This is a genomic window from Mycobacterium sp. ST-F2 (genome assembly GCF_001905655.1).
Classification (GTDB): domain Bacteria; phylum Actinomycetota; class Actinomycetes; order Mycobacteriales; family Mycobacteriaceae; genus Mycobacterium.
In genome coordinates this window covers 1-44603 of sequence record NZ_JMHT01000050.1, presented here as the reverse complement: position 1 = coordinate 44603, position 44603 = coordinate 1, and the positions used below count along the sequence as shown (strand labels likewise).

Below are 44603 nucleotides of genomic sequence, written 5' to 3'. Positions count from 1 at the left end.
CGAACAACCTTCCCTCGAAAGAAGGTGTGCATCAAACTCGGGGCGGTTCAGTGCGACAAGTGCCAGCGATTTCGTAGGACATCGGTGATGCCGTTGCCGGGGTGCCGTGCACAATCGGTGCGTGACCGGCCGACCACTCAAGCCCTGGCACTTCGTCCTCGTCTTCGGCGTGGTGAGCCTGCTCGCCGACATGGTGTACGAGGGCGCCCGCAGCATCATCGGGCCCTACCTGGCCACGCTGGGCGCGTCGGCTGCCGTCGTCGGATTGGTCGCCGGTGCAGGCGAATTCATCGGATACGGGCTGCGCGTTGTTGCCGGCTACGCCGTTGCCCGGACCCAGCACTACTGGGCGTGGACCATCACCGGCTACGCGCTGACGGTGCTGAGTGTCCCACTGATCGGTGTCACGGGATCACTTGTACCGGCGTTGCTCCTGTATGGCACCGAACGACTCGGCAAGGCGGTCCGCTCGCCGGCGAAAGACACGCTGCTGTCGCACGCATCGACGAGCACCGGCCGCGGCAGCGCCTTCGGCGTCCACCAGGCTCTCGACCAGACCGGCGCCATCGCCGGGCCATTGCTGCTGGCGGCGGTGCTCAGCGCCCACGCCGGCGACTACCGGATGGCGTTCGGGGTACTGATCGTGCCGGGCTTGCTGGTCCTGATCCTGTTGGGCTGGCTTCGATTTCGCGTTCCCGACCCGCGGAGCTACGAAGAAGAGGCCATTCGCGAAGCCACTGAAACCACGGCCGAACCCTCCGCGCTACAGAAGCGATTGCCCGCGCAATTCTGGCAGTACGTCGTCACGATCGGGGTGTTGTCGTGTGGTGTCGCGTCATTCCCGTTGCTGGCCTTCCACGCCCAGCGCACCGGGCTGCTCACCGACGCTCAGGTCCCTGTCCTCTTCGCGGTCGCGATGGCGGTCGACGGTGCGGCCGGTCTGGTCATGGGTCGGGTGTACGACAAGCGCGGGCCCGTCACGCTGGTCGCGGTGCCCATTGCCGCGGCGTTGTCCGCGATTGCCTTCACCGGCGACCGGACGCTGGTCTGGATCGGTGTCGCGGTGTGGGGCATCGTCAACGGGGTCCTCGACTCGACCGTGAAATCAGTCGTCACAGAGCTTGTTCCGGCGCACACGCGAGCGGTGGCGTTCGGCTGGCTGGCCCTGTTGCGTGGCGTCGCGTTGCTCATCGCTGGTGGTCTGCTCGGCGCCGTCTACGGCGTCTCCCCTACCTACACCATCGCGCTGATCGTGGTGGCGAACGTCATCGCACTCGTGGGTCTGGTGCCGATCCTGCGCCGGATTCAGCCATGACGCGACGCCTCCCGTGCGAGTTGCACGCGTGAGGTCAGCTCCAGTTTCGAGAAGATATGCGTCAGATGCGCCTGGACAGTGCGCGGCGAAATAAAGAGCTGCGCGGCAATGTCCTTGTTGGGCAGGCCTTCTTGCACGAGCCTGGCGACATCGAGTTCTGCACGCGTCAGTGAGCCCCAGCCCGTCGTGACGCGTCTACGTTCGCCCCGGCCACGCTGGGCGTACGCGATCGCCTCCTCGGTCGCCAACGCGTCGCCCTCTGCCCATGCTGTGTTGAACTCGTTGTCGCCCAACGCTTCTCGAAGGGCGGCGATTCGGTCGTCATAATCAGGGTCGAACGCCGGCCACCGTGCCGTACCCATCCGGCGACGGGCGGCGTCCGCCGCGCCCAGCAGGCGCACCGCCATCAGCTGGTTGCCTCTCTGGGCCGCGAGGATGCCCAAACCATCAAAGGCGAATGGGATGAGCAAATAGCCCCTGAGCCGGGCAACCAGACCGAGGCCGTGATGCGCGTCGCGTTCGGCACCATCCAGATCCCCTTGGGAGCTCTTGACACGCGCACGCGCCGTCAGCGCGCCTGCGAGGCTCCAGCCCCTGGTCGCCGCGACGACCTCGTCGGCCCATTGTCGCGCCACGGCCAGATCGCCACACGCCAAAGGGGCCAGCGGCGCCCACATGTGCATCGGTGCCGACTGTGGCTCCATGCCGCCATGTCCGCGCGCCAATTCGTATGTGTCCCAAGCGGCGCGGGCATCGCCCGACGCGAGATAGACCTGGGCCGAGCCGCCGTAGACGAGTCCCGTATAGCTGTCGAAAAGATCGGCGACCCGTTCGGCAGTACTGTCGGACGCCGTCCGGGCCTCCTCGACGTGGCCCTGGTAGGCCAGCACGACGGTTCGAATCGACGCCGCCTGCATCGAGAACATCCGATCGCGCGCCGCAATGGATTCCTCCTCGACCACGCCCAACTGAACCAAAGCGTCGGTGAGATTCCCGCGCAAGACCTGCGCCCAGCCCAGGGTGAAGCGGCTCTGGCGCGAGACGAATTTGTCACCGACGGTCGTGGCGATCCGCAGTGCCTCGGCGGCGGCCGTTTCACCGATTGCAGGTTCACCAAACAGCATCTCGTACATCGCCTGGAACGCGAGCGTGAGCCCCAACCACCATGGCTCGCCGGCCTCCCGCGCGACGCTTGCGGCCTCGTTGAAGTAGGCGACGGACACGTCATGATCATCGCCCGCACGCAGTGCACAAGCGGTGAGCGCTCGCGCCACCAGGGCCGGGTCCGCCAGCTCGCGTGCCGCCGCGAGCGTCTGCGCCGCTTCGTCCAGATCGACGGAACTGATTTGGAGCGACCCGAGGAAGGCTCTGCACACCGAACTCCGCAATCTCGCCTCCGGGGCGTCGGCGCCGTCCGTCGCGGCGAGGGCTGCATCCAGCCAGTTGACGCCTTCCGCCATCAGGCCGTAGTTGACCCACAGCGGAAGCAGCGACGACGCCAGCGTGAGCGCGAGTTCCGCGTCAGAGTTTTCCCGGCTCCACGCGAAAGCTGCTCGCAGATTATCGATTTCGGCACCGACTCGATCGAGCTGTCGGTGATGCGCGTCACCCTCCAGCAGACCTGCCATCGCCGTGTAGTGGTCGCGGTGCCGATTACGAGCATCGTTGCCTTCTCGACACTCGTGCAGCCTCTCTTGCGCGTACTGTCGAACGGTCTCCAACAGCCTGTAGCGCGTGCCGTCCGGGCTGTCATCGGCGACCACCAGCGACTTGTCGACCAACAATGTCAGTTGATCGAGCACCTGATAACGCTCCGTGTCGCCGGCGACGGCCTGCGCGGCGTCAAGATCAAAACCGCCGTAGAACACCGCCAGTCGGCGAAACAACGCCTGCTCCGGCTCGGACAGCAAGGCGTAGGACCAGTCCACCGAAGCGCGCAGGGTCTGCTGCCGCCGCACTGCGGTGCGGGCCCCGCCGGTCAGCAGGCGGAAGGTGTCGCGCAAGCTGGTCAGCAATTCGGCCGGCGTCAGCGCGCGGATCCGGGCGGCGGCCAGCTCGATGGCCAACGGCAGTCCGTCGAGTCTGCGGCAGATCTCCCTCACCAGGTCGACGTTGTCGGCGGCGATCCGGAAGTCGGGCTTGATCCGGCGCGCCCGGTCGGTGAACAACTCGACGGCCTCGTCGGCCACTGGCAGGGACGGCACGCGCCAGCTCACCTCCCCTGGTACCCCGACAGGCTCGCGGCTGGTGGTCAGGACCGTCAGCTCCGGACACCGAGCCAACAAGGCCGTGATCAGGAGGGCGCACGCGTCGAGCAGATGCTCGCAGTTGTCCAGCAGCACCAATATCCGCCGATCCCGGATGGACCGCGCAAGAACGTCGACGGTCAGTTGCCCGGGATGTTCGGGGAGGTGCAGCGTGCGGGCCACAGTCAGAGCCACCATGTCGGGGTCGACGAGTGGGGCCAGATCGACGTACCAAATGCCGTCGGGATACTCAGTGGCGTCAGCTGCCAGCGCGGCGGCGATTTCGACCGCAAGACGCGTCTTCCCTGTTCCGCCTGCGCCGGTCAGCGTGACGAGCCGGTTGGTGTGCAATGACTCACGGATGTCGTCCATCGCCGCGCGACGACCTACGAAGCTGGTCAACCGCGCCGGAAGGCCCACCGCGGCAACAGGATTGACCGACCGCAAGGGTGGGAACTCGTTCTGCAGATCCGGATGGCAGAGCTGCCAGACCCGTTCTGGACGCGGCAGGTCCCGCAGTGGGTGGCTGCCCAGATCGGTCAGCGTGACCTCGGCCGGCAGTTGGTCGACCACCAACGGCTCAGCCGCGCTCGACAGCACCGTCTGGCCGCCGTGCGCCAGGTCACGCACCCGCGCCGCCCTGTTGATGGTCGGGCCGATGTAGTTGCCTTCATCACGCAGGTTCACGTCGCCGGTGTGAATGCCGATCCGCAACTTGAGCGGCGCCAGCGACGTCCGTTGCAGTGCGAGCGCACAGTTCACCGCGTCCAGGGCGCGGGTGAACGCGATGACGAAGCTGTCGCCTTCACCTTGCTCGACCGGCCGGACGCCGCGATGATCGTCGACCGTGGCGGCCAGCGTCTGATCGAGCCGCGCGACCGCGGCCTTCATGATTTCCGGCTGGGTGTCCCACAGCTGCGTCGACCCCTCCACATCGGCCAGTAGCAACGTGACGGTTCCGGTCGGGAGCTCGGCCATGTCAGCGTCCAGGTGAGGGTCGCACCAGCTGGTTTCGCTCATGGTAAACAGCATGCGACCCGGCACGCAGGCGAAACATCAGCGAAATCGCCGACCATTGCGCGCCCAGGATGCGTATTCGAGCAGCTGTCAACCCCTACGTGCTCTGCCAGCGGGAGCGACCTGCAGAGCCGGAAATGCCGATCGCTAACATGAATGCGCTGCTCAGCGCGATCGGCCAAGCGACCCGTAGGACAGATGACTTGAATACACCAGAACTTGCCAATTGGAACACCCAGGAAGCCCTGGCGGAGGCGATGATTCCGATCGTCGGCACCCTGCACCGCACGCGTGGCGTCACCGTCTTGCTGCACAGCCGGTCGCTGGTGAACAAGTCGGTGATCAGCATCCTGCGCACCCACCGCTTCGCCCGGCAGATTGCAGGCGAAGAGCTGTCGGTGGTCGAGACCTTCCCGTTCCTGGAGGCTCTGGCGAACCTGGACCTGGGTCCGGCCAAGATCGACCTCGGTCTGCTGGTCCATGCGTTCCGCGCCGACGAGCGTGGCCTCTCGGTCGCCGACTTCGTCGCCGATGCCCTGTCCGACGTCACCGGCGACAACAAGGCCGAGCCGCAGGGTCCCCGCGATGTGGTGCTGTACGGCTTCGGCCGCATCGGCCGCCTCGTCGCTCGCCTGCTGGTCGAGAAGGCCGGCGGCGGCAACGGCCTGAACCTGCGGGCTGTCGTGGTCCGCAGCGGTGGCGCCGACGACCTCAAGAAGCGCGCCTCACTGCTGCGTCGCGACTCGGTCCATGGGCACTTCAACGGCACCATCAAGGTCGACAAGGAGAACAACCTCCTCATCGCCAATGGCAACGTGATCAAGTTCATCTACGCCAACGACCCGTCCGAGGTCGATTACACGCAGTACGGCATCAACGACGCCATCCTCATCGACAACACCGGCAAGTGGCGCGACCGCGCGGGCCTCGAGCAGCACCTGCGTCCGGGCATCTCGAAGGTCGTCCTGACCGCACCGGGCAAGGGCGACGTGCCGAACATCGTGCACGGGGTCAACCACCTCGGCCAGGACGTCAACCAGCAGATCTTCTCGTGTGCGTCGTGCACCACCAACGCGATCGTCCCGCCGCTCAAGGCGATGGACGAGAAGTTCGGCATCATCCGCGGCCACGTCGAGACGGTGCACTCGTTCACCAACGACCAGAACCTGCTGGACAACTACCACAAGGCCGACCGTCGCGGTCGCTCCGCGCCGCTCAACCTGACCATCACCGAGACCGGTGCCGCCTCGGCCGTCGCCAAGGCCCTGCCGGAGCTCAAGGCCAAGATCACGGGCAACTCGATCCGTGTTCCCACCCCCGACGTCTCGATCGCCATCTTGAGCCTGCAGCTCAAGAAGGAGACGACGAAGGACGAGGTGCTCACGCACCTGCGCGAGACGTCACTGTCGGGCCCGCTGAGCCGCAACCTCGACTACACCGCCGCGACCGACGCGGTGTCGAGCGACTTCATCGGTTCGCGAGCGGCGTCGATCATCGACGCGAACGCGGCCATCGTCGACGGCGATCAGGCGATCCTGTACTGCTGGTACGACAACGAGTTCGGTTACTCGTGCCAGGTGGTCCGCGTCGTGCAGTTCCTCTCGGGTATCGAATACCCGACCTACCCCCGCAGCTGACAGAGACACCTGCTTGGGCACTTCGACGGCGCCCAAGCAGGTGTACTTTCAGGTATGACCGACACCCCGATCGACGCCATCCACACCTATCTGGATGCGTTCAATGCCGGTGACGCAGACGGCATGTCGGCGGTGTTCTCCCCCAACGGCTCGATCCTGGACGGCATGGCACCGCACCAGTGGCTGGGACCGACTGCCGCCGCGGACTGGTACCGTGACGTCCTGGTCGAGGGCGAGCACCTGGGGGCGTCGGGTTATCACGTGACCGTCGGCGAACCACTGCACAACGACATCAACGGTGACGCCGCCTACGTGGTCCTGCCGGCATCGATGACGTTCGACCTCAAGGGAACTCAGATCACCCAGACCGGGGCGGTCTTCACATTCGCGATGCGCCGGGAAGGCGTCAGCTGGCGGATTGCCTCGTGGGCGTGGGCGAAGGGTCGGCGCGCGACCTGACCGGTCAAGGCTCCGGCGGCAAACCGTAGTGGGCCGCGATTCCGCCCAGCAACAACGTCATTCGATGCTGGAACGCCTCGTCTCCGAACGGGTCGTCGCCGGACTTCGCAATGGCCCGCAACGTCGGGTATTCCGATGGCCCACGCTTTCTCGTGAGTGTGAGAATCCGGGCCAGCCACGGTTGCCCGCCCTCGGCGTAGAGATACTCCCGGTGCGCCTCGGTGACACTGCCGACCGCCATACTGCTCACCGACGCCCAGACCGCAAGCGCATCGCTTGGTGACAAGCCTTGCGCGGCAAGTACTTCGACAGCGTCTGCCGTGTATTCCATCTCGACGTCATGCGCGACCGTCCCGCTGACGAACTTCTCCACCAGCGCGGGTTCCGACGCCAGCACCGTCCGGATGTACGACGCGTAGTCCCGCAGCCATGTCGCCCAGTGCCCGCCGGTGTAGCGCGGGGGCGGCGAGTTGGTCAGCGCACTCGCGGTGGCCAGACGCAGCAGATCATGCTGGTTCTTCACGTGGTGGTAGAGCCCGGGCAGGCTGATGCCGAGATGTTCGGCAACGCGTCGCATCGTGGCGTTCTCGGTGCCGATCTCCAAAACCGCTGCGGCGATGGCGCTCTGGTCGATCCGCGGCGGCCTCCCGCGGCGAGGCGCTGCGTTGTTCCCGCTCATCGTGCTCTCCTGGCGACCGCTTTCACATTCGGGGTTGACGATAACCGAGATGACTTTTAATAATCAATATGAAAATTCGCCCACCACAGAAACGACACGATGAACCGAGATAACCGTCAGATCCTGCTGCGGCGCCGCCCCGATGGCCTCGTCTCCCCCGACGACGTCGAGATGGTCACTGCGCCCGCGCCGGTCCCCGCGGACGGCGAAGCACTGCTGCGCACGACGTACGTCGGCATCGACGCCGCCGCCCGCACCTGGCTCGACGGCGAATCCGGTTACCTCCCGGCCCTGGAACTCGGCGAGGTAGTGCGCGTCGCGGGGATCGGCGAGGTCGTCGAATCACGTTGTGACGCCTACAAAGTCGGCGACCTGGTCACCACCCTGACCGGCCTGCAGGACTACGCGATCATTCGCGACGACCTGTTCAGCACGCCGGTCGTCGGGTACACCGATCCCCTGGCCGTGATGTCGATCTATGGGCCCACCGGCGCGACCGCCTACTTCGGTATGACGGGCGTCGGCAAGCCGCAACCCGGCGAAACCGTCGTGGTGTCGGCCGCCGCGGGTGCCACCGGGTCGGTGGCCGGCCAGATCGCCAAGATCGCCGGCGCTCGCGTGGTCGGCATCGCCGGTGGGCCGGAGAAGTGCCGCGTCGTCGTCGAGGAATTCGGCTTCGACGCCTGTGTCGACTACAAGGCCGCCGACTTCCCGGCTGCGCTGAAGGCGGCATGTCCGGGCGGGATCAACGTCTACTTCGACAATGTCGGCGGCGACATCCTCAATGCCGCATTGGGCAATCTTGCGCACCGGGCACGCGTGGTGATGTGCGGCATCATCACGACCTACCTCAACGGCGACCACCCCGGTCCGTCCAACTACGTCAATCTGCTCTCGACCGCCTCGACAATGCAGGGCTTCATCGCCCTCGAGGAGTGGGCACGCTTCGACGAGGCCTTCGCCGCCCTGAGCGGCTGGGAGCAGCAGGGGCTGCTGGTGCATCGCGAAACCGTCTACGAGGGACTGGAATCCAGTATCGACGCGCTCAACGGCCTGTTCACCGGAGCCAACATCGGCAAGATGCTGGTGAAGATCAGCGAACCGGGGCAGTGACCCCATGCTCACTCCCTTTGACGACTACCCGATCCACTCCTCTGCCGACCCAGTGGGCGTGCCGGCCAGCGGCGACCCCAACCACTACGACCGCTACTGGTTCAACGGCCACCAGCGCGACGGTGACTTCTATTTCGGCGCCGCCATGGGCCACTACCCCGTCCGCGGGGTGATCGATGCGGCGTTCAGCGTCGTGAAAGACGGTGTGGAGCATTCGATCTTCGCCTCAGGTGCCATGCCCTTGGACCGGTCGGCGACCGTCGGTCCGTTCCGCATCGAAGTCGTCGAACCGCTGCGCACCATCCGCTACATCGTCGACTCCAACGAGCAGAACATCTCCTGCGACCTGACCTTCCGGGCCACCACCGTCGCCCTGGAAGAACCCCGTCAGCAGCGCCGTACCGCTGAAGGCATCGTGCTCACCGACCACACCCGGCTCACCCAGTGGGGCTCGTGGGAGGGGACCATCACGGTCGACGGTGAAGACCTGGCGGTGGAGGCCGGCGCGGTGCCGGGAACCCGGGATCGGTCCTGGGGCGTCCGGCCCGTCGGCGAACAACTGGCCGTGCTGCGGCAGCCCATGCCGTTCCAGGTCTTCTGGCTCTGGGCCCCTTTGCACTTCGATGATCGCTTCGCGCACTACGCCTTCCACGAGCATGAGGACGGCCGCCGGTGGCTGGAGACCGCGCAGATTCTGGACCCGATCCCGGCAGGCGCGTCACCGGGTAGCCGGGTCGGGGTGCGGGAGTGCTACGACATCGGGTACGAACTCGAGTGGAAGCCCGGGCGTCGCGAGATCCAGCGGGCCCACCTGTGGTTCACCGACCCCATAGAGGGCGAGACCCATATCGAACTGGAGACGCTCTACACCTTCCGGATGCGCGGCATCGGCTACTGGCACCCGCAATGGGGCCACGGCTCCAACCACGGGCAGTACGAAATCGGCCGGGAATCAATCCGTTTGGATGACTTCAACCCGACTGATTTCGCTTCGCTGCATCTGCAGAACGTCGTGAAGGCCACCATGGGTGAGCGCACCGGGATCGGCGTCGTCGAGCAGATCGCCATCGGCCCGCACACGCCGTCCGGGCTCACGGGATTCCTGGACGGATACCAGACCGGCACCGCGTAGCCCACCCCCCTGACGCGGCCGTCAATGGTGTACGGCAGAGTAGGAGCCACGTTCGGGGGAACTTTGCTGGTGGTCATCTGCAGGGAGAGGGGTCGAGTTGTCCGACACGCGTGACGATGTAGTAGCACCGGTGCTGCCCAACGGCGGTGTCCTGCCGTTTCCGCCCGTGCCATCCGGCAGCATCGCCGGCCGGACGTTGCAGGAGTCGACGTATCAGCCGCGTACCGTCCCCAAGCGTCTGCACGACGACTCCCCCAACATCGTCATCGTCCTCATCGACGACGCCGGCCCGGGTCTGCCGTCGACGTTGGGCGGTGAGGTGACCACCTCGACGCTGGACAGGATCTGCGCGGAGGGTGTGTCGTACAACAGGTTTCACACCACGGCGATGTGTTCGCCGACGAGGGCGTCGTTGTTGACGGGCCGCAACCACCATGAGATCGGCAACGGTCAGATCGCCGAGCTGGCCAACGACTGGGACGGATACGCGGGCAAGATTCCGCGGTCGAGCGCGACGGTCGCCGAGGTGCTCAAGCAGTACGGTTATGCGACATCGGCGTTCGGCAAGTGGCACAACACCCCGGCGGAGGAAACCACCGCGGCCGGCCCGTTCGAAAACTGGCCCACCGGTCTGGGTTTCGAGTACTTCTACGGGTTCCTTGCCGGCGAGGCGTCGCAGTACGAGCCCAACCTGGTGCGCAACACCACCGTGGTCATGCCCCCGAAGACGCCCGAAGAGGGTTACCACCTGTCCGAGGATCTTGCCGACGACGCCATCTCGTGGCTGCGCCGGCACAAGGCCTTCAACGCCGACAAGCCGTTCTTCATGTACTGGGCCAGCGGCTGCCTCCACGGCCCGCACCACATCATGAAGGACTGGGCCGACAAGTACGCGGGCAAGTTCGACGACGGCTGGGACGCCTACCGGCAGCGGGTCTTCCAGCGCGTCAAGGACAAGGGCTGGATCCCGCAGGACTGCAAGCTCACCGAACGCGACGCGACCCTGCCGGCCTGGGACGACATCCCCGAGGACGAGAAGCCGTTCCAGCGGCGCCTGATGGAGGTCGCCGCCGGTTACGCCGAGCACGTCGACGTTCAGGTCGGCCGCATCACCGACGAACTCGAAGCCCTCGGTTATGCCGACAACACACTGTTCCTGTACATCTGGGGCGACAACGGCTCGTCAGGTGAAGGCCAGAACGGCACCATCTCGGAATTGTTGGCGCAGAACGGAATTCCGACGACGGTCCGTCAGCATATCGACGCTCTCGACGAACTCGGCGGCCTCGATGTCCTGGGCTCACCACTTGTCGACAACCAGTATCACGCGGGTTGGGCGTGGGCCGGCAGCACGCCGTACAAGGGCATGAAGCTGCTCGCCTCCGATCTGGGCGGGACACGCAATCCGCTGGCGGTGCGCTGGCCGGCGAAGATCGCCGCCGACACCGCGCCCCGGGACAACTTCCTGCACTGCAATGACATCGTGCCGACGATCTACGAGGTGGTCGGTATCGAACCGCCGCGCACGGTGTACGGCGAACCGCAGATGGCGCTCGCCGGGGCCAGTTTCGCCCGCACCTTGGCTGACCGAAATGCGCCGGGCGGCAAGAAGACTCAGTACTTCGAGATCATGGGCAGCCGGGCGATCTACCACGATGGCTGGATGGCGTCGGCGCGCGGACCGCGGTTGCCGTGGGTGCCGGGCCAGCCACCCGGCATCGCGACCTGGACTCCGGATCAGGATGTCTGGGAGCTGTACCACCTGGACGAAGACTGGTCGCAGGCCAATGACCTCGCCGCGCAGATGCCGGAGAAGCTGGCTCAGATGCGGGAGATGTTCGCCATCGAGGCGGCGCGTAACGCCGTACTGCCGATCGGTGGTGGGCTTTGGGTGCCCGTCTACCACCCGGAGCTGCGGATCGCGCCGCCGTTCAAGGAGTGGGAGTTCTCCGGTGACATGATTCGCATGCCGGAGTTCTGCGCACCGGCGCTGGGCAACAAGAACAATGTGGTGACCATCGAGGCCGACGTGCCCGAGAACGGATCGGGCGTGCTGTACGCGCTCGGCAGCGGCGCAGGCGGATTGACGTGCTACGCCGACAACGGCCGGCTGCACTACGAATACAACCTGTTCATCCTGCAGCGCACCAAGATTGCATCCGAGACCGCCATTGCGCCGGGCCGGCACACCATCACGGTGACGACGCAGTACGCGGAAGTGCGACCCGGTGGCCCGCTGAACATCAGCATCGCGGTCGACGGCTCAGAAGTGGCGTCCGGCACGGTTCCGATCAGCGCGCCGCTGCTGTTCACCGCGAACGACTGCCTCGACATCGGCACGTGCCTCGGCTCACCGGTGTCGATGGACTACCGCGAGCGTGCGCCCTTCCCGTTCGAAGGACACATCCACCGGGTGCACGTCGCGTACGCCTAGGCAGTTAGTGGTTACGCGCGATCCACTTGACGATCTGCCCGGGCGGAACACCAAATGCCTTTGAGGTCGGCCCGGGTATCCCTTGCGCGGCTTGATGGATGTAGTCGCCCGGAGCGGCTCCGCCGATCGCTCCGGGAACACCGGGGTTGTCGGGGGTGGTATCCGCCCCCGACAACCCGGCGAGCGGAATGGACACGGCACCGGCCGCGAGTGCGGCGATCACCACTTTCTTGAGCATGCTCGTTCTCCTCTGACGTAAGTGCCGCAACTGATGACGTCAGCGAGGGCGCAACTCAGCCAGCGGCCGCTCTCTTCTCCAAAGTTCTCCAATTGCCGGAATTGAAGTTTGCGCTAAAGACAGTATTGAGCATAAACCGCATGTCAATATTCATTATATGCAGATTGGTGAATTTGCTACAGACTCAATCGCGCCGGGTGATCGAATGCACCAGGTCGATGGCCGCACCGAGGGTATGGAACTTCTCCTCGAGAGTCTCGCCGGCCGGGTAGACGCGGACGGTGTCGACACCGGAGTCGCACCACACCTGCAGCCGGTCGCGGACCATATCGGCGGTACCGATCAAGGTTGTCGCAAGGATCATCTCATCGGTGATCAGCGCCGCCGCACCATCGCGGTCACCGGACTGCCAGCGTTCCCGGACCGCTGCCGCGACATCGGCCCAGCCCTGCCGGCTGTACGCCTGGTTGTAGAAATTGGTTGAGGCCGAACCCATTCCGCCAAGGCTGAATGCCAACTCGGATTTCCGGGAGTCGACCAACGCCTTGAGATGCGCCTCGTCGCGGGCGAAGCAGACCTCGGCACCCTGGCAGACATCCAGATCGGCGCGGGTGCGTTGTGAGCGGGCCAGACCCTCGTCGAGGTGCGCAAAATACGCATCGTCCGCGCCCTCGGGCACGAAGCTGGTCCCGAGCCAACCGTCGGCGAGCTCGCCGGTGAGACGCAGCATGGCGGGCGTGAGACTCGCGATGTACAGAGGGATTTCATGCTCGGCCCGCGTGGACAACCGCATCGGCTTCACATCCCCACCCGGCAGCGGGATCTGGAAATGCTTGCCGCTGTATGAGACTCTCTCCCCCGCGACCGCTTGGCGGACGATGTCGATGGTCTCCCGCATCCGGCCCAGCGGCTTGGCGAAAGGTACGCCGTGCAGCCCCTCGATGACTTGTGGTCCCGACGCGCCAAGCCCCAGGAGAAACCTGCCTTCCGACAGATTCGACAGGGTGATCGCCGCCTGGGCGATGGCCACCGGAGTACGGGTGCCGAGCTGAATGATGCCGGAACCCAGCAGCATCCGATCCGTGCACGCGGCGTAGTAGCCGAGGGCCGACGGCGCGTCGGATCCCCACGCCTCGGCGACCCAACATATGTCGAGACCCAGCTTCTCGGCTTCCGAGACGAAAATCCTTTGGTACTTCCAGTTTCCGATGCTGTCGGCCTCGATCGTTGTCGCCGCGCGCATCAGCTCTCGGCCCGCCGCTTGATGTGCTCCAGCACGCACTGCATACCGCTCTCGAATTCGCGGAGCCGGTTGAAGACGATCTTCTGCTCCTTGTCCGGCATCCGGGCGATCGCGAGCGACAGGCCAGACGGCGCCGGACCCAGCTGGGCCCATTGTGCGAGCCGGGTACCGGTGCCCTCAGCGCTCAGGCTCAGCCGCCAGGTGGCCGTCGGGTTGTCGGCATCGCCGATGGCCCAAGCCATTACGTGCTCTGGCTCGTACTCGACGATCTCAGACTCCGTCGACCATTCACCGAGTGCGGAGTGGCTGTTGTAGCCGACGAATCGGGCACCGAGACATGGCTTGTCGCATCCTTCGAGCCATTCGACTCGCTTCAGCTCCGGGCTGCACTCGGGCATCACCGTGATGTCAGAAGCCAGTTCCCAGACCCGTGCCACAGGCGCGTCGATCCACGTCGAGACCTCGACGGTCGGGGCGTCGGCATACACCGCACCGGTCCACTCCATGCTTTCAGCTTCCCTTCGCTGTACTTGCGCCGGCGAACAGTGCCCTGGCGGCCAGCATGAGCTTCAGTTCAGCGTCGACGTCATCGAGCGGCTGCAGGCTCGACGTCGCCCGGCACATGGTGATGGCGCCTTCGATCGCCCCGAGGGACGTGGTCGCGAGCCGGCGGGCGGCCGCGGTGTCGAGGCCGTCCTCCACCAGACAATCAGCGATCAACTGATGCCAGGTGCGGAAGATCTGATTGGCGTGCTGTTCCAGCGCCGAGTCCGGCGCGGCACTGACAGCGATGGAGACCACCGGACATCCGACGGCGAAGTTGTTCTGGCGCAGTAGTTTTCGCCAGAACGCGGTAACGGCGTCGACAATGGCGGCAGGTCCGCCCGGTGCCGCTTTGGAGATCAGCCGGGAGATGGCGTCGCCGCTGAGCTGCGCTGCCTCGTCGATGATCTGGGCTCGCCCGTTCGGAAAGTGGTGGTAGATGGAACCCCGGGGCGCACCACTGCGGTGCAGCACATCGTCGAGCGTGACGCCCTCGACGCCCCGCTCGCGCAGCAGCTCAACTGCGGCGAGCACCATCGACTGACGGGTGTCGGGCGGCATGGACGGCTCCTGACGCGCGGATCAATTGACTCGAATTATGATCGGTTTCATATCCGCATGTCAACATCACACCAGGGCGCACCGTTATGCCAGAAGATCACATCTCGTCCGCCTCATGGAATCGCCGTGACTATGATCATGTTCATAGTCACGGGGATTCCGTTGAGTCGGCGGGTCAGAAAGTGCTGACGATTGAAGAGTCCGTCTTGAACACCGTGCCGCCAAACCTCTGCCAATCGTCGTAGGGCCGGCGGAAATCCGCGAAGTAGGGTGTCGACAGCTTGCGTGCAATCATCTTGTCGAACTCATCAGCGGCAGATCGATAGGTCGCCTGCCCGTGGGTGTCGCTCGTCGTGGGCTGGCCGGCCCAATAGATGGTGCCGCGGTCGGTGTTCGTTGCGTCGTAAGAGTCTTCCGCGTCCGTATGGTCGGCCAGAATGCGAGTGCCGTACGCCCACGTCTGGTCTCCGAGATCGGCGATCAGCAGCGCACTCTTGGTTGAACCTGTATTCACCCCGATCTCGTTGAGCTTCTTGGTCAGCGGTGCCCCGAACAGCAAGACGGTCTTGACAAGTTCCTTATGTTGACCCAACGCGGCGTAGTTCTGCATCTGCTGACCGCCGTTGCTGAATCCAACGAGCATGATCTCGGAGGGGGCGAGTCCCTGAGCGCTCCAACTGTCGTACGCATTGTCGATGAATGCGCTCACCTTGGGATTCAGTTCACCCAGGTTGCCCCTGACTGCAGTACCGCCGTCAGAGAAGTTCGCAATTCCCGTCATCGAGACCACCATCCGGGTTTTCCCGTCCGTTTTGGAGCGCACCAGTTGGACGGTGATCTTGTTGGCAGTATCCGGATCCATGTTGTTGAACCAACCGGTGGCCGTGGGCTTCACGGTGATCGGCGCGATCTTGACGCTCACCGGCACCGTGACCGTCCCCCCGTGGCCGTCGGTCATGGTGACGGTGAACGAGTCGGTTTTTACGGCACTCGGAGCGTTCTTCGCTCCCGCTGCCAGTCGTGCGGCTTGCGTCGGGGTATAGGTGAAGGTGCCGTCGGGCCTGACGGACACTGCCCCCTTCGTCGTTGCGGACGGGCCAGCGAAGGACAGTTCGTCGTTGTCGGCATCCGTTCCCACGATCGTGCCCTTCACCGCGCCGTCGGCCTCCGGACCGGCCACGGTCACTTTTGCTTTGGGCGCAACATTTTTCGGCGCAACGGGCACGGTGACCGTCAATGTCAGACTGCCGCCCGCACCATTGGCGACCGTTACGGTGAACGTATCCACTTTGTCCGACGCGCTTGCGTTGTCCGCCGACGCCGCGTGCCGGGCACTGGCATTCGGCGTGTATTTGAATGCCCCGCCCGTGGTCATGGTCACCGCGCCGTCCCCCGGAGCGCCCACGGCGAACGTCACCGGATTGCCGTTGGGGTCGCTGGCGGTAACCGTCCCCGTCACCACACCGGTTTTGGCGTTCGGGCTACCCACCGACACCGTCGCATCAGGTGCGGCATTGGCCGGGTACAGGTTGATGATGCCAATACTGCTGTCGTACAAGTTCGCGGTGAAAACTCGTCCACTACTCGGGCTTACGGCAACGCCGGACAGGTAATAGTGGGGCCCCGTCCCGACGTTCAACGTGCTGACGGATTGCCTTCCGGCCGTATCGACGACGTACACCGTATCGTTCTCGGTTGCGACCAGATACTTTCCGTCAGGCGTCAATGCCAGATGCTCGGCGCTGGATGCCTGGCCGGCGTCGAAGGTGGCTGTCACGGCTCCCGTCGCGGTGTTGACGACCGCGACGTCGTGATAGCCGTCGATCGCCACGTAGGCTTGAGACCCGTCCGGGCTCAACACGACACTGCGAACCTCGGATGCATAAGCGTCGAGATCGATGGCGGTGCCGGCCGTGCTGGCAAGATTGACTTTGAGCAGCGTGGCGGGATAGTGGTCGACCAACGCGACATACGCCGTCTGGCTGTCGGGGCTGATCGCAAAATCGGCGACGCTACCATCGAAATAGACTCTCTTGGTGACGGTTTGAGTCGCGGTACTGATCATCGCCAGGGTCCCGACATGTCCGACTCCATACGAGACGGGTGTGCTGTAGCCGACGACGACCGATTTGCCGTCAGGTGCGACTTCCACGGGTAGCGAATACGAGGTTGTCCCGCCCAGGGTGATGGTCTTGGTCACCTTGTTGGTCGCAGGATCGATGACGCTCACCATTGCGCTTGCCGATGTACCACCCACCGCGCGGAAACCCGTGGCGTAGATCCGACCGTTGGGCGCCACGTCGACTCCGGTTACCGCAAAGCTGATCGGAACGGTCGCTTTGACGGCCTTCGTCGTGGTGTCGATGACCGTGACGGAACCGGCCGCCATGTTCATGGTGGTGTTTCCGGCATACGCGTAGCGCCCATTTGGGCTTACCGCAACGGCTTCGGGAAAGTACGCGCCGACGCTCACTGTCGTATTGACGGCAGGTGCGACGGCCGTCAGCGGCACCAGCGCGGCCGCAGGTTCGGCCTTGGCGACTGCCTTCCCGATGTATGTGATTGTGCGATAGGTGGTTTCGACTTCGCGGCGCACAGCACCGGCCGCTGAGATCAGCAGCCCGGCCAGTGGCACCTCCGGAGCGGCAGGTACCCGGTCCAGGCTGGACGACAGAGCCATGGTTGCCACCAACGGCACCGGGACGTTCGTGGCCGCAGGCTGGGCAACCACCCCGAAAGAATGCGATTGCGCGACTGGAGAATTCATCGGGGCGGGCGTGCCGGTACCGGCCGCCTCGGGGTCCTGCTTGGTGTGTAACGGCGGAAGAGCGGTGCGCACAATGGCCGGGATCCTGGGTGAGGCCGGCTTGGTCGAGCGCCCTGAAGTGACGCCGGTTACCGATGCCGCAGCCGGGGCACCACCACTGGCTTTTCCTTCGGCACGCGTGGTCTCCTCGCGGCGCTTCTTGTTCTTCGTTGTGGCACCGGGCGCAGAGTGCGGACGCTTCGTCATGCCGGCATCGGCTCCGCGCTGATCGACGGATGGCGCCGGTGAGGACGCATCATCCGCGTGCGCGAAACCGGTGTTGGTACCGGCGCTGATGCACAGTCCGACTCCCACTGCGAAGGTGCCCAGCCACTTGTACGGTTCACGCGTTGACCGACGTCTACTTGCCACTGCAACCTCCGGCCATCAGTCACTCCAGCTATGAAGTGCTGTGAGTGTGCTGCGCGCATTATGGCAAGTGGCTGGTGAATGGACAGCGACAAATTGGCGCTGGTGTAGAAAATCAGCCGAACGACGGACAACCTAGCGGCCTGCTAGAGCGTGCCATCCAGATACGCGGCACGGCAGGCGCGGCGGGCCAGCTTGCCGCTGGTGGTGCGCGGGATGCCGCCTGCAGGCAGCAGGCGGACGTCGGAAGCAGTGACAGCGTGGCGGTCGGGCACCAATGCGCGGACGGCGTCGATCGCCGGCTGTGGATCGTTGCGGGCCGTGCCCGAGGCGCGTTCGGCGATGATCACCAATTGCTCCCCATCCTCGCCCGGCACGCTGAAGGCCGCCACGTAGCCCCGGCGCACCAGAGGTGAGGCATCGGCGGCGGTCGCCTCGATGTCCTGCGGATAGTGATGCCGGCCGCCGATCGTGATCACGTCTGCCAGACGGCCCGTCACGTACAGTTCGCCGTCGAGGTAGAAGCCCAGATCCCCGGTGCGCAACCAGGATCCGGAGATATCGGCGCCGTCGGCGTGACTGTGCTGCGGCAGCGCCGCGCGCAGGCGGGCATCGAACACCTCGCGGGTCTCCTCCGGCAGGCCCCAGTAACCGCGGCCGATGTTGTTGCCCTGCAACCAGATCTCGCCGACTCGTCCGTCGGGCAATTCGGTTGCGGTGTCCGGGTCCACCATCACCGCCCAGAGGCTGCGCGCCGTCTGCCCACACGAAACCTGCGCGACCGTCCCCGGCGCGTCCTCGGCCACCGGCACCGCGGTGCCGGCCGCGAGCCGGTCACGGTCGAAGTACCGCACCGTCGCCTCCGCAGCCGGGGCGATGTTGGAGACGAAAAGTGTTGCCTCGGCGATGCCGTAGGAAGGCTTGAACGCCGTCTTAGGCAGTCCATGCGGCTCGAATGCCGCGTTGAACGCGGTGATTGCGTCGATGCTGACCGGCTCTGAGCCGAGGATCAACACGACGTTCGCCAGATCGATGTCGTCGTCCGGACCCGGCACTGCGCGTTGCGCAGCCCATTCGTACGCGAAATTCGGTGCGGCAGTGACCACTCGGCCCACCTTCGAGCCGTCCGACAACGCCTGGATCCACCGCAGCGGCCGACGGATGAACGCGGTGGGAGACAACAACGTCGAGTGCCCGCCGTACACGGTGGGAAAGCCGATCATCGACAGGCCCATGTCGTGGTACAGCGGCAGCCAGCTCACGCCGTGGGTGTTCCGGTCCAGCATGTCGATGGACAGGATCATCTGAATCAGGTTGGTACCCACTGCTTTATGGGTGATCTCGACGCCGACCGGTGGCCGGGTGGCACCCGAGGTGTACTGCAGATGCGACACGTCGTCGACGTCGAGGTCGACGGGATTGAATTGCGCACCCTCGTCATCCGGCACTTCATCGATCACGACGACCCGCGGCGTCCCCACATCGGGATGCGCGGAGAGGAATTCCGTGACGGCCGCCAGTGCTGCGGCCGTCGTCAAGATCGCGGTCGGTCGCGCGTCGCGCAACGCCGTGTCCAAACGTTCCGCGTGCCCAGGTAATTCGGGTGCGAACAGCGGCACCGCGATGGCGCCGGCCTTGATCGCCGCGAAGAACCCAGCGACATACTCGAGTCCCTGGGGTGCCAGGATGGCGACGCGATCTCCGCGCTCACTGACCGCCTGCACCCGTGCGGCGATGGCCCGCAGCCGCACGCCCAGTTCGGCCCAGGTCAGTTCGACGGTCCGCATCTCGGCACCGGCGTAGTCCAGGTAGCGGTAGGCCACGACATCCGGGACGTGGGCGACATTGCGGTCGATCAGCGAGATGAGCGTCGCCCCGGGCGGCAGTGTCACCCGCCCCGATGCGTCGAAACACTCCTCGATCTGGATCAGTCCATTGCTCGGAGTCATGACTCCACATTAGGCACGAACTCATGCCATCTGGTGTCCCCGAGCACGATTGGGGTCTTTGGTCCCCCTCGGTTGCGTTCAGCGCCGGGACCATTCTTCGGCCAGCAGTTCGTACGAACGCACCCGGTCGCGGTGGTCATGCGTGATGGTGGTGATGATCAGCTCGTCGGCTCCCGTCGCATCGCGCAGCTGCTCCAGCTTGTCGGCGACCTGTGCCGCCGATCCGACGAACTGGGTGTCGACCCGGTCCGCGACGAGCTCGCGTTCGGCTGCCGACCAACGATGGGTCCGTGCTTCGGCCGGCGTAGGAAACGGGATCGCGCCGTCGGCCGTGCGGATACTGCGCACCCACAGGCCGTATCCGGTGGCGAGTTCGCGTGCGGTGGCTTCGTCTTCGGCGACGACGACGTCGGCCGAGACCGCGACGTACGGCGCGGCGAGCTCGGCCGACGGCCGAAACGCGGCCCGGTAGGCGTCGGTCGCAGCTATGGCTCAGCTTTCGGCGCTCGCCGTCCGGCGTCATCGCCGAACGGAGCCAGCGCAGCCCCTGAAATCATCGCGATTGCAAACCCGCCACGTCGGCCTACCGGATACCGCGGACCAGGCGTCCCGGACGCGCTCCGGTGTCGATGCCGTGGCGGCGGGTGACGGTGCCGCTGACGATGGTGGCGTCGTAGCCACTTGCGCCCTGCACCAACCGTTTTCCGCCGGCCGGCAGGTCGTACACCATCTTCGGCGCATGCAGCGTCAGCGCGTCCAGGTCGATGACGTTGAGGTCGGCCTTCTTGCCCACGCTGATCACGCCGCGATCGGACATGCCGTAGAGCTGGGCGGTGTCGTGCGACTGCTTGCGGATCACGTATTCCAGCGGCAGCTTCTCACCGCGGTGACGGTCGCGGGCCCAGTGCGTGAGCAGGAACGTCGGGTAGGAGGCGTCGCAGATCATGCTGCAATGGGCGCCACCGTCCGAGAGGCCGAGCACGCCGGCCGGGTGCGTGAGCATCTCCCGGATGGCGTCGTGGTTGCCGTCCGAGTAGTTGAACATCGGGTACATCAGCATGGCCCCGGCGTTGGCTTCCAGCATCAGGTCGTACATCGCGGCCAGCGGATCCACGCCGCGCCTTTCGGCGATCGCCGCGACAGTGCGCTCGACAGTCGGCTCGTAGTCCGGCGGTTCGCCTATGTGGTACAGGCGATTTGCCGCATTCTGAGCCAGCATGAACATGCCGTCGAACAGTTTCGTGGGGTCGATCGGCAGGTCTTCCTCCGCCAGGATCGCGGCCCGCACGGCCGGCTCGGCCAGCTTCTCGGCCAGCTCTTCGCGGGTGCATTCCGCGACCAGCCGGCGGTAGGTCGGCCGGTGGGTGAACGCGTGATGGCCGGGGAAGCCGAGCAACATGCCGAACGGCCGCGCCGCCACCTGCGGGAACAGCCGGCTGCCCGCCTGGTGCGCGGCGGCAGAAAGGTCCAGCTGCTCACGCCACAGGTTGGGATCGGCATCCACCTGGATGAGCGCGAAGCTCAGGGCGCAGTCGATCTCCTCACCGAGGCGGCGCATCCAGTCGAGTTCCTTGCGGGGCGCGATGATGTCCTCGCCGGCGGCACCCTGCGGAGCCAGTTCGAAGACCGCTGCCCCGCCGGCCGCGGTGGCGCGGCCCAGCGCGAACAACTCGTCCTCGGCGGCGAAGGTGCCCGGCACCGGCTCACCGTCCATCGCGCGGTGCGCCAACGTACGGGACGACGAAAAGCCCAGCGCCCCAGCCTCGATGGCTTCCTGGACCAGTTTCGCCATGGCCTTGATGTCGTCAGCGTTGGCCGGCTCGTTACGGGCGCCGCGCTCCCCCATCGCATACGCGCGGACGGCGCCGTGCGCGATCTGGGTGCCCATGTCGACGGCCAGCTCACGCTTCCCGACGACATCGAGGTATTCGCCGAAACTCTCCCAGCCCCAGGTGATGCCCTCGGTCAGGGCGGTGCCGGGGATGTCCTCGACGCCTTCCATGAGCGCGATCAGCCACTCTTCCTGGCCGGGACGCACCGGCGCGAAGCCGACACCACAGTTGCCCGCGACGACCGTCGTCACCCCGTGGTTGCTCGACGGCTCCAGCACACTGTCCCAGCTGACCTGACCGTCGTAGTGGGTGTGGATGTCCACGAACCCCGGAGCGACGATCTTTCCGCCGGCATCGATGGTCTCGGCCGAATCACCCGACAGCACAGGATCATTCGGGCCACGCCGGTGCACCTCGACGATCTTGCCGTCCCTGATCGCGACGTCGGCGGTGAACCGGTCGGCACCGGTTCCGTCGACGACAGTGCCACCGGTGATCTTCAGATCGAACACATCCGCTCCCTTGTTGCCGCCGCGACCGTCCGTCAGCGGCAGTACTGTAACAGTGTTACACCGTGATGGACCGGAGATCCAGCGCCTGGGTGTGATTAGGTGTTCGGCAAAGCGGAAGGAGGTGGTCATGGCAGAGGCATCCCAGCGCGGGTCCGATGGCGCGTCGAAACCTGTTGACGCTCAATTGATCCTGGATACTGCCGCGGCATTGCTGGAGCGCGACGGCGTCGCGGGATTCTCGATGCGCAGCCTGTCCGAGCATCTGGGCGTCGCGGTCACGTCCATCTACTGGCATGTCGGCGGCCGGGACAAGCTGTTCGACCACCTCATCGACCGGCTGATCGACGTGATGGCCAGCCTGCCCGCCATCGGAGACACTCCCGCCGAGCGCATCGCCGCCCTGGCCCGTGCCCAGCGCACCGCGCTCATCGAACGCCAGCACCTGATGGCCATCGCGCACGAACGCGACCGCACGCCGTCACTGTTCCAGTCGGTGCAGCAGACCCTCGCCGCCGAACTGGCCGCCCTGGGGATCACCGGCAATCAGGCGGCACTGGCGCTGCGGTCCATCGAGGTGCACGTGATTTCGTCTGCGCTGATGCAGTTTTCGGCCATCCGCAGCGGCGAGCACGAGGAAGAGGACGCCTCGCTGTGGGGCGACGACTGGCCGGACCAGAAACTCGTCGAGGCCCTGCGCTCGCCCACCGACTACGACGCAGTGTTCGAGTACGGACTGGCCGCGCTGCTCGCGTCGCTGGTGTGATTTGTGCACGAAAATCCGCGGTGAGCGCGGAAAATCGTGCACAAATCACTTCGTGGCGAAGCGGCGGTTGCGCAGCTTGGGGATCGCCTGCTCGGTGAGGACCCGGGCGCGTTCTGTCATGGCGCCGGAGACGGCGTCGGGGTGCGTGGTCAGGTAAAAGCCGCCCGCCGCCGACTGATCGAAGATGATCTCCGCGGCGGTCATCGGATCCATTGCGGTGATCTGGTGCATCGCGGTGCGCTCCGACTCTGACGCGTCGGCGGCGTGCCCACTTCCACCGTCGACGCCGCCGGCCGCGGTGAAGATGTTCGACTGCACCGGTCCGGGCAGCACCGCCTGCACACAGACGTGATTGTCGTGGCCGGCCAGCTCGACCTCGACGCGCAGACACTCGGTCAGTGCCAGCACGGCGTGCTTGCTGACGATGTACGGCGCCTGCAGTTGCACCGTCGACACCCCACCGACGGACGACATGTTCCACACCCACGCGGGTTCGTCGGACGCCAGCATGGCCGGCAGGAAAGCCCGCACGCCATGGAAGACACCACTGACATTGATGTCCATGACGCGCTCCCAGTTGGCGACCGGGGTGTCCCACAGGTAGCCGAACTGCTCGATGCCGGCGTTGTTCACCAGTAGGCGCACCGGTCCGATTTCGCGGTACACCATGTCGGCCAGGTCCTGTACGGCCTCGGCGTCGCGGACGTCGCACACCGCATCAACTGCGGACGCACCCGCCGCGGACAGCTCGTCGCGCAGGGCAGCGACCGCGGCCGCGTCGACGTCGGCCAGCACCGTCGTCATCCCAAGTTTCGCCGCGTACCGGGCCAGACCGGCCCCGATCCCCGAGCCGGCACCCGTGATGACCGCGACGCCACCACCGAACAGTTCCTGTGCACCCATGGCCGAAGTAAATCGCAGGGCGGGGGCCCGGACAGGCCCGACGTCCGATCAGTGGAATGCCGGTCAGGCCGGCTGCACCTCGGCCTCGGCTCTCGGCGCCGCACGCAGCACACACCGGGCATAGCCGATCCAGCTCACCACGCAGGCCACGAAGCCGACGACGATCATCGGGTATACCGCCTGGCCGAGAACGACTGCGACAGAATCACTTCCGGCGAGCCGCCGGTCGACCGCGCCGCCCGTCATCAACGGCAGCAGACTGACCACGAAGCAGGCGATGGCGGCGGCCAATGCGGTGCCGAACCTCGCGCGCACCGCGGCGACGATCATCGTGCCGGCCGCGAGCACGATCAGCACGGCGAAGGGCAGCGGGCGCAACTCGGCACCGAGATTTCCGCTGATGTCCCAGATTCCCCAGCCACTCATCGAACCGTGGCCATGGTCGTTGTGCGCGGTGTACCACGGCAGGACAGCCGCGACGACGATCATCGCGAAGGCGATGACCCCGATCGCCCAGCGCGTCAGTACGTTCTCGATCTCGACTCCTCATACCCCCGTGAACGTGGGCTGCATCAGCGTCAACATGGCCATGGCCAAACTGATGAGCAGACACAGACTCAACACGATCATCGCACCCACCAGCAGCCAGCGGCCCATCCGGCGGCGAACGCGCGTCAATTTTGCGTGGTGGCGTTCCTCGACGTAACTCACGGCCACCATGGCGAACGCGACATCGATGTGTTCGTCACCGACGGTGGCCGCGCCCGCCGCGATCTCCTGCAGGCGTACGGGTTCGATCTGCACTCCCGCGACGGCGAAGCGCCGACTGAGTCGGCGCGCCTGCCCTCGCGTGAGCGGGTGGTCACACACGTGCACGTGATGTCGCGGGGCTGCCACTTGCGTTATTCCCTCGATTCGGGCGCCCCGCCAGGCCCGAAAATGCCGAAGGCGCCCGGGATTCAAGTTACTCCGACGGGCGCCTTCGCACACTGCGACAGCGGGATTTCTACAGACCCATGTCCTTGGCGATGATCATCTTCATGACCTCACTGGTACCGCCGTAGATGCGGCCGACGCGGTTGTCGGCATACAGCCGGGCGATCGGGTACTCGTTGATGTAGCCGTAGCCGCCGTGCAATTGCAGGCAGCGGTCGATGACGCGCGCCGCGGCGTCGGTGCAGAACAGTTTGGCCTTGGCGGCATCGGCCGCGGACAGCTCGTCGAGGTCGTGGGCTTCCATGGCACGGTCGACGACGGCTTCCATCGCATCGACGTCGGCCTGGCAGGCCGCGAGCTCGAACTTGGTGTTCTGGAACGAGGCGACCGGTTTGCCGAACACGGTGCGGTCCTTGGTGTACTGCACGGCGAACCGGACGGCGGCCTTGGCCTGCGCGTACGCGCTGACGGCGATACCGAGCCGCTCGCGCGGCAGGTTCTGGCCGAGGTAGTTGAAGCCTTGGTCGGCCTCGCCGAGGATGTCCTCGACCGGGACCTTGACGTCGGTGAAGTTCAGCTCGGCGGTGTCCGAGCAGCGCAGGCCCAGCTTGTCGAGCTTGCGGCCGACCGAGTAACCCTCCAGCTTGGTGTCGACCACCAGCAGCGAGATGCCGAAGCGGCGGTCGTCTTCCTTGGGGGCCGAGGTACGGGCACAGACGATCACGCGATCGGCGTGCACACCACCGGTGATGAAGGTCTTGGAGCCGTTGAGGACGTAGTGGGTGCCATCCTCGGAAAGCTTTGCGGTGGTACGGATTCCGGCGAGGTCGGAACCGGTGCCGGGCTCGGTCATCGCGATCGCGAACATGATCTCGCCGCTGAGCATGCCGGGGAACCAGCGCTTCTTCTGCTCTTCGTTGCCGATGTCGCGGATGTACGGCAGACACAGGCCGACGTGCACGCTGGAGCCGCCGAACGACACTGCGGCGCGCGCCAGTTCCTCGGTCAGGATCGCCTGGAACTTGTACGAGGTCAGGCCCTCGCCGCCGTACTCCTCCGGGATTTCCGCGCCGAAGATACCGAGTTCGCCGAGTTTGTAGTAGAATTCGCGCGGCACCAGGCCCTTCTCGAACCACTCGTCGTAGACGGGACTCACCTCGGCCTCGACGAAGGCCCGGATCATGGCCCGGTAATCCTCGTGCTCTTCGCTGTAGACCTCGCGTTTCACAGACATCTCCTCAGAAGTGGTGAACAGTGTTAGCTTGTTGCTGTCACAATAAGCTAACGACGTTCGCTAATTCAAGGGAGACGCAGATGGGCAGGCCCCGCGTACCGCTGCTCAACCGCGAACTCATCCGTGACACCGCATTGGAATTGATCGATCGCGACGGCCTCGCCGAGATGTCGATGCGCAAGCTGGCCGCCGAACTCGGCGTGCAGGCGTCGTCGCTGTACAAGCACTACCCCACGAAGGACGACGTGCTCGACGCCGTCGCGAGTCGCGTTGCCGGGGAAATCGACACGTCCGGGTTCGACCGCGGCGACGACTGGCAGGACGCGCTGGCCGCGTGGGCGCGCTCGCACCGCGCCGCGCTGGCAGCACACCCGAATCTCGTGCCCTACCTCGCGACCGGACCGGGCCGACGCGATGTGAGTCTGCGGATCGCCGACGCCGTACACGGCGGACTGGTCGGCGCCGGCTGGCCACCGCGCGAAGCGACCCTGATCGGCGCCGCCACCCGGTCACTGGTACTGGGGTCGACCGTCGGCTCCTTCTCGCGCGGGTTCACCGACGACGTGCAGGTCTACCGCGACCGCTATCCGCACATGGGCCAGGCACATCTACTGCGCGGCAAGGCCGACCAGATCGACACGGCCGGTTTCGAGCTGGCCCTCACCGCATTCATCGACGGACTGGCGATCCGCTTCAACGCCCTGCAGTGATTTGTGCACGATTTTCCGCGGCCAGCGCGGAAAATCGTGCACAAATCACCTGTCTTGCGGGGGCTTGGGCCCACCGCCGAAGGGGTTCAGCCTCGACACCCCCGGAATGTTCGACAGCAGCCGGAACACCTCGTTGCCGGTATTGACCAGGGCTTCGAGTTGCGGCAGCAGGGCGTCGAGCGTGCGGAACATGGGATCGGCCATGGCCATGACCCGCTCGGTCCGGTCGATCGTCGTGTTGAGCCGCTCGGTGGCCACCGCCAGATTCTCGATGAGATCGGGTACCTGGGCGGCGAGTTGGACGGAGGCCGGCGGGATGCGCAAGGCACCGCTGGCCACCGCCTGCGTCATCTCGACGGCGGACTGGGCAGCATCGACCGCGGACTGGGCCGCGGCCTTCAGGTCGCTGGGCTTCGGAATCATTTGACCGGCCATACAGTTAACTGTGCCGCACCCGGGCCCGCCTGTCCCGTGATCGACACGGCTACACGTCGGTAACGCTGCTCACGATCTCAGGACGGCAGTACCAGGATCTTGACGTGCTCGTCCGGATTCCGCAGTGCGGTGAACGCATCTGCGATGCCGTCGAGCCCGGTACGTCCCGTGATCAGGGCTTCTGCGTCGATCTCACCGGCCGCGAGTCGCGCCAGCACCTTCTCGTACGCCTGCTCGTAGGGGCCGTGACCGAAGTTGATCGCGATCTGCCGCATCTGCGCCACCACCGGGATGATGGTCTCCTCGGCGAACGGGGATGCCACCACCTGAATCCGCGAACCCCACGGCAGCGTGTGCGTCAGGGTGTTGAGCGTGCCGACCCGGCCGCTGCACTCGTAGGCGATCAGCAGGCCACCGCCGGTCCCACCGCTACCCAGCAACTCGTTGTAGACCTCGATCGGGTCCTGCTCATTGGGGTCGACGACGATGTCGGCGCCCATCTTCGCGGCGAGCTCACGCCGCTTCGGCGACGGCTCGGACGCGATGACGAGGTGCGCGCCGGCAGCTTTCGCGGCGAGGATCGTGCCCAGACCGATCGAGCCGCAGCCGATCACGAGGGCGGTGTCCGCGGCCGTCAACCCGGACTGCTGCATGTGCATCTCACCGACGTGCAGTGGCTCGGCCAGCGCGGCGTGCTCGAGCGACAGTCCGTCGGGCACGTGCCGGACCCAGAACGCGTCGACGACGATGTACTCCCCGAAGGCCCCGTGGTAGTCGTTCGAGTACCCGATGATGGTCGGCATCCCGTTCTGTTCGGTGGTGATGCCAAGACCGGTGACCCGGTCGTCGACCTTGAAATCCTCGACGCCCGCACCGGTTTCGACGACGACGCCCGACCATTCGTGGCCGAGCACCACCGGACGGGTGGCGTCGAAGACTGCGAAGGGGAAGCCCGCGCCGGCGGCGACGGACACGAACCGGCACGGGTCCTTGGACATGCTCAGGTCGCTGCCACAGATGCCGCACGCGGCCACCTTGATGCGCAGCTGGCCCGGACCGGTGGCCGGGGGCTCCGGCACGTCGGTCACGGTGAACTGGCCGTCGATGAACTGTGCTGCCTTCATGCGTGTGCTCCTGCGGTGTTGAGTTCGTTGGCCGGTGCCGGGGTGGCGGGCAGGTCGGTGGGCTGCCCGTAGTAGTCGGTGTAGGCCTTCGTGATGGCGCCGACGAGGTTGCCGATCAGCACCTCGGAGTTGTCCTGTGCGAATTGCAGGCTGGCCTGACGGGCGACGTTGCGCCGGCGGAAGTGCGGAATGACCTCCGAGGCGAACAGCTCGTAGCTGCGCTTGGTGTTCTCCCAGTCGGCGAGGTCGACGTGCATGATCAGCAGGGTGCCGAAGCCGCCGGTCTTCTCGATCAGGCGGTCGATCTGGGCGATGGCGTCCTCCGGCGTGCCGATGATCGCCTGGCCGAACTCCCCGAGCGACTCATTGCGCCAGTAGTCGATGATGCCGGCCGGGGTCTGCGCCCAGTCCGGGTTGATGTTCTGCTGCCGGTTGACGTACTCGGCGATGTGGTTGATGCGACGGCTGACGGCGCGCTCGGCCTCCTCGCGCGTCTCGGCGATGAACATCGGGTTCACCAGACGCCACGTCGACCGGTCGGCGACGTAGCCGTTCTCGGCCGAAACCTGTTCGTACACACCCCAGTTGCGGTCCAGCGACTCGTAGCCGGCCTGCGAGCTGGCCGCCAGCGACAGCAGCGAGAGGCCGTGCTTGCCGGCCAGCACCGAACCGTTGGGCGAGATGGTCGAAGCGGTGACCACCTCGATGCCGGCGGGGTTGTAGGTGGGCAGCTGGGCGCGGGCGTCGCGCAGGGTGAACCAGTCGGTCTCCATGTTGACCACTTCGCCGCGCAGCAGCGCGAGTACGGCCTCCAGGGCCTCACCTTGCATGCGGCGCTGGTTGGTGGTGGTGATGCCCATCATGTGCGCGTCGAGCGGAATCTTGCCGGGGCCGGTGCCGACGATCAGGCGGCCGCGGGTCTGCAGGTCCAGCTGGGTGATGCGGTCGGCGGTGATCAGCGGGTGGTGGTACGGCAGCGACATCACGCCGGTGCCGAAGCGGATGCGCTCGGTGCGCTCGGCGGCGGCGGCGATGAAAACATCGGGGGCCGGGACGATCTCGGAGCCGGTCGAGTGATGCTCCCCCATCCACGCCTCTTCGAAGCCGAGGTGGTCCAGGTGGGTCATCAGGTCGATGTCGCGGCGCAACTGCAGCGCGGGGTCGGCATTGAGCGGATGGTACGGGGCGAGGAAGGCCCCGAATTTCATGGACGTCGGGCTCCACTGGGCAGCGCTGCTCACGGTGGTCTCCTGATTCTCGGTGAGGGTGTCTCGGCTTGCTCCGCTGACTGTAATCCGATCACTCGATTGGATCAAGTGATCCAAAAATATCGGCAGCCCAACGCGCTGTTTGAGCATGCTCATCAGCCGCGAACGCGACAAAAATGCACGCTATTTGCGGCGTGTTGCCGTACAGACACGGCCGCTCGCGGTTAAGAGTTCAAGAGCCGCTCTGTGCCGCCGACGACGAACGTCACGAGGTCTTCGTAGAACGCCTCCAGGGCGGCGGCCGACAGCTTGGCGCGGTCCCATTCGTCGGCGCGGCTCAGGCCCTGCACGAAGCCCATGATCGACACCGCCCAGCGGGCCTCCAGCCGATCCTCGGAGGCATTCGGGAAAGCTCGCCGCACCTGTGCCAGCAACGTGGCGCGCAGCTTGGGTTCGATGGTCTCGTCGGCCGGGCCGGCCTGGGTGATCTGGGCCATGATCTTGATCCACCGCATGCCCCGGGTGCGCTGGCGCCGCAGCAGATCGAGATAGGGCGCCGTGACCGCCCGCACCAAGGCGTCGGGCGTCGGCGGGACCGAATCCGCCGCCAGCACATCGACATTGGCCTGAATGGCCGAGCCGACGGCGGCGCCGAGGTCGAGGACCACCGCGCGCAGCAGCTCGTCCTTGGAACCGAAGTGATAGTGCACCGAGGCGGCGCCGAGGCCCGCCGCGGCGTTGACCGAGCGCACCGAGACGGCGTCCACGCCCTGCTCGGCGAACAGCTTCTCGGCCGTCTTCACCAACTTGGCGCGGGTGGCATTGCCCTGACGGTTCTGCGATGTGCCCGACACGGTCAGAAGCATGTCACAGCGGCGCGCCGCCGCCACTGAAAGCGTTTCGTGTCTCCAGGATCAGCAAGGCCACATGCAGCGAGGTCGCGGACTCGCCGTCGGCGAGGTCGACGCCCAGAATCTGCTCGATGCGGTTCAGCTTCGCGTACAGCGACGGCCGGCTCAGGTGCAGACGCGACGCGAGCGCCGACTTGTTGCCGCCGAGTTCCAGGTAGCCACGCAGGACCTCGCGCAGGCCGTCACCGGACTCGATGTCGTGCAGGATCAGCGCACGCAACTCCCCTTCCGCGAAGCGCTGCACGCGCGGATCGGTCCGGAGCATCGACAGCAGACCGCGCAGCCGGATGTCGGCGACCCGGAAGCAGACCCGTTGCGAAGCCGGCAGCGACAGCGCGGCCTCGGCGACGTGGGCGGCATCGGTGATGCGGTGGATGGCGTCGATCAATCCGGGCGCCGGGGTGCCGACACCGAGCACCAGGCCGTGGGCGTCGACGGCGCGCTCGGCATCGCGGCGCAGCGCGCGGCCCAGCGGCTCCAGCGCGCTGCCCGGGCGCATGTTCAGCGACAGCACCATGGCGATCTCGCCGGGCCCGCGTAGCGAGAACAAACCGGTGTGCCCCAACGCTTTTACCGAGCGGGTGACGACGTCGAGCAGGCGGGCGCTGCGGCGCTGCTCCGAGACGGGGTCGGCGGCTGAACCGTCCTTCGACGCCCATCCGGAGACCCGCAGGGTCGCGGGCAGGTACTGCGCCGCCGGCCGCAGCCCCAACGCGAAGGCCCGGGCCGTCGCCTCGTCCTCGAACCGGATACGTTCGCGCGCAACATCTTCCAGCAAGCCCGCCTGCGCCTGATGTTCGATGTCGGTGCGGCCACGTTCGGCCATCCGGTGCAGCACCAACGCCTGAGATGCCCGCTCGAGCACCATGGTGAACCTGGCCGCCACGTCCTCGGAGGGACTCAGCGCGATCAGCCGGCCCCACGCATCGTCGCCGCGCCCGACCGCACTGATCACCCAGTCGTCCGTCCGCTCGGCACCGGTCTCGTGCTGACGGGACCGACGTTGCCAGTCCCGCAACACATCTGACGTCGGACGGCCTGCGGTCGCGACCGCGATCGCCTGGTGCGTGAGGTCCTCGAGCACGACGGGCGCACCGAGCAGATTCGCCGCCGCCTCGGCGATCCCGGCGGGCGTGGCACGGCGCATGCTCAGGTCGGTGAACACCTCGTGCGTCTGCCGCGCGAAATCGACCTCCTGGTACTGGTCGGCGACGATCACGCGGTGCACCTGTTCGGTCACCTCGACGAACTTGATCACCCGGCGGACCGCGACCAGCGCCAGCCCCAACTCCTCGGCGATCGCCCCAACGTTGACCGGCAGCGGGACGGCGCCGGCGCCCAGTTCGACGATGACACCGACAGCCTGCGCCGCAGCGAGCGACCGCAGATACGCCAGCGGCGCGGCCCTCAGCGCGGCACCGGTCGTCAGCACGAGTTCGCCACCCTGCAGCACGTCCGACAGGTCGGGGACGTCGCTGACGTGGACCCAGCGGATCGGGCGATCGAACCCGTGCGCACAGAGAATCTCGGGCTCGCCCTGCTGGATGACCGGCAGGGCGACGATCTCGGCGACGGTCGGCATTTACAAAGTGTAAATGCCGAAGCGGAACCTGATACAGATTGTCGACCAATTCGGCGCTCCCCACCAGGCAAGCTGAGTGCACACCCCGAACCGACCCGGAAGGCCACTCGAGACGATGACTCAGACCATCTCCCACTGGATCAACAACGACATCTTCACCGGATCCTCGGGACAGTCCGCGCCGGTCACCAACCCGGCCACCGGCCAGGTCACCGGTCAGGTCGCCCTCGCCAGCGTCGAGGACGCCCAGGCCGTCATCAACGCCGCCGTCGCCGCCTTCCCGGCGTGGCGCGACACCTCCATCACCAAGCGCGTCCAGATCCTGTTCGCCTTCCGCGAGCTGATCAACGCCCGCCGCGACGAACTCGCCGCGATCATCACCGCCGAGCACGGCAAGGTCCACTCCGACGCCCTGGGCGAGGTTGCCCGCGGCATCGAGGTCATCGAATTCGCCTGCGGCATCCCGCATCTGCTCAAGGGCGGCTACTCGGAGAACGCCTCCACCAACGTCGACGTGTACAACATCCGTCAGGCCCTCGGCCCGGTCGCCATCATCTCGCCGTTCAACTTCCCGGCCATGGTCCCGATGTGGTTCTTCCCCATCGCCATCGCCACCGGCAACACCGTCGTGGTCAAGCCGTCGGAGAAGGACCCGTCCTCCTCGCTGTGGATGGCCCGGCTGTGGAAGGAAGCCGGCCTGCCCGACGGTGTCTTCAACGTCCTGCAGGGCGACAAGACCGCAGTCGACGAGCTGCTGACCAACCCCGCCATCAAGGCCGTCTCGTTCGTCGGCTCGACCCCGATCGCGCAGTACGTCTACCGCACCGCCACCGCCTCCGGCAAGCGCGTTCAGGCCCTCGGCGGCGCCAAGAACCACGCCGTGATCCTGCCCGACGCCGACCTGGATCTGGCCGCCGACAGCATGGTCAACGCGGGCTTCGGCTCGGCCGGCGAGCGCTGCATGGCCATCTCGGCCTGCGTGGCCGTCGGCCCGATCGCCGACGACCTGGTCGCCAAGATCGTCGAGCGCGCCGCGGCCATCAAGACCGGTGACGGCACCAAGGGCGCCGACATGGGCCCGCTGATCACCAAGGTGCACCGCGACAAGGTGGCCTCGTACATCGACGCCGGCGAGGCCGAGGGCGCCAAGGTCGTGCTCGACGGCCGTAACGTCTCCGTCGAGGGCGCCGAGGACGGTTTCTGGCTGGGCCCGACCCTGCTGGACAACGTCACCCCCGAGATGAGCGTCTACACCGACGAGATCTTCGGCCCCGTGCTGTCGGTCGTGCGCGTCGAAACCTACGACGAGGCAATGGAACTCATCGCCAACAACCCCTACGGCAACGGCACCGCGATCTTCACCAACGACGGTGGTGCGGCGCGCCGGTTCCAGAACGAGGTCGAGGTCGGCATGGTCGGCATCAACGTGCCGATCCCGGTTCCCATGGCGTTCTACAGCTTCGGCGGTTGGAAGGCCTCGCTGTTCGGTGACAGCCACGCCTACGGCCCCGAGGGTGTGCAGTTCTTCACCCGCGCCAAGGCCGTCACCCAGCGCTGGGCCGACCCGAGCCACGGCGGCATCAACCTGGGCTTCCCGGAAAACAACTGATAGCGCAACCAGAACCAGTGCGCGGGGCCCGCGTCCCCGAAGGGCCCCGCGCACTACCCCTCTCGCCCGCCACGTGTCACCGACAGGACCCGCCATGACCCTCGCCGCAGACCACCTCCTGCCCGCCGGCCACACCATCGACTCGATGCGCGCCGAAGCCGAGCGCGCCTACCAGCTGGACCGTGCCCACGTCTTTCACTCCTGGTCTGCGCAGGCCACGCTCAACCCGATGACCGTCACGGCCGCCGAGGGCAGCTACTTCTGGGACGGCGACGGCAACCGCCTGCTCGATTTCTCCTCCCAGCTGGTCAACACCAACATCGGCCACCAGCACCCGAAAGTCGTTGCGGCGATTCAGGAACAGGCCGCCAAACTGTGCACCATCGCACCGCAGCACGCCAACGCCGCTCGTTCGGAAGCCGCCCGGCTCATCGCCGAGCTGACCCCCGGCGACCTGAACCACATCTTCTTCACCAACGGCGGGGCCGAAGCCAACGAGCACGCCGTGCGCATGGCACGCCTGCACACCGGCAAGCACAAGGTGCTGGCCCGCTACCGCGCCTACCACGGTGGCACCGACCTGGCGATCAACCTGACGGGCGACCCGCGGCGCTTCGCCAACGATCGCGGCGCGGCCGGCGTCGTGCACTTCAACGGGCCGTTCCTGTACCGCTCGGTGTTCCACGCCGAGAACGAGGCGCAGGAGTCCGCGCGGGCCCTCGACGAGCTGCAGCGCGTCATCGAGCTCGAGGGCGCCTCGACCATCGCGGCCATCATCCTGGAGTCCATCCCCGGCACCGCGGGCATCATGGTGCCGCCGCCGGGCTATATGGCGGGCGTGCGCGCACTGTGCGACAAGTACGGCATCATCATGATCGCCGACGAGGTCATGTCCGGCTTCGGCCGCTCCGGAAAGTGGTTCGCCATCAACCACTTTGATGTGGTTCCCGACCTGCTGACCTTCGCCAAGGGCGTCAATTCCGGCTACGTGCCGCTCGGCGGCGTGGCGATCAGCAACGCCATCGCCCAGACCTTCGCCGAGCGCGCCTACCCCGGCGGCCTCACCTACTCCGGACACCCGTTGGCCACGGCGGCTGTGGTCGCCACGATCAACGCCATGCGCGACGAAGGCATGGTCGAGAACGCCGCTCACCTCGGTGAGGACATCATCGGACCGGCCCTGCGCGAGTTCGCTCAGCGGCATCCCAGCATCGGTGAAGTGCGCGGCGCGGGGGTGTTCTGGGCCATCGAACTGGTCAAGGACCAGACGACGCGCGAACCGTTGGCGCCCTATGGCGACACCAGCGAAGCCATGAACGCGGTCGTCGCCTTCTGCAAGGAGAACGGCCTGATGCCGTTCACCAACTTCAACCGCATCCATGTGGTGCCGCCGTGCAATGCCAGCGACGACGAGGTGCGCGCCGGGCTCGCGATCCTGGACCGCGCCCTCGACGTGGCAGACCGGTACGCGCAGTAGGGGGTACTGTCGGCCGGTGCGGATAGCCCTGTTCGCGACCTGCCTGGCCGATGCCATGTTTCCGGCTGCCGCCATCGCGACGGTGCGGCTGCTGGAACGGCTCGGCCACCAGGTGGAGTTTCCCGCCGGGCAGACCTGCTGCGGGCAGATGCACGTCAACACCGGCTACCTGCGCGAGGCCGTGCCACTGGTACGCAATCATGTTGATGCCTTCACCGGGTTCGACGCCATCGTGGCGCCGTCGGGGTCCTGCGTCGGGTCGGTGCGTCATCAACACGCGATGGTGGCCCGGCGCGCCGGGGACGACGAGCTGGCCGCGAAGGCCGAATCGGTTGCGGCACAAACCTTTGAGCTCTCCGAATTCTTGGTCGACGTCCTCGGCGTCGACGATGTCGGGGCCTACTACCCGCACCGCGTCACCTACCACCCGACGTGCCATTCCTTGCGCATGCTCGGCGTCGGAGACAAACCGCTACGGCTGCTGCGCCATGTCCGCGGCCTGACCCTCGTCGAGCTGCCCCACGCCGAATCCTGTTGTGGCTTCGGCGGCACCTTCGCTCTGAAGAACGCCGACGTATCGACGGCGATGCTGGCGGACAAGATGGCGAACATCGCGACGACGGGCGCGCAGGTGTGCACCGCGGGCGACTCCTCGTGCCTGATGCACATCGGCGGCGGACTGAGCCGGATCGGCAGCGGCGTCCGTACGGTGCATCTGGCCGAAATCCTGGCGGCCACCTCATGACCGCGGTGTTCCTGGGCCAGCCCGGGGTGGGCAATCTGCGCGGTGAGCAGAGTTTCCCCGCGGCGGCCCGGACAGCGCTGGCGGACCCGCAACTACGTCACAATCTGGGCCATGCGACCGGCACCATCCGCGCCAAACGCCTTGCCGCCGTTGCCGAATGCGACGACTGGGAGCAACTGCGGGCCGCCGGCAGCGCGTTGAAGCAGGATGTGCTGGCGCGGCTGCCGGAGCTGCTGGAGGAACTCGAAGCCAACGTCACAGCGCGCGGCGGCCAGGTGCACTGGGCGCGCGACGGAGATGAGGCCAATCGCATTGTCGCCGAGCTGATCCGGGCCACCGGCAGCGACGAGGTGGTCAAGGTCAAGTCGATGGCGACGCAGGAGATCGGGCTCAACGAGTACCTGGAGGCCGAGGGCATCACGCCCATCGAGACCGACCTGGCCGAGCTGATCGTCCAACTCGGCCATGACAAACCGAGCCACATCCTGGTGCCGGCCATCCACCGCAACCGCGCCGAAATCCGCGCGATCTTCGAACGGGAGATGCCCGGCGCCGGCGACCTCACCGACGAGCCGCGGGTGCTGGCCATGGCTGCCCGCGCACATCTGCGGCGAAAGTTCCTGTCCGCCAGGGTCGCTGTGAGTGGCGCCAACTTCGGGGTGGCCGAGACCGGGACGCTGGCCGTCGTCGAATCCGAGGGCAACGGCCGCATGTGCCTGACGCTGCCCGAAACCCTGATCACCGTGATGGGCATCGAAAAGGTGATCCCTCGCTTCACCGACCTCGACGTGTTCATGCAGCTGCTGCCCCGGTCGTCGACCGCCGAGCGGATGAACCCGTACACCTCGATGTGGACCGGCGTGCATCCCGGCGACGGTCCGCAGCAGTTCCATCTGGTGCTGCTCGACAACGGCCGCACCCGCGTGCTGGCCGATGAGGTGGGACGCGCTGCGCTGCACTGCATTCGGTGCAGCGCCTGCCTGAACGTCTGCCCCGTCTACGAACGCACCGGCGGGCACGCGTATGGCTCGGTGTACCCGGGACCGATCGGCGCCATCCTGAGCCCGCAGCTGACCGGGACCACCGGGCATGACGATCCGAACGCGAGCCTGCCGTACGCGTCGTCGCTGTGCGGCGCCTGCTTCGAGGCGTGCCCGGTCCTCATCGACATCCCGTCGATCCTGGTGCATCTGCGGGCGGTGCAGGTCGACCAGGAAAGAGGAGGGCGCGGCGGGCTGCCGAGCGGACAGGATCTCGCGATGAAAGCCGCCGGCTGGGCCATGGGGTCCGCGTCGCGATTCGGGTTGGCCGAGAGGGCGCTTGGTGCGGGCCGGCTGCTCGCAGGAAAAGACCACCGCATCAGCAGGCTGCCCTGGCCGGCCTCGAAATGGACTGGCAGCCGCGATATTCCGGAACCACCAACGGAGACGTTTCGGCAGTGGTGGGCCCGCAACCGGGGCGCCGCGCAATGAGCGATGCACGGGCAGCAGTGCTGGGCCGGATCCGTGCCGCGCTGGGGCCGGGCATGCCCGCCGCGGTGCCGGTACCCCGCGACTACGACCGGCAACCGCTGATCGGCCACGGTGACGTCGACCGGTTCGCCCAGACGGTGGCGGATTACCGGGCCCGGGTGCACCGGGTCGGTCCGGATGCGGTGGCCACGACCATCGGCGCACTCGTCGGTACCGGGACCGCGGTCATTCCCGCGGACCTGCCTTCCGACTGGGTGGCGGTTGTACGCACCGTCGTCGACGCGCCTCCCGTCGGCCTCGATGTGCTGGACCGCGTCGACGCGGTGGTGACCGGCTGCGCGCTCGGGATCGCGGCGACCGGCACCATCGTGCTGGATGCCGCTGCGGCGCAAGGCCGGCGCGCGCTGACGTTGGTGCCCGACCATCACGTCTGCGTCATCCGCGCCGACCAGATCGTCGACACCGTGCCGCAGGCTTTCGCCGCCCTCGATCCATCGCGACCGCTGACGTTCATCTCGGGACCGAGCGCGACGAGTGACATCGAGCTGCAGCGGGTCGAGGGCGTGCACGGGCCGCGCACCCTCGATGTGGTGATCGTGGGGTAACAATGGCAGCCGTGACTGATATCGCACCGTTCCGGATCGCCGTGCCGGACGAGGTCCTGGACGATCTCCGCCGCCGCCTGACCAACACCCGCTGGCCTGAGGCCGAGTGCGTCGACGACTGGAGCCAGGGCATCCCGCTGAGCTACACCCGCGAGCTGGCCGCCTACTGGGCGAACGGATACGACTGGCGGGCCCGCGAGGCCGCGCTCAACCGGTTCGACCAGTACGTCACCGAAATCGACGGACTGGAAATCCATTTCATTCATCAGCGGTCCCCGCACACCGATGCGCTGCCGCTCATCATCACGCACGGCTGGCCCGGGTCCATCGCCGAATTCCAGAAGATCATCGAGCCGCTGACCGATCCGACCGCGCACGGCGGCCGCGCCGAGGACGCCTTCCACGTGGTGTGTCCGTCGCTGCCCGGCTACGGCTTCTCCGGCAAACCCACCGCGACCGGCTGGGGTGTCGAGCGGACCGCGCGGGCGTGGGACGACCTGATGGTGCGGCTCGGCTATCGCCGCTACGGCGCGCAGGGCGGCGACTGGGGCGCGGCGGTGACCACCCAGATCGGCCGAAACGTCGGTCATTGCATCGCCATTCACACCAACATGCCCATGGGCCGACCCGCAGCCGGCACGACGGAGTTCACCGCCGAGGAACAGAACGCGCTGGCGGCGTTGAAGCACTACCAGGATGTGGATTCCGGCTATGCCAAGGAGCAGTCCACCCGTCCGCAGACGGTCGGCTACGGCCTGGTCGATTCGCCGGTGGCGCAACTGGCGTGGATCGTGGAGAAGTTCTGGTCGTGGACCGACCATGACGGCAATGTGGAGAGCGCTCTGAGCCGCGACGAGATGCTCGACGACGTGATGATCTACTGGGCCACCGCCACCGGCGCATCATCGGCCCGGATGTACTGGGAGAGCTTCCGGGTCTTCGGCGGCGGCGCGAAGGTCGAGCTGCCCACCGGCGTCGCGTCGTTCCCGAAAGAGATTCTGCGGGCACCGCGGTCCTGGTGCGAGACCGGCTACAACATCACCCACTGGACCGCAATGCCGCGCGGTGGTCACTTCGCCGCATTCGAGCAGCCTGAGTTGTTCGTCGATGATGTCCGGACGTTCTTCGCTACGGTGCGCTGACTGATTCCCTTCTGGCCGCCGAGTGCCTAACGTCATAGGGGCGAGTTCATCCCTGCCCGAGGAGGAACGGAAATGACTACCTCGAAGGCATTCGGCGCGGCTCTGGTCGTGCTCGGCACGGCCGGGATCATGGCGCCGGCACCGGATGCGCGGGCGTTACCCGGCGCATCCGCCCCACTCGGCCCGGAGACCCGCAACTGGAACCTCATGACCGGCAACATCGACCTCGGATGTGTCGGGTTGGGCCCCACCGCCAAGGCGACCCCGAAGCCGACAGCGCAGTCGCCCGCGCCGTCAGCGACGCTCCTGCTGCCATGTCTGGAGGCGGCCCCGCCACCCGGCCAGAAGTGCGACGGGCCCTAAGCGCGCAGGCGCCGGTAGCCCCCGTAGATCACCAGCGCGACAATGAAATTCACGAAATAGGCGATGTCGGCGCCGTGCCACGCCACGGCGACCGGTCCCTGCAGCAGCGTGGTGTCCATGAACGGGATCGCCGCGCCGTAGGCCACCACGAACGCGACCAGAGCGGCAACGGCGTCGGCGCGCGGCGTCGTCTCCGCGGCGGGGTCCACGGTCTGCCGGCCGCGGCTGCGCCGGCGCCAGTCGACGATCACGATGGCCGCGAAGGCCGGGATCCAGTAGCTGATCAGCAGCAGCACATTGGTGAATCGGGTTGCGGTGTCACCGGTGTGAAGCCACAGGATCAGCCCGAACGCCAGCGTCGTCACCACCAGCGCAGACACCGGCCGGCGCACGCGCACGCCCAGCGTCTGCAGCGCGAGCGACCCGCTGTAGTCGTTCATCACACCCGAACCGATCGACGCCAGCGCGATGATGAGTAGTGCGACGGCACCCAGTGCTCCCCCGCCCATGACCGAGCGCACGCCCTCGGCGGTCTGGTCGGTGATGAGGCTGCCCGCGGCGATGCCGATGGTCTCGACGAAAACGTACGCGAGGGCCAGCCCGGCGAAGCTGAACGCGAACACCTTGCGCGGCGCGGAATCGGCCGGAAGGTAGCGGCTGAAGTCCGCGGCGTAGCTGGCCCACGACACGGCCAGGCTCAGTGCGATGGTCACCGCGAGTACGAAGGCGCCGGTGAGATCCGCGCCGTGCGCGGTGGCCGGCGTCACGACCTGGTGTCCGCCAACGAGTTTGACGGCGAACACGACGAACGTCGCGAACAGCACCACGGTGAGGACGGCCTGCAGCCGGTGGATCAACTCATAGCCGACGAAGCCGACGGCGCCCTGCACGCCCAACACGATCAGCACGGCCACCCAGAAGGGAATGCCGAGCAGGACCGCGAGCGCTTCACCGCCGAACAGGCCGACCAGCGCGTCCCACGCCACCGACGAGAGCCATTGCAGGACAGCGGGAACCGCGATCAGGCCACCGAAAGCCATGCGCGCACCGGGCAATTGCGCGGTGCCGGTGCGCGGACCCAGCGTGGACAGATAGCCCACCACCAGTGACCCGAGGACCGTGCCGATGACCATCGCCAGCATCGAGAGCCAGAACCCCAGGCCCAGTGCGCCGATCATGGCACCGGTGAAGACGCACGTCATGTTGATCTGCGGGGCGAACCACACGGTGAACAGCCGGCCCGGGGTGCCGTACCTGCGGTCGGCCGGAACCGGCGCGATGCCATGCGTTTCCACCGACATGTCGCCGGCGCGGCTGGGTGTGTGACCGGTGAACGGTGTGGCGTTGAGCGCGGTGGCCTGTGGCGTCATGCCCCCTATTCGATCACGAGGGCAGGTTCGCGATGACCGGACTCGGCGGCGGGTCGGGCCCCGGCTCGGGCGGCACCGATGCCGGCGAGCACGACGAGTCCGATTCCCGCGAGGGCAGCCAGCCCCGGCACCTGGTGCAGGATCAGCAGGCCCAGCAGCATGGCGAACGCCGGCTCGAGACTCATCAGCGTGCCGAACGCCGCGGCGGTGACCCGCTGCAGGGCCAGCATCTCCAGGGTGAACGGGATGACCGGCAACAGGATGGCCAGGCCCAGGCCCGCGATGAGCAGGTGCGGTGTCAGGTGACCGATGACCGAAGGCCCGGCCACCATGGTCACGACCAGCCCGGCGACCGGCATGGATACCGCAAGCCCGGTGATGCCGGTGACCTCATCACCAACGCGCTGGGTCAGCAGGATGTACGCACCGAGGCAGACGGCCGATCCCAGTGCCGCCAGCACACCCACGGGATCGACGGCGGCGGCCCACGGTTCGGTCAGCAGGACGACGCCGGTGCCGGCCATCGCCGGGAACAGCCACCGGCCACGACCGCGTCCCTGGGTCACCGCGATGGCAAGGGGACCAAGGTATTCCAGCGCGCTCGCGGTACCGAGGGGAATACGGGACACCGCGAACATGAACAGCAGCGTGAAGCCGGCCGTCGCAACGCCCAGCATGACGCACGACACGAACGCGGACCGGGTGAACGACGCCGGCCGCGGCCGGACGAACAGCAGCATCAAGGCACCGGCCCACGCCAGGCGCAGCAAGGACACCCCGGCCGGTCCGATGCCGTCCATCAGTTTCACCGCGAGGGCGGCACCCAACTGCACCGACATCATGGAAGCGACGGTCATGAGTGCGCCGTTGCGCGCCGCTGCGGTGGTCATGTGTTGTATTGAACGGGAACCAGAATGTTCATGTCCACGTGATAATCATGGACATATCGTTCGTGAATCATGAATGAAATGAAGCAGGCGATCGCCGGCCGTCAGAAGGCCGAGGAAGCGTCCCGCCTGATCCGGTCGGGGAACCGGCTGTGGGCGAAGTCGATCTGCGCGCCCGGATTGCTGACCGCCGTGGTCAGGCCCGTTCCGAACGGTCCGGCGCTGTCGTACAGCGTCGTGGTGCCGACCGCGATGCCGCGCGCCGCCCAGTGCGAGTCGGCCTCGACTCCGACCCAATCGTCCTGCGGCAGCCGGGACAACGCCACGGTCAGGTCGCCGTTGATGTACCCGACGCCGGCAGTACCCATATTGGTCACCAGGCTGGTGCCCTCAGCCGTCACGGCGGCCCGGACGAACGGGCTGTTCGCCTGGCCCTCGATGACATCGATGGCCCGGTTGACGTAGCGCTTCCGGCTCGCGTTCTGATGATCGAGGATGGCGCGTGTCCAGCCCTCACCGCCACTGTTGAGATAGGGTGCAAGGCCGTCATCGACCACCTCGGGCGGCGTGAAATCCGTTGTCCGGAACCACTCCTGGCCGGGAGGTGCCTCAGCGAGGCGGTACTGCACCAGGGTGGCCCGGGCCACAGTGACACCGTCCTGCACCACATCGCACTCGGAGTTGCGCACCCGCCGGCCGTCGCGGACCAACGTCACGACGGTCGTCGTCGGCACCCCACGGGCGGCGCGGAACAGGTCGACCGTCAGCCGGGCCGGCAGGAAGTCCGGCAGCCCGAACGCAGTCTCGAGGGCGTGGGCGGCGAGCCCGACCACCGCGGGACCGTTGAGGTGGTCTTCACCCCACAGGCTCTGCGCCAACCGGGTCGGTTGAACCCGATCATCGTCGATCGGGGTGAAGTGGGCAGGGCGTGCGGTCATTTTCGGATCGTCGCACATCGGCTAAATATTCATAACTTCGGGGCGGATTGCACAGAACTGTGCAGAATCCCTGGACAATGGGTGGATGGACACCCGCCGACTGCGCCTCCTGCTGGCCCTGTCGCGCCTCGGGTCCATGCGAGCGGTCGCCGAGAACCTCAATCTGACGACGTCGACGGTGTCGCAACAGATCGCCGCGCTGGCAAAGGAGACCGGTACGCAGCTGATCGAACCGGAGGGGCGCCGCGTCCGGCTGACACCGGCAGGACAGCGCCTGGCCGACCATGCGGTGACCATCCTGGCCGCCGTCGACGCGGCGCGGCTGGACCTCGATTCCGGCGCCGAACCCGTCGGCACCCTGCGGATCGGTGGGTTCGCCACCGGTATCCGCGTCTCGCTGCTACCGATCCTGGCGGAGCTAACCCGCGACCATCCCGGAATCGACGTCGCCATAAGCGAATACGAGCCCATCGAGGCGTTCGCGCTACTCACCGACGATGACCTCGATCTGGCGCTGACCTACGACTACAACCTGGCCCCGGCATCACCCAGCCCGCTGCTGGAAGGCTTTGCACTGTGGTCGATTCCGTGGGGGCTGGGGCTGCCGGCCGACGAGGCCAACGGACCCGCCGAGCTGTCCGACTACGCGGACCGGACGTGGATCGTCAACTCCCGCAACACCGCTGACGAGGACGCCGTCCGCACGCTGGGTGCGCTGAGCGGATTCACCCCGCGCATCGCCCACCAGATCGACAGCCTGGAACTGGTCGAGGATCTCATCGTCGCCGGATACGGCGTCGGACTGCTGCCACTGGAACGGCCGACGAGCGCGGGCATCAAAGTGGTTCCGCTGGTCGGGCCGACGGTGATCCACACGGCCTACGCCGTCACCCGGAAGGGACGCACGAATTGGCCACCGCTGCGGGCGGTTCTGGACCGGCTGCGCCCCGGCGACGGGCCGGTTCCGCTGCCGACGTGGCCTCGTCCGGAAGCCGTCTGAACCGAATGACAACGACCGAGATCTGGGAGACCACCGCGTGAAACTGATCAGGGCGGCGCTGGTCGCGGCACTGCTGGCCGGCCCTGTGCTGCCGACCGCACAGGCCGAATGCACGGGCGCCTGCGACGCTCGGCAACGCGTCGCCGCGGCGGACGCCTACCTCGCGACCCGGCCGGGCACGGTCGGCTACGTGCTCCGTGACCGCAGAACCGGTGCCGTATACCGCAATTCGCATGCCGGAGACATGGTGTGGACGGCCTCGACCATCAAGCTCGGCATGGTGGTGGACCTGTTCGCCCGACAGAGCGCCGGGCTACTGCGACTCACCGACAACGACATCGCCCTGATGGGCAAGATGCTGCACACCTCGGACAACGACGCCGCCGACACCCTGTGGACCCGGTACGGCGGACCCGACCACACCATCTTCAACAACGACTTCCCGCATTTCGGCATGACCCGGGTGCAACCACAGCGCGGATTCGGAGACATGTTCCCCTACTGGGGTTTTCAGAAGTCGACCACCGACGATCTGGACCAGATGGTCAACTACATGCTGACCAAGCTGCGGCCCAATGAGACCGCCTGGATCGTGGACGCCATGCAGCACGTCGACCCGATCCAGCAGTGGGGTGTCTGGGGCGCCGGACCGAACATGGCGCCCGGCAACAAGGACGGCTGGTCCGACGAGCAGGGCGGCTGGGTCACCAACACCGTCGGATTCGCCGGTCCCGGACAGCGTTTCACGCTTGCGGTGATGAACGCACTGAACGGCGCCGGCGGCAATGCGGACGGCCAGGCCACCACTACGCGGCTAAGCCAGATATTGCTGGCCGATCGGCAGTAAATTGACGCCATGACCTATGGCGAGAACTACCCAACCTCGGGCGCTTACGGCGCACCCACCCCGGTGCATCCCGGCGACCTGCTGCCCCGCTTCTTCGCACGAGTCATCGACGGAATCATCGTCGGAGTACTGGCGTTCTTCGGCGCTTTCTCGATCGGCTCGATGTCGGACATCATGGTCACCGGCCTGTTCTCCGGGCTCGGAGAACGAGGAATTGTCAATACCTGTGGATCGGCTTGTTTCAGGCGACCTCCGTT

Annotated in this window: 38 protein-coding genes and 2 pseudogenes; 18 read left to right on the top strand and 22 right to left on the bottom strand. The window is 66.5% G+C overall.

All coding sequences use genetic code 11. The features are described 5' to 3' along the window. The first annotated feature begins 121 nt into the window (after positions 1 to 121). Positions 122 to 1315 carry an MFS transporter gene (locus EB75_RS18170; protein ID WP_083612396.1) on the top strand — a complete coding sequence of 398 codons (1194 nt, stop codon included), beginning with the start codon at positions 122 to 124 and terminating at the stop codon, positions 1313 to 1315. On the opposite strand, the gene EB75_RS18165 is transcribed toward EB75_RS18170, so the two are convergent. Then, positions 1306 to 4539, bottom strand: coding sequence for a LuxR family transcriptional regulator (locus EB75_RS18165; RefSeq protein ID WP_073696738.1), 3234 nt, complete (start codon positions 4537 to 4539; stop codon positions 1306 to 1308). The genes EB75_RS18170 and EB75_RS18165 overlap by 10 nt on opposite strands. A gap of 242 nt (positions 4540 to 4781) precedes the next feature. On the opposite strand from EB75_RS18165, the gene EB75_RS18160 reads away from it, so the two are divergent. Beyond that, positions 4782 to 6215 (top strand): glyceraldehyde-3-phosphate dehydrogenase, encoded by a 1434-nt coding sequence (locus tag EB75_RS18160; RefSeq protein WP_073696737.1) that lies wholly within the window; start codon positions 4782 to 4784, stop codon positions 6213 to 6215. A gap of 54 nt (positions 6216 to 6269) precedes the next feature. Further along, on the top strand, positions 6270 to 6674 hold the full coding sequence (locus tag EB75_RS18155; protein ID WP_073696728.1) for a YybH family protein: 405 nt from the start codon (positions 6270 to 6272) through the stop codon (positions 6672 to 6674). A gap of 4 nt (positions 6675 to 6678) precedes the next feature. Here the strand turns inward: EB75_RS18155 and EB75_RS18150 are convergent, their stop codons facing one another. After that, complete coding sequence (locus EB75_RS18150) at positions 6679 to 7353, bottom strand: TetR/AcrR family transcriptional regulator C-terminal domain-containing protein (RefSeq protein ID WP_073696727.1); 675 nt, start codon at positions 7351 to 7353, stop codon at positions 6679 to 6681. Positions 7354 to 7452: 99 nt separating this feature from the next. On the opposite strand from EB75_RS18150, the gene EB75_RS18145 reads away from it, so the two are divergent. The 3 genes from EB75_RS18145 (at position 7453) to EB75_RS18135 (ending at position 12032) form a co-directional block, all read left to right on the top strand. Then, positions 7453 to 8466: an NADP-dependent oxidoreductase gene (locus tag EB75_RS18145; RefSeq protein WP_073696726.1), complete on the top strand. Its 1014-nt coding sequence runs from the start codon at positions 7453 to 7455 to the stop codon at positions 8464 to 8466. Between the two features lie 4 nt (positions 8467 to 8470). After that, on the top strand, positions 8471 to 9598 hold the full coding sequence (locus EB75_RS18140; protein WP_073696725.1) for an Rv3169 family protein: 1128 nt from the start codon (positions 8471 to 8473) through the stop codon (positions 9596 to 9598). A 97-nt stretch (positions 9599 to 9695) separates the two neighbouring features. Then, positions 9696 to 12032 (top strand): arylsulfatase, encoded by a 2337-nt coding sequence (locus tag EB75_RS18135; protein ID WP_073696724.1) that lies wholly within the window; start codon positions 9696 to 9698, stop codon positions 12030 to 12032. Between the two features lie 4 nt (positions 12033 to 12036). Here the strand turns inward: EB75_RS18135 and EB75_RS18130 are convergent, their stop codons facing one another. From EB75_RS18130 to EB75_RS18095, 8 genes and pseudogenes are all read right to left on the bottom strand, one after another. Then, positions 12037 to 12270, bottom strand: a complete 234-nt coding sequence (locus EB75_RS18130; RefSeq protein ID WP_073696723.1) for a hypothetical protein — start codon at positions 12268 to 12270, stop codon at positions 12037 to 12039. Positions 12271 to 12454: 184 nt separating this feature from the next. Further along, the gene (locus tag EB75_RS18125) at positions 12455 to 13513 is read right to left on the bottom strand and encodes an LLM class flavin-dependent oxidoreductase (protein ID WP_073696722.1); all 1059 of its coding nucleotides are present in this window, start codon (positions 13511 to 13513) and stop codon (positions 12455 to 12457) included. Then, positions 13513 to 14019 carry an SRPBCC family protein gene (locus EB75_RS18120; protein ID WP_073696721.1) on the bottom strand — a complete coding sequence of 169 codons (507 nt, stop codon included), beginning with the start codon at positions 14017 to 14019 and terminating at the stop codon, positions 13513 to 13515. Before EB75_RS18120 ends, EB75_RS18125 begins: the two co-directional genes overlap by 1 nt. A 4-nt stretch (positions 14020 to 14023) precedes the next feature. Continuing rightward, the gene (locus EB75_RS18115) at positions 14024 to 14617 is read right to left on the bottom strand and encodes a TetR/AcrR family transcriptional regulator (protein ID WP_083612394.1); all 594 of its coding nucleotides are present in this window, start codon (positions 14615 to 14617) and stop codon (positions 14024 to 14026) included. Positions 14618 to 14792: 175 nt separating this feature from the next. Next, the gene (locus EB75_RS18110) at positions 14793 to 17630 is read right to left on the bottom strand and encodes a WD40 repeat domain-containing protein (RefSeq protein ID WP_142239683.1); all 2838 of its coding nucleotides are present in this window, start codon (positions 17628 to 17630) and stop codon (positions 14793 to 14795) included. Between the two features lie 308 nt (positions 17631 to 17938). Then, positions 17939 to 19741: a fatty acyl-AMP ligase gene (locus tag EB75_RS18105; RefSeq protein ID WP_073696719.1), complete on the bottom strand. Its 1803-nt coding sequence runs from the start codon at positions 19739 to 19741 to the stop codon at positions 17939 to 17941. Positions 19742 to 19819: 78 nt separating this feature from the next. Further along, positions 19820 to 20230 (bottom strand): annotated as a pseudogene (locus EB75_RS18100) (LLM class oxidoreductase); the annotation flags it as partial. 94 nt (positions 20231 to 20324) lie between these two features. Then, positions 20325 to 22085 carry an N-acyl-D-amino-acid deacylase family protein gene (locus EB75_RS18095; protein WP_073696718.1) on the bottom strand — a complete coding sequence of 587 codons (1761 nt, stop codon included), beginning with the start codon at positions 22083 to 22085 and terminating at the stop codon, positions 20325 to 20327. 127 nt (positions 22086 to 22212) lie between these two features. Here EB75_RS18095 and EB75_RS18090 point away from each other — a divergent pair, with 127 nt between their 5' ends. Beyond that, complete coding sequence (locus EB75_RS18090; RefSeq protein ID WP_073696735.1) at positions 22213 to 22848, top strand: TetR/AcrR family transcriptional regulator; 636 nt, start codon at positions 22213 to 22215, stop codon at positions 22846 to 22848. 45 nt (positions 22849 to 22893) lie between these two features. Here the strand turns inward: EB75_RS18090 and EB75_RS18085 are convergent, their stop codons facing one another. The 4 genes from EB75_RS18085 to EB75_RS18070 form a co-directional block, all read right to left on the bottom strand. Next, positions 22894 to 23751 carry an SDR family NAD(P)-dependent oxidoreductase gene (locus EB75_RS18085; protein WP_073696717.1) on the bottom strand — a complete coding sequence of 286 codons (858 nt, stop codon included), beginning with the start codon at positions 23749 to 23751 and terminating at the stop codon, positions 22894 to 22896. Positions 23752 to 23814: 63 nt separating this feature from the next. Next, a complete protein-coding gene (locus EB75_RS18080; RefSeq protein ID WP_061006078.1) occupies positions 23815 to 24240 on the bottom strand; it encodes a hypothetical protein in 426 nt (141 codons plus the stop codon). Positions 24241 to 24297: 57 nt separating this feature from the next. Then, complete coding sequence (locus EB75_RS18075; protein ID WP_142239682.1) at positions 24298 to 24648, bottom strand: hypothetical protein; 351 nt, start codon at positions 24646 to 24648, stop codon at positions 24298 to 24300. Positions 24649 to 24757: 109 nt separating this feature from the next. Beyond that, the gene (locus EB75_RS18070) at positions 24758 to 25915 is read right to left on the bottom strand and encodes an acyl-CoA dehydrogenase family protein (RefSeq protein ID WP_073696733.1); all 1158 of its coding nucleotides are present in this window, start codon (positions 25913 to 25915) and stop codon (positions 24758 to 24760) included. An 86-nt stretch (positions 25916 to 26001) separates the two neighbouring features. Between EB75_RS18070 and EB75_RS18065 the strand changes: the two genes are divergently transcribed. Then, entirely contained in the window at positions 26002 to 26631 is a 630-nt protein-coding gene (locus EB75_RS18065) for a TetR/AcrR family transcriptional regulator (RefSeq protein WP_073696716.1), read from the top strand. A gap of 45 nt (positions 26632 to 26676) precedes the next feature. On the opposite strand, the gene EB75_RS18060 is transcribed toward EB75_RS18065, so the two are convergent. The 5 genes from EB75_RS18060 to EB75_RS18040 all read right to left on the bottom strand — a co-directional run bounded on the left by EB75_RS18060 (position 26677) and on the right by EB75_RS18040 (position 31891). After that, the gene (locus EB75_RS18060; protein WP_073696715.1) at positions 26677 to 27066 is read right to left on the bottom strand and encodes a hypothetical protein; all 390 of its coding nucleotides are present in this window, start codon (positions 27064 to 27066) and stop codon (positions 26677 to 26679) included. A gap of 77 nt (positions 27067 to 27143) precedes the next feature. Next, on the bottom strand, positions 27144 to 28190 hold the full coding sequence (locus tag EB75_RS18055) for an alcohol dehydrogenase catalytic domain-containing protein (protein WP_073696714.1): 1047 nt from the start codon (positions 28188 to 28190) through the stop codon (positions 27144 to 27146). Further along, positions 28187 to 29431: an LLM class flavin-dependent oxidoreductase gene (locus EB75_RS18050; protein WP_286150238.1), complete on the bottom strand. Its 1245-nt coding sequence runs from the start codon at positions 29429 to 29431 to the stop codon at positions 28187 to 28189. The genes EB75_RS18055 and EB75_RS18050 overlap by 4 nt, the downstream gene beginning before the upstream one ends. Before the next feature lie 191 nt (positions 29432 to 29622). Continuing rightward, positions 29623 to 30252: a TetR/AcrR family transcriptional regulator gene (locus EB75_RS18045; RefSeq protein ID WP_073696732.1), complete on the bottom strand. Its 630-nt coding sequence runs from the start codon at positions 30250 to 30252 to the stop codon at positions 29623 to 29625. Positions 30253 to 30265: 13 nt separating this feature from the next. Beyond that, entirely contained in the window at positions 30266 to 31891 is a 1626-nt protein-coding gene (locus EB75_RS18040; protein ID WP_073696712.1) for a PucR family transcriptional regulator, read from the bottom strand. A 115-nt stretch (positions 31892 to 32006) separates the two neighbouring features. Here EB75_RS18040 and EB75_RS18035 point away from each other — a divergent pair, with 115 nt between their 5' ends. The 7 genes from EB75_RS18035 to EB75_RS18005 all read left to right on the top strand — a co-directional run bounded on the left by EB75_RS18035 (position 32007) and on the right by EB75_RS18005 (position 39304). After that, positions 32007 to 33500 carry a CoA-acylating methylmalonate-semialdehyde dehydrogenase gene (locus tag EB75_RS18035; protein ID WP_073696711.1) on the top strand — a complete coding sequence of 498 codons (1494 nt, stop codon included), beginning with the start codon at positions 32007 to 32009 and terminating at the stop codon, positions 33498 to 33500. A gap of 94 nt (positions 33501 to 33594) precedes the next feature. Further along, positions 33595 to 34977 (top strand): aspartate aminotransferase family protein, encoded by a 1383-nt coding sequence (locus EB75_RS18030; protein WP_073696710.1) that lies wholly within the window; start codon positions 33595 to 33597, stop codon positions 34975 to 34977. Positions 34978 to 34993: 16 nt separating this feature from the next. After that, complete coding sequence (locus tag EB75_RS18025; RefSeq protein WP_073696709.1) at positions 34994 to 35722, top strand: (Fe-S)-binding protein; 729 nt, start codon at positions 34994 to 34996, stop codon at positions 35720 to 35722. Beyond that, positions 35719 to 37194 carry a LutB/LldF family L-lactate oxidation iron-sulfur protein gene (locus EB75_RS18020; protein ID WP_073696708.1) on the top strand — a complete coding sequence of 492 codons (1476 nt, stop codon included), beginning with the start codon at positions 35719 to 35721 and terminating at the stop codon, positions 37192 to 37194. The genes EB75_RS18025 and EB75_RS18020 overlap by 4 nt, the downstream gene beginning before the upstream one ends. After that, positions 37191 to 37799: a LutC/YkgG family protein gene (locus tag EB75_RS18015; RefSeq protein WP_073696707.1), complete on the top strand. Its 609-nt coding sequence runs from the start codon at positions 37191 to 37193 to the stop codon at positions 37797 to 37799. The genes EB75_RS18020 and EB75_RS18015 overlap by 4 nt, the downstream gene beginning before the upstream one ends. 20 nt (positions 37800 to 37819) lie before the next feature. Further along, the gene (locus EB75_RS18010; protein ID WP_083612398.1) at positions 37820 to 38941 is read left to right on the top strand and encodes an epoxide hydrolase family protein; all 1122 of its coding nucleotides are present in this window, start codon (positions 37820 to 37822) and stop codon (positions 38939 to 38941) included. 72 nt (positions 38942 to 39013) lie between these two features. Next, positions 39014 to 39304, top strand: a complete 291-nt coding sequence (locus EB75_RS18005; RefSeq protein ID WP_073696705.1) for a hypothetical protein — start codon at positions 39014 to 39016, stop codon at positions 39302 to 39304. Here EB75_RS18005 and EB75_RS18000 read toward each other — a convergent pair. From EB75_RS18000 to EB75_RS17990, 3 genes are all read right to left on the bottom strand, one after another. Further along, positions 39301 to 40674 carry a purine-cytosine permease family protein gene (locus EB75_RS18000; protein WP_073696704.1) on the bottom strand — a complete coding sequence of 458 codons (1374 nt, stop codon included), beginning with the start codon at positions 40672 to 40674 and terminating at the stop codon, positions 39301 to 39303. The two genes, EB75_RS18005 and EB75_RS18000, sit on opposite strands and share 4 nt — an antisense overlap. 5 nt (positions 40675 to 40679) lie before the next feature. Beyond that, positions 40680 to 41564, bottom strand: a complete 885-nt coding sequence (locus EB75_RS17995) for an EamA family transporter (RefSeq protein WP_073696703.1) — start codon at positions 41562 to 41564, stop codon at positions 40680 to 40682. A 101-nt stretch (positions 41565 to 41665) separates the two neighbouring features. Beyond that, entirely contained in the window at positions 41666 to 42499 is an 834-nt protein-coding gene (locus EB75_RS17990) for an acyl-CoA thioesterase domain-containing protein (RefSeq protein ID WP_073696731.1), read from the bottom strand. An 85-nt stretch (positions 42500 to 42584) separates the two neighbouring features. Here EB75_RS17990 and EB75_RS17985 point away from each other — a divergent pair, with 85 nt between their 5' ends. The 3 genes and pseudogenes from EB75_RS17985 to EB75_RS17975 form a co-directional block, all read left to right on the top strand. After that, entirely contained in the window at positions 42585 to 43499 is a 915-nt protein-coding gene (locus EB75_RS17985; RefSeq protein WP_073696702.1) for a LysR family transcriptional regulator, read from the top strand. Between the two features lie 37 nt (positions 43500 to 43536). Continuing rightward, positions 43537 to 44346: a serine hydrolase gene (locus tag EB75_RS17980; RefSeq protein WP_286150237.1), complete on the top strand. Its 810-nt coding sequence runs from the start codon at positions 43537 to 43539 to the stop codon at positions 44344 to 44346. Positions 44347 to 44355: 9 nt separating this feature from the next. Further along, positions 44356 to 44603, top strand: a pseudogene (locus EB75_RS17975) (hypothetical protein); the annotation flags it as partial.

Coding starts and splice junctions, on each gene's coding strand:
- EB75_RS18165 (WP_073696738.1), bottom strand. CDS start 4,539: ATGGCCGAGCTCCCGACCGGAACCGTCACGTTGCTACTGGCCGATGTG.
- EB75_RS18155 (WP_073696728.1), top strand. CDS start 6,270: ATGACCGACACCCCGATCGACGCCATCCACACCTATCTGGATGCGTTC.
- EB75_RS18150 (WP_073696727.1), bottom strand. CDS start 7,353: ATGAGCGGGAACAACGCAGCGCCTCGCCGCGGGAGGCCGCCGCGGATC.
- EB75_RS18145 (WP_073696726.1), top strand. CDS start 7,453: ATGAACCGAGATAACCGTCAGATCCTGCTGCGGCGCCGCCCCGATGGC.
- EB75_RS18140 (WP_073696725.1), top strand. CDS start 8,471: ATGCTCACTCCCTTTGACGACTACCCGATCCACTCCTCTGCCGACCCA.
- EB75_RS18130 (WP_073696723.1), bottom strand. CDS start 12,270: ATGCTCAAGAAAGTGGTGATCGCCGCACTCGCGGCCGGTGCCGTGTCC.
- EB75_RS18125 (WP_073696722.1), bottom strand. CDS start 13,513: ATGCGCGCGGCGACAACGATCGAGGCCGACAGCATCGGAAACTGGAAG.
- EB75_RS18120 (WP_073696721.1), bottom strand. CDS start 14,019: ATGGAGTGGACCGGTGCGGTGTATGCCGACGCCCCGACCGTCGAGGTC.
- EB75_RS18115 (WP_083612394.1), bottom strand. CDS start 14,617: ATGCCGCCCGACACCCGTCAGTCGATGGTGCTCGCCGCAGTTGAGCTG.
- EB75_RS18110 (WP_142239683.1), bottom strand. CDS start 17,630: ATGACGAAGCGTCCGCACTCTGCGCCCGGTGCCACAACGAAGAACAAG.
- EB75_RS18105 (WP_073696719.1), bottom strand. CDS start 19,741: ATGACTCCGAGCAATGGACTGATCCAGATCGAGGAGTGTTTCGACGCA.
- EB75_RS18090 (WP_073696735.1), top strand. CDS start 22,213: ATGGCAGAGGCATCCCAGCGCGGGTCCGATGGCGCGTCGAAACCTGTT.
- EB75_RS18085 (WP_073696717.1), bottom strand. CDS start 23,751: ATGGGTGCACAGGAACTGTTCGGTGGTGGCGTCGCGGTCATCACGGGT.
- EB75_RS18080 (WP_061006078.1), bottom strand. CDS start 24,240: ATGATCGTCGTCGCGGCTGTCCTGCCGTGGTACACCGCGCACAACGAC.
- EB75_RS18065 (WP_073696716.1), top strand. CDS start 26,002: ATGGGCAGGCCCCGCGTACCGCTGCTCAACCGCGAACTCATCCGTGAC.
- EB75_RS18060 (WP_073696715.1), bottom strand. CDS start 27,066: ATGGCCGGTCAAATGATTCCGAAGCCCAGCGACCTGAAGGCCGCGGCC.
- EB75_RS18055 (WP_073696714.1), bottom strand. CDS start 28,190: ATGAAGGCAGCACAGTTCATCGACGGCCAGTTCACCGTGACCGACGTG.
- EB75_RS18040 (WP_073696712.1), bottom strand. CDS start 31,891: ATGCCGACCGTCGCCGAGATCGTCGCCCTGCCGGTCATCCAGCAGGGC.
- EB75_RS18035 (WP_073696711.1), top strand. CDS start 32,007: ATGACTCAGACCATCTCCCACTGGATCAACAACGACATCTTCACCGGA.
- EB75_RS18030 (WP_073696710.1), top strand. CDS start 33,595: ATGACCCTCGCCGCAGACCACCTCCTGCCCGCCGGCCACACCATCGAC.
- EB75_RS18020 (WP_073696708.1), top strand. CDS start 35,719: ATGACCGCGGTGTTCCTGGGCCAGCCCGGGGTGGGCAATCTGCGCGGT.
- EB75_RS18015 (WP_073696707.1), top strand. CDS start 37,191: ATGAGCGATGCACGGGCAGCAGTGCTGGGCCGGATCCGTGCCGCGCTG.
- EB75_RS18005 (WP_073696705.1), top strand. CDS start 39,014: ATGACTACCTCGAAGGCATTCGGCGCGGCTCTGGTCGTGCTCGGCACG.
- EB75_RS18000 (WP_073696704.1), bottom strand. CDS start 40,674: ATGACGCCACAGGCCACCGCGCTCAACGCCACACCGTTCACCGGTCAC.
- EB75_RS17995 (WP_073696703.1), bottom strand. CDS start 41,564: ATGACCACCGCAGCGGCGCGCAACGGCGCACTCATGACCGTCGCTTCC.
- EB75_RS17990 (WP_073696731.1), bottom strand. CDS start 42,499: ATGACCGCACGCCCTGCCCACTTCACCCCGATCGACGATGATCGGGTT.
- EB75_RS17985 (WP_073696702.1), top strand. CDS start 42,585: ATGGACACCCGCCGACTGCGCCTCCTGCTGGCCCTGTCGCGCCTCGGG.